This is a genomic window from Bacillus changyiensis (genome assembly GCF_027706145.1).
GTDB lineage: Bacteria > Bacillota > Bacilli > Bacillales > Bacillaceae > Bacillus > Bacillus changyiensis.
In genome coordinates this window covers 575719-632546 of record NZ_JAQFWW010000001.1, presented here as the reverse complement: position 1 = coordinate 632546, position 56828 = coordinate 575719, and the positions used below count along the sequence as shown (strand labels likewise).

The 56828-nt window shown below is 37.4% G+C and carries 66 protein-coding genes, 2 pseudogenes and 1 riboswitch (1 of these 69 running past the window's edge); of the genes and pseudogenes, 51 read left to right on the top strand and 17 right to left on the bottom strand.

Features of this window, described 5'->3' with window-relative positions; all coding sequences use genetic code 11:
• Window positions 1-327, bottom strand: the 5' portion of a protein-coding gene (locus tag PDT38_RS03350; protein ID WP_270799012.1) for a reverse transcriptase-like protein. It extends 72 nt beyond the left edge of the window; only the first 327 of its 399 coding nucleotides appear in the window; its start codon is at window positions 325-327; its stop codon lies off the left edge, out of view.
• Window positions 317-1018: a queuosine precursor transporter gene (locus PDT38_RS03345; RefSeq protein WP_270799010.1), complete on the bottom strand. Its 702-nt coding sequence runs from the start codon at window positions 1016-1018 to the stop codon at window positions 317-319. Before PDT38_RS03345 ends, PDT38_RS03350 begins: the two co-directional genes overlap by 11 nt.
• Before the next feature lie 70 nt (window positions 1019-1088).
• On the opposite strand from PDT38_RS03345, the pseudogene PDT38_RS03340 reads away from it, so the two are divergent.
• The 3 genes and pseudogenes from PDT38_RS03340 (at window position 1089) to PDT38_RS03330 (ending at window position 2483) form a co-directional block, all read left to right on the top strand.
• Window positions 1089-1794, top strand: a pseudogene (locus PDT38_RS03340) (reverse transcriptase-like protein).
• Window positions 1764-1949, top strand: a complete 186-nt coding sequence (locus tag PDT38_RS03335) for a zinc-finger domain-containing protein (RefSeq protein WP_270799009.1) — start codon at window positions 1764-1766, stop codon at window positions 1947-1949. Before PDT38_RS03340 ends, PDT38_RS03335 begins: the two are co-directional and overlap by 31 nt.
• Before the next feature lie 351 nt (window positions 1950-2300).
• Window positions 2301-2483, top strand: a complete 183-nt coding sequence (locus PDT38_RS03330; protein ID WP_270799008.1) for a hypothetical protein — start codon at window positions 2301-2303, stop codon at window positions 2481-2483.
• 55 nt (window positions 2484-2538) lie between these two features.
• On the opposite strand, the gene cspD is transcribed toward PDT38_RS03330, so the two are convergent.
• Together cspD and PDT38_RS03320 are read right to left on the bottom strand one after the other, a co-directional pair.
• Entirely contained in the window at window positions 2539-2739 is a 201-nt protein-coding gene (cspD, locus tag PDT38_RS03325) for a cold-shock protein CspD (protein ID WP_270799007.1), read from the bottom strand.
• A gap of 259 nt (window positions 2740-2998) precedes the next feature.
• Window positions 2999-3211: a hypothetical protein gene (locus tag PDT38_RS03320; protein ID WP_270799005.1), complete on the bottom strand. Its 213-nt coding sequence runs from the start codon at window positions 3209-3211 to the stop codon at window positions 2999-3001.
• A 465-nt stretch (window positions 3212-3676) separates the two neighbouring features.
• On the opposite strand from PDT38_RS03320, the gene PDT38_RS03315 reads away from it, so the two are divergent.
• The 4 genes from PDT38_RS03315 (at window position 3677) to PDT38_RS03300 (ending at window position 6632) form a co-directional block, all read left to right on the top strand.
• The gene (locus PDT38_RS03315; RefSeq protein ID WP_270799004.1) at window positions 3677-4021 is read left to right on the top strand and encodes a PadR family transcriptional regulator; all 345 of its coding nucleotides are present in this window, start codon (window positions 3677-3679) and stop codon (window positions 4019-4021) included.
• Window positions 4018-4497 (top strand): hypothetical protein, encoded by a 480-nt coding sequence (locus tag PDT38_RS03310; RefSeq protein ID WP_270799003.1) that lies wholly within the window; start codon window positions 4018-4020, stop codon window positions 4495-4497. The genes PDT38_RS03315 and PDT38_RS03310 overlap by 4 nt, the downstream gene beginning before the upstream one ends.
• A 1-nt stretch (window position 4498) precedes the next feature.
• Complete coding sequence (locus PDT38_RS03305; protein ID WP_172292840.1) at window positions 4499-5020, top strand: permease; 522 nt, start codon at window positions 4499-4501, stop codon at window positions 5018-5020.
• A 922-nt stretch (window positions 5021-5942) separates the two neighbouring features.
• The gene (locus tag PDT38_RS03300; RefSeq protein WP_270799000.1) at window positions 5943-6632 is read left to right on the top strand and encodes an AIM24 family protein; all 690 of its coding nucleotides are present in this window, start codon (window positions 5943-5945) and stop codon (window positions 6630-6632) included.
• A gap of 131 nt (window positions 6633-6763) precedes the next feature.
• On the opposite strand, the gene PDT38_RS03295 is transcribed toward PDT38_RS03300, so the two are convergent.
• The 3 genes from PDT38_RS03295 to metA all read right to left on the bottom strand — a co-directional run bounded on the left by PDT38_RS03295 (window position 6764) and on the right by metA (window position 9792).
• Window positions 6764-7036 (bottom strand): transposase, encoded by a 273-nt coding sequence (locus tag PDT38_RS03295; RefSeq protein ID WP_394356211.1) that lies wholly within the window; start codon window positions 7034-7036, stop codon window positions 6764-6766.
• 427 nt (window positions 7037-7463) lie between these two features.
• Window positions 7464-8615: a diglucosyl diacylglycerol synthase gene (locus PDT38_RS03285; RefSeq protein WP_270798999.1), complete on the bottom strand. Its 1152-nt coding sequence runs from the start codon at window positions 8613-8615 to the stop codon at window positions 7464-7466.
• A 268-nt stretch (window positions 8616-8883) separates the two neighbouring features.
• Window positions 8884-9792 carry a homoserine O-acetyltransferase MetA gene (gene metA, locus PDT38_RS03280; RefSeq protein ID WP_270798997.1) on the bottom strand — a complete coding sequence of 303 codons (909 nt, stop codon included), beginning with the start codon at window positions 9790-9792 and terminating at the stop codon, window positions 8884-8886.
• 151 nt (window positions 9793-9943) lie between these two features.
• Here metA and PDT38_RS03275 point away from each other — a divergent pair, with 151 nt between their 5' ends.
• From PDT38_RS03275 to PDT38_RS03230, 10 genes are all read left to right on the top strand, one after another.
• A complete protein-coding gene (locus PDT38_RS03275) occupies window positions 9944-11623 on the top strand; it encodes a formate--tetrahydrofolate ligase (RefSeq protein ID WP_270798995.1) in 1680 nt (559 codons plus the stop codon).
• A gap of 48 nt (window positions 11624-11671) precedes the next feature.
• Window positions 11672-12334 (top strand): HD domain-containing protein, encoded by a 663-nt coding sequence (locus tag PDT38_RS03270; RefSeq protein WP_270798994.1) that lies wholly within the window; start codon window positions 11672-11674, stop codon window positions 12332-12334.
• 33 nt (window positions 12335-12367) lie between these two features.
• Window positions 12368-13492, top strand: a complete 1125-nt coding sequence (locus tag PDT38_RS03265) for a conserved virulence factor C family protein (RefSeq protein ID WP_270798993.1) — start codon at window positions 12368-12370, stop codon at window positions 13490-13492.
• Between the two features lie 304 nt (window positions 13493-13796).
• Complete coding sequence (gene ilvD / locus PDT38_RS03260; RefSeq protein WP_270798992.1) at window positions 13797-15473, top strand: dihydroxy-acid dehydratase; 1677 nt, start codon at window positions 13797-13799, stop codon at window positions 15471-15473.
• 71 nt (window positions 15474-15544) lie between these two features.
• Window positions 15545-15979, top strand: a complete 435-nt coding sequence (locus PDT38_RS03255; protein WP_270798991.1) for a BrxA/BrxB family bacilliredoxin — start codon at window positions 15545-15547, stop codon at window positions 15977-15979.
• A 36-nt stretch (window positions 15980-16015) separates the two neighbouring features.
• A complete protein-coding gene (locus tag PDT38_RS03250; RefSeq protein WP_270798990.1) occupies window positions 16016-16795 on the top strand; it encodes a class I SAM-dependent methyltransferase in 780 nt (259 codons plus the stop codon).
• Window positions 16796-17133: 338 nt separating this feature from the next.
• The gene (locus PDT38_RS03245; RefSeq protein WP_270798988.1) at window positions 17134-17736 is read left to right on the top strand and encodes a YpjP family protein; all 603 of its coding nucleotides are present in this window, start codon (window positions 17134-17136) and stop codon (window positions 17734-17736) included.
• A 16-nt stretch (window positions 17737-17752) separates the two neighbouring features.
• Window positions 17753-18292 carry a phosphatidylglycerophosphatase A family protein gene (locus tag PDT38_RS03240; RefSeq protein ID WP_270798986.1) on the top strand — a complete coding sequence of 180 codons (540 nt, stop codon included), beginning with the start codon at window positions 17753-17755 and terminating at the stop codon, window positions 18290-18292.
• A 185-nt stretch (window positions 18293-18477) separates the two neighbouring features.
• Complete coding sequence (locus PDT38_RS03235) at window positions 18478-18963, top strand: dihydrofolate reductase (RefSeq protein WP_270800106.1); 486 nt, start codon at window positions 18478-18480, stop codon at window positions 18961-18963.
• A gap of 15 nt (window positions 18964-18978) precedes the next feature.
• On the top strand, window positions 18979-19602 hold the full coding sequence (locus tag PDT38_RS03230; RefSeq protein ID WP_270798984.1) for a lysophospholipid acyltransferase family protein: 624 nt from the start codon (window positions 18979-18981) through the stop codon (window positions 19600-19602).
• 127 nt (window positions 19603-19729) lie between these two features.
• Here the strand turns inward: PDT38_RS03230 and trhA are convergent, their stop codons facing one another.
• Both trhA and PDT38_RS03220 read right to left on the bottom strand, forming a co-directional pair.
• Window positions 19730-20368 (bottom strand): PAQR family membrane homeostasis protein TrhA, encoded by a 639-nt coding sequence (gene trhA, locus PDT38_RS03225; protein WP_270800104.1) that lies wholly within the window; start codon window positions 20366-20368, stop codon window positions 19730-19732.
• A gap of 15 nt (window positions 20369-20383) precedes the next feature.
• Window positions 20384-21373, bottom strand: a complete 990-nt coding sequence (locus PDT38_RS03220) for a sigma 54-interacting transcriptional regulator (protein ID WP_270798983.1) — start codon at window positions 21371-21373, stop codon at window positions 20384-20386.
• Window positions 21374-21567: 194 nt separating this feature from the next.
• Between PDT38_RS03220 and ilvA the strand changes: the two genes are divergently transcribed.
• The 7 genes from ilvA to ypmT all read left to right on the top strand — a co-directional run bounded on the left by ilvA (window position 21568) and on the right by ypmT (window position 26406).
• Window positions 21568-22836 carry a threonine ammonia-lyase IlvA gene (gene ilvA / locus PDT38_RS03215; protein WP_270798982.1) on the top strand — a complete coding sequence of 423 codons (1269 nt, stop codon included), beginning with the start codon at window positions 21568-21570 and terminating at the stop codon, window positions 22834-22836.
• Between the two features lie 74 nt (window positions 22837-22910).
• Window positions 22911-23162 carry a YpmP family protein gene (locus PDT38_RS03210; RefSeq protein ID WP_270798981.1) on the top strand — a complete coding sequence of 84 codons (252 nt, stop codon included), beginning with the start codon at window positions 22911-22913 and terminating at the stop codon, window positions 23160-23162.
• A gap of 134 nt (window positions 23163-23296) precedes the next feature.
• The gene (locus PDT38_RS03205) at window positions 23297-24139 is read left to right on the top strand and encodes a DegV family protein (RefSeq protein ID WP_270798980.1); all 843 of its coding nucleotides are present in this window, start codon (window positions 23297-23299) and stop codon (window positions 24137-24139) included.
• Between the two features lie 9 nt (window positions 24140-24148).
• Window positions 24149-24736, top strand: coding sequence for an SCO family protein (locus tag PDT38_RS03200; protein ID WP_270798979.1), 588 nt, complete (start codon window positions 24149-24151; stop codon window positions 24734-24736).
• Between the two features lie 122 nt (window positions 24737-24858).
• Window positions 24859-25602 carry an SGNH/GDSL hydrolase family protein gene (locus tag PDT38_RS03195; RefSeq protein WP_270798978.1) on the top strand — a complete coding sequence of 248 codons (744 nt, stop codon included), beginning with the start codon at window positions 24859-24861 and terminating at the stop codon, window positions 25600-25602.
• A gap of 10 nt (window positions 25603-25612) precedes the next feature.
• Complete coding sequence (locus tag PDT38_RS03190) at window positions 25613-26179, top strand: YpmS family protein (RefSeq protein ID WP_270798977.1); 567 nt, start codon at window positions 25613-25615, stop codon at window positions 26177-26179.
• 35 nt (window positions 26180-26214) lie between these two features.
• Window positions 26215-26406 carry a protein YpmT gene (ypmT, locus tag PDT38_RS03185; RefSeq protein ID WP_270798976.1) on the top strand — a complete coding sequence of 64 codons (192 nt, stop codon included), beginning with the start codon at window positions 26215-26217 and terminating at the stop codon, window positions 26404-26406.
• Between the two features lie 139 nt (window positions 26407-26545).
• Here the strand turns inward: ypmT and PDT38_RS03180 are convergent, their stop codons facing one another.
• Entirely contained in the window at window positions 26546-29104 is a 2559-nt protein-coding gene (locus PDT38_RS03180; protein ID WP_270798975.1) for a glycoside hydrolase family 31 protein, read from the bottom strand.
• 593 nt (window positions 29105-29697) lie between these two features.
• Between PDT38_RS03180 and PDT38_RS03175 the strand changes: the two genes are divergently transcribed.
• Window positions 29698-31260: a response regulator transcription factor gene (locus tag PDT38_RS03175; RefSeq protein ID WP_270798974.1), complete on the top strand. Its 1563-nt coding sequence runs from the start codon at window positions 29698-29700 to the stop codon at window positions 31258-31260.
• A 93-nt stretch (window positions 31261-31353) separates the two neighbouring features.
• Here the strand turns inward: PDT38_RS03175 and PDT38_RS03170 are convergent, their stop codons facing one another.
• Window positions 31354-31605, bottom strand: coding sequence for a DNA alkylation repair protein (locus PDT38_RS03170; RefSeq protein WP_270798973.1), 252 nt, complete (start codon window positions 31603-31605; stop codon window positions 31354-31356).
• A gap of 64 nt (window positions 31606-31669) precedes the next feature.
• Complete coding sequence (locus PDT38_RS03165) at window positions 31670-32098, bottom strand: MarR family transcriptional regulator (RefSeq protein WP_270798972.1); 429 nt, start codon at window positions 32096-32098, stop codon at window positions 31670-31672.
• Between the two features lie 224 nt (window positions 32099-32322).
• Between PDT38_RS03165 and msrA the strand changes: the two genes are divergently transcribed.
• From msrA to PDT38_RS03145, 4 genes are all read left to right on the top strand, one after another.
• Entirely contained in the window at window positions 32323-32859 is a 537-nt protein-coding gene (gene msrA / locus PDT38_RS03160) for a peptide-methionine (S)-S-oxide reductase MsrA (RefSeq protein WP_270798971.1), read from the top strand.
• The gene (gene msrB, locus PDT38_RS03155; protein WP_270798970.1) at window positions 32856-33290 is read left to right on the top strand and encodes a peptide-methionine (R)-S-oxide reductase MsrB; all 435 of its coding nucleotides are present in this window, start codon (window positions 32856-32858) and stop codon (window positions 33288-33290) included. Before msrA ends, msrB begins: the two co-directional genes overlap by 4 nt.
• 62 nt (window positions 33291-33352) lie before the next feature.
• The gene (locus PDT38_RS03150; protein ID WP_270798968.1) at window positions 33353-34120 is read left to right on the top strand and encodes a GNAT family N-acetyltransferase; all 768 of its coding nucleotides are present in this window, start codon (window positions 33353-33355) and stop codon (window positions 34118-34120) included.
• 394 nt (window positions 34121-34514) lie between these two features.
• Window positions 34515-34643: a YjcZ family sporulation protein gene (locus PDT38_RS03145; protein WP_270798967.1), complete on the top strand. Its 129-nt coding sequence runs from the start codon at window positions 34515-34517 to the stop codon at window positions 34641-34643.
• A gap of 32 nt (window positions 34644-34675) precedes the next feature.
• On the opposite strand, the pseudogene PDT38_RS03140 reads toward PDT38_RS03145, so the two are convergent.
• A pseudogene (locus PDT38_RS03140) lies at window positions 34676-35235 on the bottom strand (DUF3231 family protein).
• A gap of 171 nt (window positions 35236-35406) precedes the next feature.
• On the opposite strand from PDT38_RS03140, the gene PDT38_RS03135 reads away from it, so the two are divergent.
• Complete coding sequence (locus PDT38_RS03135; protein ID WP_270798966.1) at window positions 35407-35631, top strand: YozE family protein; 225 nt, start codon at window positions 35407-35409, stop codon at window positions 35629-35631.
• Between the two features lie 398 nt (window positions 35632-36029).
• Complete coding sequence (locus PDT38_RS03130) at window positions 36030-36713, top strand: hypothetical protein (protein WP_270798964.1); 684 nt, start codon at window positions 36030-36032, stop codon at window positions 36711-36713.
• On the opposite strand, the gene PDT38_RS03125 is transcribed toward PDT38_RS03130, so the two are convergent.
• Window positions 36706-36840 carry a hypothetical protein gene (locus PDT38_RS03125; RefSeq protein WP_270798963.1) on the bottom strand — a complete coding sequence of 45 codons (135 nt, stop codon included), beginning with the start codon at window positions 36838-36840 and terminating at the stop codon, window positions 36706-36708. The genes PDT38_RS03130 and PDT38_RS03125 overlap by 8 nt on opposite strands.
• A 117-nt stretch (window positions 36841-36957) precedes the next feature.
• Between PDT38_RS03125 and PDT38_RS03120 the strand changes: the two genes are divergently transcribed.
• From PDT38_RS03120 to PDT38_RS03110, 3 genes are all read left to right on the top strand, one after another.
• Window positions 36958-37128 carry a YozD family protein gene (locus tag PDT38_RS03120; RefSeq protein ID WP_172295185.1) on the top strand — a complete coding sequence of 57 codons (171 nt, stop codon included), beginning with the start codon at window positions 36958-36960 and terminating at the stop codon, window positions 37126-37128.
• 73 nt (window positions 37129-37201) lie between these two features.
• Window positions 37202-37813, top strand: coding sequence for a phosphatase PAP2 family protein (locus PDT38_RS03115; protein ID WP_270798962.1), 612 nt, complete (start codon window positions 37202-37204; stop codon window positions 37811-37813).
• Between the two features lie 70 nt (window positions 37814-37883).
• Window positions 37884-38186: a YodL domain-containing protein gene (locus PDT38_RS03110; protein ID WP_270800103.1), complete on the top strand. Its 303-nt coding sequence runs from the start codon at window positions 37884-37886 to the stop codon at window positions 38184-38186.
• Between the two features lie 110 nt (window positions 38187-38296).
• Here PDT38_RS03110 and PDT38_RS03105 read toward each other — a convergent pair whose 3' ends face one another.
• Window positions 38297-38428 carry a hypothetical protein gene (locus PDT38_RS03105; RefSeq protein WP_270798961.1) on the bottom strand — a complete coding sequence of 44 codons (132 nt, stop codon included), beginning with the start codon at window positions 38426-38428 and terminating at the stop codon, window positions 38297-38299.
• Between the two features lie 213 nt (window positions 38429-38641).
• On the opposite strand from PDT38_RS03105, the gene deoD reads away from it, so the two are divergent.
• Window positions 38642-39340, top strand: coding sequence for a purine-nucleoside phosphorylase (gene deoD / locus PDT38_RS03100; RefSeq protein ID WP_270798960.1), 699 nt, complete (start codon window positions 38642-38644; stop codon window positions 39338-39340).
• A 38-nt stretch (window positions 39341-39378) separates the two neighbouring features.
• Complete coding sequence (locus PDT38_RS03095) at window positions 39379-40170, top strand: M15 family metallopeptidase (RefSeq protein WP_270798959.1); 792 nt, start codon at window positions 39379-39381, stop codon at window positions 40168-40170.
• A gap of 141 nt (window positions 40171-40311) precedes the next feature.
• Here PDT38_RS03095 and serA read toward each other — a convergent pair whose 3' ends face one another.
• Complete coding sequence (serA, locus tag PDT38_RS03090; protein ID WP_270798958.1) at window positions 40312-41889, bottom strand: phosphoglycerate dehydrogenase; 1578 nt, start codon at window positions 41887-41889, stop codon at window positions 40312-40314.
• 251 nt (window positions 41890-42140) lie between these two features.
• Window positions 42141-42275: riboswitch (FMN riboswitch) on the top strand.
• 153 nt (window positions 42276-42428) lie between these two features.
• Between serA and PDT38_RS03085 the strand changes: the two genes are divergently transcribed.
• Window positions 42429-43007: an ECF transporter S component gene (locus PDT38_RS03085; protein WP_270798957.1), complete on the top strand. Its 579-nt coding sequence runs from the start codon at window positions 42429-42431 to the stop codon at window positions 43005-43007.
• Between the two features lie 434 nt (window positions 43008-43441).
• On the opposite strand, the gene PDT38_RS03080 is transcribed toward PDT38_RS03085, so the two are convergent.
• On the bottom strand, window positions 43442-43690 hold the full coding sequence (locus PDT38_RS03080) for a ferredoxin (protein ID WP_172295201.1): 249 nt from the start codon (window positions 43688-43690) through the stop codon (window positions 43442-43444).
• 263 nt (window positions 43691-43953) lie between these two features.
• Between PDT38_RS03080 and PDT38_RS03075 the strand changes: the two genes are divergently transcribed.
• The 14 genes from PDT38_RS03075 to cmk all read left to right on the top strand — a co-directional run bounded on the left by PDT38_RS03075 (window position 43954) and on the right by cmk (window position 56727).
• The gene (locus PDT38_RS03075; RefSeq protein ID WP_270798955.1) at window positions 43954-44994 is read left to right on the top strand and encodes a helix-turn-helix domain-containing protein; all 1041 of its coding nucleotides are present in this window, start codon (window positions 43954-43956) and stop codon (window positions 44992-44994) included.
• 1 nt (window position 44995) lies between these two features.
• Window positions 44996-46495 (top strand): RecQ family ATP-dependent DNA helicase, encoded by a 1500-nt coding sequence (locus PDT38_RS03070; protein ID WP_270798954.1) that lies wholly within the window; start codon window positions 44996-44998, stop codon window positions 46493-46495.
• Window positions 46489-47133: a CPBP family intramembrane glutamic endopeptidase gene (locus PDT38_RS03065; protein ID WP_270798953.1), complete on the top strand. Its 645-nt coding sequence runs from the start codon at window positions 46489-46491 to the stop codon at window positions 47131-47133. The genes PDT38_RS03070 and PDT38_RS03065 overlap by 7 nt, the downstream gene beginning before the upstream one ends.
• A complete protein-coding gene (locus PDT38_RS03060; protein ID WP_270798952.1) occupies window positions 47108-47470 on the top strand; it encodes a hypothetical protein in 363 nt (120 codons plus the stop codon). The genes PDT38_RS03065 and PDT38_RS03060 overlap by 26 nt, the downstream gene beginning before the upstream one ends.
• 82 nt (window positions 47471-47552) lie before the next feature.
• A complete protein-coding gene (locus PDT38_RS03055; RefSeq protein WP_270798951.1) occupies window positions 47553-47996 on the top strand; it encodes a DUF2663 family protein in 444 nt (147 codons plus the stop codon).
• Between the two features lie 31 nt (window positions 47997-48027).
• Complete coding sequence (locus tag PDT38_RS03050; protein ID WP_270798950.1) at window positions 48028-48831, top strand: metallophosphoesterase; 804 nt, start codon at window positions 48028-48030, stop codon at window positions 48829-48831.
• A gap of 139 nt (window positions 48832-48970) precedes the next feature.
• Window positions 48971-49555 carry a genetic competence negative regulator gene (locus PDT38_RS03045; protein WP_270798949.1) on the top strand — a complete coding sequence of 195 codons (585 nt, stop codon included), beginning with the start codon at window positions 48971-48973 and terminating at the stop codon, window positions 49553-49555.
• 160 nt (window positions 49556-49715) lie between these two features.
• Complete coding sequence (locus PDT38_RS03040; RefSeq protein ID WP_270798948.1) at window positions 49716-50990, top strand: Glu/Leu/Phe/Val family dehydrogenase; 1275 nt, start codon at window positions 49716-49718, stop codon at window positions 50988-50990.
• A gap of 88 nt (window positions 50991-51078) precedes the next feature.
• The gene (locus PDT38_RS03035) at window positions 51079-52047 is read left to right on the top strand and encodes a YpdA family putative bacillithiol disulfide reductase (RefSeq protein ID WP_270798947.1); all 969 of its coding nucleotides are present in this window, start codon (window positions 51079-51081) and stop codon (window positions 52045-52047) included.
• 115 nt (window positions 52048-52162) lie between these two features.
• Window positions 52163-52831, top strand: a complete 669-nt coding sequence (prsW, locus tag PDT38_RS03030; RefSeq protein ID WP_270798946.1) for a glutamic-type intramembrane protease PrsW — start codon at window positions 52163-52165, stop codon at window positions 52829-52831.
• A 449-nt stretch (window positions 52832-53280) separates the two neighbouring features.
• Window positions 53281-54309: a spore cortex-lytic enzyme gene (gene sleB, locus PDT38_RS03025; protein ID WP_270798945.1), complete on the top strand. Its 1029-nt coding sequence runs from the start codon at window positions 53281-53283 to the stop codon at window positions 54307-54309.
• A 16-nt stretch (window positions 54310-54325) separates the two neighbouring features.
• Window positions 54326-55675, top strand: a complete 1350-nt coding sequence (gene ypeB, locus PDT38_RS03020) for a germination protein YpeB (RefSeq protein ID WP_270798944.1) — start codon at window positions 54326-54328, stop codon at window positions 55673-55675.
• A 118-nt stretch (window positions 55676-55793) separates the two neighbouring features.
• A complete protein-coding gene (locus PDT38_RS03015; protein WP_270798943.1) occupies window positions 55794-55970 on the top strand; it encodes a YpfB family protein in 177 nt (58 codons plus the stop codon).
• Window positions 55971-56046: 76 nt separating this feature from the next.
• Window positions 56047-56727 (top strand): (d)CMP kinase, encoded by a 681-nt coding sequence (cmk, locus tag PDT38_RS03010; protein WP_270798942.1) that lies wholly within the window; start codon window positions 56047-56049, stop codon window positions 56725-56727.
• Window positions 56728-56828: the final 101 nt, after the last annotated feature.

Here is a 56828-nt window from a genome sequence, read left to right as displayed (position 1 = left end):
CCACTTAATAAAGAATAATTCAAAAGCTTTCTTTAAGCTGATAATCTCTTCTAGATATGGCTTAAATGTTTGATTTTTGACAAATTCTAAATCTGTTGCGCGTTCAACGATTTCGGAATCGGTACGAAATGAAACAATGGGATAATCCCTTTCAATGCAAAGCTTCATACCCTGAATCAGTGCCGAGAATTCAGCTTCATGGTTACTTAGACGACCAGCAGGAATGGAAAAAGACTCTGATTTTTCTCCATTTTTAATAAAAATACCAAGTCCGCTCAGACCGGGATCACCAGAGCTTGCTCCATCAATATAGACTTCAAGCGGCATCCCTTTCACTCCTTTCATCCAGTGGTGTCATTCTTTTAGCCAAATATGCATATGGAGTTGCAAAAAGGGCCACAACAAATTTAAATACATATGTTGTGATAAAAATCTCGATCCATATAGCAAATGGGTATGTTCCTAAAAATGCAACACTTGTAAAAATCAGCGTATCGAAAATCTGACTGACAGCCGTGCTACCATTATTACGTAGCCAAAGTGCACGATCTGAAGGAAATAATCGTCTAATCCAAGAATATACATAAACATCAACTGTTTGGCTGATGATATAGGCAAGCAGGCTACCAAGGACGATGCGCGGCATAAAACCAAAAATCGTTTCCAAAGCCGGTTGTGCAATATCTGACGGATGAGGTTTAAACAGAAGGGCGCCCTGCATAACGGCAGTCAAACTAATTAGAATGAAAAAACCAAGTGAGACAGCCTTTTTTGCATCTTTTTTTCCATATCTTTCATTTATGACATCTGTTGCAAAAAAAACGCTGCCGTACATAATATTACCAAGCGTTGATGTTAAGCCGAAAATCTCGACCGTTTTACCGACCTCAAGATTAGCTGCAACAGTTGCAAATCCAATCCAGACGAATAAGCCGGTTTTGCCAAACTGCTTGAAAAAGAAAAGAACAATGATAAAAACGATAATCGCTAAACTAACCCACAGTATTTCGTTAAACAAAAAAGCTACTTCCTTTCTAAAATAAACTGAGTCAAGACCGATTTGATTATAGCATAATAAAGGTGATGTTATGAAGCTTAGAATCAGAATGAAAATCAATATGAAGGCAACGCCAAATGTTCATTTTACGGCGGATGATTGGCTAGAAACAAATGAAACCGTCATAATAGGTCGTGAGCTTTCTCGGAGTCCGTATATTCATGAGCTTGAGTTTGAGGATGAGAAAGGTAGCATCTGGACACTGAAAGAACTGGAAAAACTGAAGGAAGAGTTAGCACACGAACCAGATGAAATCACAGTATTTTTTGACGGAAGCTATGATAAAGAGAGTCAACTTGCAGGTTTAGGTATTGTCATTTATTATTCTCTTAACGGGGAAAGATATCGTTTAAGAAAAAACAAGAGCTTTCGCCTGACAACTAATAATGAAGCTGAATACGCTGCACTTTATGAAGCGTTAAATGAGTTAAGAGATCTTGGAGCAGGCCGAAACTCAGTTGTTATTAAAGGTGACTCGCTTGTCGTATTAAATCAGTTGGAGGGAAACTGGCCTTGTTATGATCCTATCCACACAAACTGGTTGGATAAAATTGAACGACAGCTGCAACAATTGAAACTTTCGCCAACCTATATACAAATCAGCCGTAGCGAAAATAAAGAAGCCGATCAACTTGCTAGGAAAATTTTCGAGCATAAATTGGTAGAAAGTAGTGTTAAATTAGATCAATAACGGAGATGAAAACTTTTGGATAAGAAGGAGATCTTTAAAGAATTAACAGACTTACAAGACAGCTACTGTGAAGGGTGTTTTATTAAGAAACACTTCCGAAAAGAACACGGAAAAACATATGCTCATACGTTCTGTATCACAAAATGTACAGTTGGTGAAAAACTCCGTACTTTTGGTGAAGTGTTAATGAATAAAAACTAAAAACCGCGAACTGCGGTTTTTTTAGTTTTTGTAACTGTGACAACGCTGTTTTACAAAGTCTTCATCAAAAGTTTGCAACTGATGGCTTTCAGATCAGTCTCTAGCATCTTGAATCGTTTGGTCAGCTGATTTAGCAAAGTAGTTCAAGCTGTTTTCGCTGATTAAATCCTGATCAGGATGGTTTGATAGCATGACCCCACACCTCCACCAATAATGCTTCTTCATGACAATTAAATTTATATGCAAAAAAAGAAAAATATATAAAAAATAATCCGATATAACTATTGAACCTGAAAAAATATAAGCCTTTATTACTATTTTAGGTATCTTCAGTAAGGGGGTAAGAAGATTTTGGAAGAAGATGAATTAAAAACTGTTCTCCAGAAGACATTTGAAGAAGTATATAGAGATTTAGATCAATTGGTTAAAATCGCCAAAAAAGGGCGGCCATCTTTGGAAAAGAATATTGATGAAATGGGACAGAGACTAAAACAGAATATATTAGCTGTCGAATTTCAGCTCAAAACCAAATAGGAGAGGCTACATTAGCCTCTCCTCTATTTGAAATCTCATTTTTTTCTTCGTTCTGTTAAATCTTTGTAACGTTAGATGCTTGAGGTCCACGATTACCTTCAACAATTTCGAAAGAAACTTCTTGTCCTTCTTCTAAAGATTTGTATCCGTCACCTTCAATAGCAGTGAAATGAACGAATACATCGTCTCCGCCTTCAACTTCAATGAAGCCGAAGCCTTTTTCATTGTTAAACCATTTTACTTTACCGTTTTGCATATTGCTTAATCCTCCTAGTACTGTAGCACAAAGTGCTAAAAAAAATTTTCATCATCTAACAATAGTATGCTAAATGATGGTTTCACTATACACCATTTGTAGTGACGAGTCAAGTTGTCAAGAGAAAAAAATGAACTTTATTGCCTTTTTAAGGTGTTTTTTTGTAATCGCTTTCGTTAATTCCGAAAAATGAAACGTTTTTATGTTAATTAAAGTAATTTAAAAAGGGCAGGCGCTATGCCTGCTCCTTATTAGACATCTATTTCATCCCAAATATCATTAATTTTTTTTTAGCTATTTCTGCTCTTTCGAAAAGCTCATCTGTTGTTCTGAAAGATTGGGAATTATTGTCGCTTTCTCTTGTCAAATACAGACCTTTTTCGTTCTGGCTTATCCAATAACTCTCATCCAGATAGTAGAACTGAAATTCTTCACCCATTTCAATTCTTTCTTTAAACTCTTCAATATTCATTATAAAACTCTCCTTTTTTATGGTATGCGTTTAAATTTACCATCTTCATTCCATTCAAATATGTGTTCGTGTGGCCAATCTGGATGTTGTTTCGCATTTCCGTGGTTCGTAAAATCAACATCTCGAATAGCTCGACCATTAGAATCATAAATAGGCTACACTTAGTTGGACAGATTTTTTAAGGTCAAGTAGACTACAGATCATATAGTGAGGAGAATCTACATGACCAAAAGACAACGCCGTACATTTACTGGAAATTTTAAAAATTACATAAAAAAATGATGTAGGTAATTGAAAGTCAAAGGTCAAATGCAATACGCGAATGGTAATTTATACAAAGAGATTTTTTGTCTGGTTGCACAAACTATTTCATATGGTTTTAAACAAAAAATTGAATAATTTAAATATAAACAGTATACTGTTAATGACAGTATACTATTATTAACAGCGAAAGGGGGATAAAAATTGAAAAAATTTAAATCAGGACGTCACACTGCTGCGTTTATACTCCTTTTTTTAGCGGAATCACCGAATTATGGCGGACAACTTCTAAAAATGTGTGAAGAAAGACTTTATGCGAATACTATCGATAGTGCAATCTTGTATCGAACGTTAAACAAATTAGAAAAAGAAGGAGCAATCAGCTCTTATTGGGAGACAGTTGAAGAGGGACAGCCAAGAAAATGGTATAAGCTTAATGCTTTAGGTCGAGCGCAGCTGTCAGAGTTTTACGACGATATTGTTAAAAGGCAAAGGAACTTTGATTTGTTTTTAACTCACTATAAACAATTAATGGAGGATGAACAGTGATCATTGGTATTGTTTTATATAGTATTTCTCTTATTGGCTTGCTTGTGTCGTTTAAGAAGAGTAAAGAAAATACATATGTATCTTTGAAAAAAGCATGGAACACCTTTCAAAAGCTTTTACCAGAGATTTTGTTTATTATGCTTTTAGTTGGTGTTTCCCTAGCTGTTTTAACTCCTGAGCTCATATCAAAGCTTCTAGGTCAACAATCAGGCTTTTTAGGTGTCATTATTGCTATGATCATCGGTTCTCTCGCCCTTATTCCAAGCTTTGTTGTTTTTCCATTAGGTGAAACATTGCTAAATAATGGAGCTGGTCTTACACAAGTGGCCATGTTTGTGGCTGCTTTAATGAGTGTGGGTCTTGTGTCATTACCAATGGAGCGTAAAATGTTTGGTCCTATGTTTGCTTATGCGAGAAATGGCGCAGCACTTATGATGTGTATTTTATTTACTGTAATTATATGGATGGTGTATTAATATGAAATGGATTGAACAATACCGATTGTTTCTTATCATGGTTTTTGTAACATTAGGGTTATTTTTCTTAAATAATAGTAAGGGATTAAAGGCCATAACGATAACTGGAAATAGTATTCTCGATATGCTTTCACTTCTACCACCTATTTTAATTTTAATAGGTTTGTTAGATACGTGGGTTCCAAAGGAGACAATGATGAAGTATGTTGGTAAAGGCTCTGGATTTCGTGGACCAATGATCGCTTTATTACTAGGTGGTGTCGCAGCAGGACCGTTATATGTGGCTTTTCCGATTGCTGCGATTTTAATGAAAAACGGCGCTCTATTACGAAATGTTGTTTTCTTTTTAGGGGTTTGGACTGTTGCAAAGCTTCCAATTGTTATCTATGAATCGGTTTCACTAGGTTTTTTGTTCACGATTATACACGTTAGCTTTGGCTTATTGTTTTTTTATGTGGCGGGTATTTGGATGGAAACGAAGCAACAAAAAGAAGTTACAATTGAGCAAAATTTATCAGTGTAGTTTATAGTCGTGTAGACTTCACTTACTGAACAATACGAGAAAGAAGAAAGCTACATCTAAAATCATTATTAATGTTATTTGTTATTCCTTTAGGTCTTAATAATTTGGGTTGAATAGGCTACACTTAGTTGGACAGATTTTTTAAGGTCAAGTAGACTACAGATCATAATGAAATGAACACCTATCATCCCCTGATTCAAGATCCTATTTTACAACCAAATAACTTTGTGATTTATGGTGTCATCAGAATTTAGTTCTTTTTCGTCTTTATTCTCAGCTAATGAAGTGGTATCGGTTAAAGATGATAAAGTATCTTGATTGTTAGTGCTTGTTTGCTCATTATGTACAGGTGACCCCATATAACAGAAACCGATTACAGCCAATACAAACATAGGAGTTATTATTTTTCCCTTACCTCTGACTCTGCTAGAATTAAACCTAAAACTGAAAAAATTGTTAAGAAACCCATAAATAAAACCATAATAACCCCCCATTTGTTAAAAACGCTCATTTACAATTAAAGCAAATGAGGGGGATTTCTAAATAGTGATAAAACCGTTGGTTACTTGATTCGTTTTACCAGCAGTACGCTGGGTGATCTCTCCACTTTACATTTTTTAACCGCATTGACATCTCCTGAAATTTCAGCTAACTTATACAGTGCTGATCTGATTTTGTTGATGCTCATTTTTCCACGTCCCTATTGTGTGTTGTTAAATTTAATTATATCAATAATTGAGGTGAGCACCTATCCACTTGGTTTAAATATCCCCCCAAAACCTCATATATCTACAAAGCAGAGTAAAAACAAAAAATCTAAAATTATTGGTATATCAGCATTTCTAGGGTGTTTGTCAATGATTTCCATAGAGCATTTCGCTTAATCTTAATAAAAGTAAATGAATATGTAGGAGTGTTGAAAATGAATCGATATTCAATTAACGAATTTGTGAATAAAACACAGCAACAGGATAAAGGAGAAGGGTTGTTTGAATTGGAAACCCCCCGCCTCCTTGAAATCAATTTGAATGGAAAAATATGGGCCAAGGCCGGCTCAATGATTTCCTATAGAGGACAAATTAAGTTTAAACGTGAAGGTGTATTTGAACACGGATTGGGCCGAATGATGAAAAAAGCCCTCAGCGGTGAAGGTACAGCACTTATGAAAGCTGAGGGAACCGGTAAGCTCTATATTGCAGATCAAGGTAAGAAGATATCAATTTTAAATCTTAATCATGATTCTATATTTATAAATGGAAATGATTTATTGGCATTTGAGACTGGACTAAACTGGGATATTAAAATGATGAAAAAAATTTCTGGAATGATTGCTGGCGGTTTGTTTAATATCAAGCTTGATGGCACAGGTATGGCGGCTATTACCACCCATTATGATCCACTTACATTAATCGTTACACCGGAAAGTCCTGTTTATACTGATCCAAACGCAACCGTAGCCTGGTCAGGAGATCTTCAGCCTGAATTTGTCACAGATGTTTCTTTTAAAACATTGATCGGCAGGGGAAGTGGTGAATCGATTCAAATGAAGTTTTCTGGAAACGGGTTTGTTATTGTTCAGCCAGTTGAAGAGGTCTATTTAAATCAATCTTAATGAACAATAGAAAGGGCTGTCCAATAAGTCCAAAAAATAAAGCAAGTGAAGAAACATGAGCAGTGTTTCTCCACTTGCTAATTTTTTGTTTCGTTTTTTCTCAAAAAGGAGCTGGCGGATGCCTGCTACTTTCAGACTTTCAGTATGTTGTGGGCTAATGCCACAATCCGAAACTCGATCCCTCCCAAAGAAAAACTGCGGAGCGACCGATTGCCCTTGATATGACCGAACACGCTTTCTACCTCAACTTTTCGTCGTGTATAGATGGCGGCTTTCTCTTCACATTCAAGGGCTGCATTTGCCTTCGCTTTCATTTCTTCGAAGATTGAATCCAACTTGACGATTTCTTTTTGCTTTCGTACACCACGGAACTCATTGATTGTCCGAAAATCGGGTTGTTGCATGGCAACCAACCACATGGCAGAGATGTTTTCTTTTATTCATTTCTCAATTCCTCAACAAGAATAGACTTTTTGGGAATAACCAAATAAGATGATTTTAAGCATCATTTTCGGATGAAAGGAGCTTCGACCATTTCGTCTACCACACGTGCCACATGATGTTCTGGAATGAGTTGTTCAAGATCATAAATCACTTGAATTTGGCGATTGTCATAAAGTTTGAAAGTAGGGGCTAATGGTCTTGTGGGTTTCTTTTTTTCCTTTGTTTCTGACAGAAGTGTTATCATGATGGCACAAAAAAATCGTCCTTTCGTAAATGTTGTCTGGTAACTTCATTTTACTAAAAGGACGATTTTTTTGTATTTTTTTAAAAAGGCTGTTAGAAAGTCAGCTTTAGCTGACTTTCTGGACACCCCCTTTTTGCAATAATTTAAGAAAAGGCTCCTACAGTCTGTTTCTTATTCATGATCAATTCAGACTGTTCAACAATATCTTTAAGAATGACTTCTGATGACTGAGAGAGGTGAAGGCTTTTTATATTTTGTTTCATTTGATTTAACCTTTGTTCATCAGCCAAAAGGGATGAGACGGATTCAAGAATTTCCTCGTGCCGATTGATGACAATCGCAGCACCTTTTTCTTCAAAGAATAAGGCATTCTCTTTTTCTTGTCCTGGTACTGGTTTATACAGAATCACTGGAACACCGATAGCAGTTGCCTCTGTAAGAGTGATTCCACCAGGTTTTGTAATCATACAGTCCGTTACTCTAAATAACTCGTCAATTTTTTCAATATACCCAAATGTTTTTAGTTTATGTGGGTGTACAGCTTCAAGTTCTTCTAATGAATTTTTTAATACAACATTTTTTCCACAGACAACGATGACTTGGACATCGTCTTTTTTAACGAGAGACTCGCACAGTTCCTTTACATTCTTAAGAACACCATGCGCACCAGCCATAATCAATAAAACCTTTTTATCTTTTGAAAGTTGATATTTTGCGTATATCTCTTCTGTATCGATGTCTTCTTCAAATTGACGGCGAATTGGGATACCGGTAATTTTCACATTGTTAGGATGTGTGCCTATCTCCACAAGCTTTTCTTTAACGTAGTCAGTTGCGACATAGTATTTATCAATGTGCTCGTGAACCCAAATTTTATGCAGGCAGAAATCAGTCATTACGTTAAAAGTCGGAATCACTTTTCCCATTCTTCGTCTATACTCAGGTACGACAATCATTGGGAACGTATTGATGATGATATCTGGTTTATGTTGTTTAACAAGTTGGTCAAGCCGTTTATTTCCCATCTTAAAATAAATATTAAACTTTCTTTTATTGTATATTTTATCAACTCCATAATAAAAGAGACGATAAAACTGCTTTCCGATAGAAAAACTTTTTAAATAAAGAAATTGTGTAATCTCAGATACAACAGGATTTGATTCTTGATACAAATTTGAAACAGTGACATTCTTAAAACCTAGCCGTTCACACTCTTTATAAAGAGTTTTGGCTACCTGAACATGGCCATTTCCATAATTTGCAGTCAGTATTAATATATTTTTGTTGATATTCAAACATATTCACCTCAATTAATTCAAACAACAAGAGCTAATTAGTAAAAAACAGAGTCAATCCCAACACATACCATACCATAAAATATTATTTTTTTATAAATGAAGAACAAAAAATTTAAGGTATTTTTAAAGTTTTTACAACAGAAGGGCACCAGACGGTATCTGCTTCATGAAAACTTTTATGATGTGAAGAAACTTTTTAAAATACTGACCCAAACAGTATTTTATCACATTTTGTCCGTCTTGCATCAGACTAGAGTACGAAAATTCATTTCCATTCGTATGGAGTTTCTTGGTAAACATAATAATTTAACCAATTCATGAACAAAAGAGTAGCATGTGCTTTCCAACGGTTGATAGGTAAAGCTCTACCACCTATGTCTTTAAAATAATTCAGCGGTGGGTCAATCTCGATGTTTTTTGCTAAATCTCTTTCATACTCTTCTTTAAGAGTATCTGTATCATACTCTGGATGTCCAGTCAAAAAAATTTGCTTTTCATCTTTTGAAACAATCAAACATACTCCAGCATCTTCAGAAACGCTCAGTACTTTTAATTGAGAGATTGCTTTTAAATCATCTATGTTAATATCTGTATGTCTGGAATGTGGTACATAGTAGAATTCTTCAAATCCTCTAACTAGACGCTCGTTTTTCTGTAATAATTTGTGTTCAAACACTCCAAACAGTTTTTTCGACAATTTTGCTTTACGAATCCCGTAATGATGGTATAGTCCTGCTTGAGCTCCCCAGCAAATGTGCAGTGTTGATGTGACATGTGTTTTGCTCCAGTCGAAAATCTCCTTGAGTTCATTCCAATACGAAACATTTTCATAAGGTAAATGTTCGATCGGCGCCCCGGTAATAATCATACCGTCAAACTTTCTGTCTTTAATCGCCGAAAAAGTTGTGTAAAATTGTTCTAAATGCTGCCGTGCTGTGTTTTTAGGTGCATGTGTAGCCGGAATTAAAAAAGTGAAGTATACCTGTAAAGGAGAATTTCCGAGCAGCCTTAACAACTGTGTTTCCGTTCTGATTTTTTGCGGCATTAAGTTAAGAATGACAATATTTAACGGTCTAATATCTTGATGAAATGCCCGTTTTTCATCCATGACAAAAATATTTTCACTTTCAAGAATTCGCCTAGCTGGCAAGTCGATAGGGATGTTGATAGGCAACACGCCACCTCCGGTTTTTTCCGCTGATTTTTCTTCATTATAGGAATTTTTTGACGATATTTCAATGAGTGAATTATGATACAATAAAAGAAGTATGTGAAAAAAATGGAAACCCATGTTGTGATGAACGAAAAGGAGGCTCTTCTAGTTTATGAAATCCCACTTATCAGACATTGAAATTGCTCAAAAAATTGAATTAAAACCGATCACTGAAGTTGCCCAGCAACTCTCTATAGATGACGGTGAATTAGAGTGTTTTGGTCACACGAAAGCAAAAATTTCTTTAGACATTCTTAACCGTTTGGAGGACAAGCCCGACGGACAGGTCATTTTAGTGACATCGATTAATCCGACACCTGCAGGAGAAGGAAAATCAACGGTTACGGTTGGATTGAGCCAAGCTCTGGCAAAAGCAGGTGAAAAAACGATTGTTGCATTGAGAGAACCTTCGCTTGGACCGACAATGGGTATGAAAGGCGGTGCAGCTGGTGGGGGTTATTCGCAAGTTCTCCCAATGGAAGACATCAATCTCCACTTCACAGGAGATATGCATGCTATTACATGCGCGAACAACGCTTTGGCCGCTTTCATTGACAATCATATTCATCAAGGAAATGAATTAAACATTGATATCAGAAGAGTGGTTTGGAAACGAACACTTGATTTGAATGATAGAGCATTAAGAGAAACTGTCATCGGATTGGGTGGTAAAGGGAATGGTTTTCCGAGAGAGGACGGTTTTGATATTACGGTAGCATCTGAAATCATGGCTGTTTTATGTCTAGCCTCAGATTTAAAAGATTTAAAAAAACGGCTTGCGGCTATGATTGTTGGCTTTACTGTCGATCAAAAACCAGTAACTGTCGAAATGCTAGGGGTTCACGGAGCACTTACACTGCTTTTAAAGGATGCTTTAAAACCGAATCTTGTACAAACCGTTGAAGGAACACCAGCACTCGTTCATGGTGGACCATTTGCCAATATCGCTCATGGATCAAACAGTTTGATTGCGACGAAAGTAGCTACAAAACTGGCAGACTACGTTGTAACTGAAGCTGGGTTTGGTGCTGATTTGGGTGCGGAAAAATTTTTACATATTAAAACAAGAGCAGGTCAATTTACACCTGGAGCAGTTGTGATTGTCGCAACAATCAGAGCGCTAAAAATGCATGGTGGTGTAAATATCGGCGATTTAAAAACAAAAAATATTGACGCTGTAAAAATTGGAATGGCAAACCTTGCAAAACATATTGAAACGATTACTGCATTCGGCCTTCCATATGTTGTTGCTCTCAACAGGTTTGTACAAGATGCTGAGGAAGAATTGGAAACGGTGCTTGATTGGTGCGAGGAGCACAGTCATCCTGTGGCATTGTGCAATGTTTGGGAAGAGGGAGGAAAAGGCGGGCTTGCCCTTGCCGAAAAAGTCATCAACGTAATAGAGAAAAAAGAAAACCATTTTTCCTATTTGTATGAATTATCAGATTCTATCGAGGAGAAATTAACGAAAATTTCTCGTACTGTTTATGGAGCTGAAGGAGTGAAATGGACAGAAAAGGCGAAAAAGCAGCTTATTGAATTAGAAAAGAATGGATTAGGGGACTTGCCTGTTTGTGTTGCAAAAACACAATATTCTCTATCAGACGATCCTGAAAAAATCGGTCGACCAAAAGGCTTTTTCATTACTGTCCGTGAATTAAAACCATCAGCGGGTGCCGGATTTATCGTCGCTTTAACCGGTAGTATTTTAACGATGCCAGGATTACCTAAGCATCCCGCAGCCCTAAACATGGATGTCGACGAAAACGGCAAGGCAAAAGGATTATTTTAATAGTTCGACAACTTCCTCCATACTAAAGAAAGGGAGAGGCATCATTTCATGAATCAGCAAAAAGAAAGGCAGCTAAACCAAATATCAACGTGGGTAAGGGAGAAGCTGATAAATGAAGGGACAGGACATGATTGGCTTCATATTACTAGAGTGCGCTCTTTAAGTATCGAAATTGCTAAAAAAGAACAGGCAGACCTGTTTATGACAGAAGCGGCTGCTCTTATACACGATATGATTGATGAGAAACTGTCAGAAAAGCACCGGGTTTCAGTTGATGAACTAAACAAACGGTTTTCAGAATGGCAAATAGAAAAAGACGAGGCCGACAAAATCCTTAGTATCATTACAAACATTTCGTTCAGGAATAGAGACAAAAATAAAGATGTTAAACTTTCAAAAGAAGGAATGGTTGTACAGGATGCAGACCGTCTTGATGCGATCGGTGCGATCGGAATTGCCCGGACCTTTATGTATGCAGGTTCGAAAGGTCACTTGATGTATCATGAAGGAGAATTTGAAAACATTCCTTCAGCGGTCGGCCACTTTGATGAAAAGCTTCTTCACTTAAAAGATTTGATGAATACAAAAACCGGTAGAAAACTTGCTGAAAGAAGGCATGATCTGATGGTCGCTTTTCTGAAAGAACTAAAAAAAGAATGCTCATGTACCGTCCAAACCGCATTGTTAGATGAGAAAAAGGCAGTATGGTAAAATGAGACTCGGGTTTAACAAAGGGGGAAGATCATGAAAATTAAGTCTATTGAACCGACACCGAGTCCAAATACCATGAAGGTCATTTTGACGAAAGAACTACCTAGCGGAAAAAGCAATAATTATAAAAAGGATCAGGCAGAAGATGCGCCTCCGGTTATTCGGCAAATATTAAAAATAGATGGTGTAAAAGGGGTTTACCATGTAGCAGACTTTTTGGCAGTTGAGCGCAATGCTAGATTTGACTGGAAGGACATCCTCCCCGCAGTTCGTTCCGCATTTGGAATGACAGGAAGTCAGGAAGCAAATCCAGAATCGTCTGTTGAAAGTGAATCATTTGGTGAAGTCAAGGTCTTTGTGCAAATGTTTAACGGAATCCCAATGCAGGTCAAACTGACTGATGGTGAGCGAGAAGAACGGTTTGGGTTACCAGAGAGGTTTCAAGAAGCCGTTCTCAAACTTAGAACGACCTCTCCTAATGTCGTGTCTGAACGCTCATGGAAGGAACAAGGGGTCAGGTTCGGTAATTTTACTGAAATCGGTCGTGAAGTAACGGAAGAACTTCAAGCCGCCTATGACGAAAATCGCCTTCAAAGACTAGCAGAATCTGTTGCTCAAGAGAACAAAAGCAGTGCCCTGCAAAGAAAGTCTTACAAAGTAACACTTGATATGCTTGATGAAGAAAATTGGCAAAAACGCTATGCTCATCTGGAACAGATGGATCCGAAAGAAGAAGACATCGATGTGCTAGAAAAAGCGATTCATGATCCAAAAACATCAATTAGACGGCAAGCCGTTGTTTATTTAGGCATGATTGATTCACATGAGGTTCTTCCACTTTTATATCAAGCCTTAAAAGATAAGACGATAACGGTAAGAAGGACAGCGGGAGACTGTTTGTCAGATATCGGAAATCCAGAAGCCATTCCGGCAATGGTGAAAGCTTTGGAAGATCCAAATAAGCTGGTGCGTTGGAGAGCTGCAATGTTTTTATACGAGGTTGGAGATGAAAGTGCACTCACTGCTTTGAAAAAAGTTGAAAACGATCCGGAATTTGAAGTCAGCCTACAAATAAAAATGGCCATTGAACGGATTGAACATGGAGAACAGGCAAAAGGATCTGTGTGGAAACAAATGACAGAAAGCCGTAAAAAATAAAACAGAAATTGGCGATTCATCCCCCATCTAATAATAGGTGCGTGATGAATCGCCTTTTCTTCTACTTCAATCGTTCAAATTGCCTCATCTATCATATCCTCACTTTTATCGTGTATAACGCCTATCAGGTCAGTTCACACCTTGACAGATTAAAGAATCCTTTCTGAAAACGTTTTTTATAAAAATATTTAGAATATTGTTGAAAAATAATTTGAAAATATATATAGTAGTAAACAATATCGAGATTCCGAAATGAGCAGTAAAACGGAAATGAAGACTAATGGTGAAATTCAGGAGGTTCAACATGGCAGGATTACGCAGTGATATGATAAAAAAAGGGATTGACAGAGCACCACACCGTAGTTTACTGCGAGCAGCAGGGGTAAAAGAAGAGGATTTTGAGAAACCTTTTATTGCTGTTTGCAACTCATATATTGATATTGTACCGGGACATGTGCATCTGCAGGAGTTTGGGAAAATAGTTAAAGAGGCCATCAGGGAAGCTGGCGGAGTTCCTTTTGAATTTAATACGATCGGTGTTGATGATGGAATTGCGATGGGCCATATCGGAATGAGATATTCTCTTCCAAGCCGGGAACTGATCGCAGATTCGGTTGAAACGGTGGTATCAGCTCATTGGTTTGACGGAATGATTTGTATACCAAACTGTGACAAAATCACACCGGGAATGATCATGGCAGCCATGCGAATCAACATTCCAACTATTTTTGTCAGCGGGGGTCCGATGGAAGCAGGAAGAACAAGTGATGGACGAAAAATCTCTCTTTCTTCTGTATTTGAAGGAGTAGGAGCATATCAATCTGGGAAAATGGATGAAAAGGGATTGCAGGAACTTGAACAATTCGGTTGTCCAACATGTGGATCTTGTTCAGGGATGTTCACAGCTAATTCAATGAACTGCCTTTCCGAAGCCCTTGGAATCGCACTTCCGGGCAATGGAACCATTCTAGCAACATCCCCTAAAAGAAAAGAGTTTGCCAAACAATCGGCCCACCAGTTGATGGAACTAATCCGCTCAGATTTAAAACCACGTGACATTGTCACGGAAAAAGCGATTGATAATGCGTTCGCATTAGATATGGCACTAGGTGGATCGACAAATACGATTCTTCATACATTAGCAATTGCAGGTGAAGCGGGTGTTGAATACTCGCTTGAACGGATAAATGATGTTGCCGCAAGGGTGCCGCACTTAGCAAAACTAGCACCTGCATCAGATGTGTACATTGAAGATTTGCATGAAGCTGGTGGTGTATCAGCTGTTTTAAATGAATTATCGAAAAAAGAAGGCGCACTACATCTGGATACAATCACGGTGTCCGGAAAAACACTTGGAGAAAACATCGCTGGTCATGAAGTGAAAGACTTCAAGGTTATTCATCCGATCGATCAGCCGTATTCAGAACAGGGCGGACTTGCCGTATTATTCGGCAACCTCGCGCCTGATGGAGCGATCATTAAAACGGGAGGTGTTCAGGATGGCATTACCCGTCATGAAGGTCCCGCTGTTGTTTTTGACTCACAGGAAGAAGCACTTGATGGTATCATTAATCGAAAAGTCAAAGCCGGTGATGTTGTGATCATTCGTTATGAGGGACCAAAGGGTGGACCTGGGATGCCTGAAATGCTAGCTCCTACTTCGCAAATTGTCGGTATGGGACTAGGCCCGAAAGTTGCTTTGATTACAGATGGGCGTTTTTCAGGTGCATCGCGAGGCCTTTCAATTGGTCATGTTTCACCAGAAGCTGCTGAAGGTGGGCCGCTTGCTTTTGTGAAAAATGGCGATCATATTGTGGTTGATATTGAAAAGCGAGTCCTGAAGATTGAGATTTCTGAAGATGAATGGGAAAAAAGAAAAGCAGAATGGCCCGGTTTTGAACCTAAAGTGAAAACAGGCTATTTGGCACGATATTCGAAGTTGGTTACTTCTGCGAATACCGGTGGAATGATGAAAATCTAGTGTTTGATATTTGCCTTTCTCTGTAGTATCCTTTAAATCAATGAATAAAGGTAACAGAGGGGGCTTTTTTTATGTCTTCAGCTTATGAAGAATATATGCGCCAGCTTGTTGTGCCAATGCGCCAAGAACTCGTTCAAGCAGGCTTTAAAGAATTAACAACCGAAGAAGAAGTGAAACATTACATGGACACTGTAGAAGGTACAACTCTTGTTGTTATCAATTCAGTGTGCGGATGTGCAGCTGGTCTAGCGAGACCTGCAGCTGTCCAAGCCATCGCGTCAAGCGACCATCGACCTGATCATGCTGTAACGGTTTTTGCTGGACAAGATCGTGAAGCTACGGCAAAAATGAGAGAGTATTTTAAAGGGTTGGAGTCTTCTTCACCTTCTATGGCGTTGCTGAAAGGAAGCGAGGTTATTCATTTTATTCCGCGTGAAGAAATTGAAGGTCATGATATGACGGATATTATGGAAAACTTGACAGCCGCTTTTAAAAAATATTGTTAAATGCCCCTTGAAACGGGCATTTTTTTGGAGAAAAAGATGATCATTACAACAAGCTACAGACCGACCGAAGCCACCGTAGCTACGGCAAAAAAAATCAGCAGGTTAATCAACGCTCGGTTTTGCGAACGGCGAAAACGACCGATTCATCTCATTCAGCTGAAGGAACAGGATGAAGTTCTTGTGGTCGGGAAAGAACGATTTGAGCTTTATTTTACGGATGGGGAAAAGTTCTTTTTTCATCCAAATTCGGCGATGTTCCGTGCCAAGCGATTATTAAAAGGAGAGACAGATCCGTTTATTGAAGCCTCCCAGCTTAAACCTGGTGACATGTTGCTCGATTGTACGCTCGGCCTCGGTTCAGATGCAATCATCGCCAGCCTAGTGACAGGTGAAAAAGGAACAGTTTGCGGCATTGAAAAAAGTCCGCTTCTTGCCTTTCTTGTTGAGACTGGACTGAAAACATGGGAGACGGATCTCACACCATTGAATGAAGCGATGAAAAGGATTCAGGTTCTGTCAGGCGACAGCTTTGAACACCTTAAAAAGCTTGCTGATCATTCTGTGGATATCGTTTATTTTGATCCGATGTTTGCTGAAGGAATCAAAGAATCTGACGGTATCTCTCCTTTAAGGAAACTAGCGAAGTTTGATTTTTCGTTTGCCGGATGTATAGATGAAGTACTGCGGGTAGCCAAAAAAAGAGTGGTCCTGAAAGACCACTGGAAAAGCCCGCGATTTGAGGCATACGGCTTTCGCGTGAAAAGGCGAAAAACAGCTCTGTTTCATTATGGTGTCCTCGAACTTGAATCTGATTGATGAAAACAAAACCTAAGGCCTAAAACCCTTAGGTTTTTTAATCGGCAATTTCCATGATGATAAAATAAGCGAGGCTGACCAATGAAGCAGTAATAAAAAGTCCTTCCACCATAAAGGATCACTCCTAGTTTTGGAATTTTCATCTTTGATTGTAAACGTTTTATTGCCAAAAGAAAAGATGAATTCTCCATTCATGTAAATTTGGTATGATTAATCTCGTCTATCAAGGTGGTATTTTCTTTTTCTAGTAATTCCCTCATCTCTTTTGAATGACTGAAAATTCAACATATGATAGAATAAGAGATAAAGAATGTAAAAACAGAAGGGAACCAACAGTCATGAAGATGTGGATGAGAAAAGCTCTAGTTGTCTTATTTACAATTGTGACATTCGGGCTTGTATCCCCTCCTGCAGCATTGATGATGGACAAGTCGCCAGAACATCAACGCATTCATCAAACAGGGCATACCACCGGATACCAGAATCGGAAAGAGTCCGAGCCAGATAAGGAGAAGAGCTCTAAATCTTCTTTTGAGATATATAAAGATGGCTTACTCTATGATGCAGAAAATCAGTCTTTTGAAAAATTTGGGGAGAGGATTTCTCCTGTGATTGAGGATGAGTACAGGGAAGAAGTACTTCCTAAAATTGAAGAGGTCATCGCCAGCTACCTGATGACATTAAAGGATAATGAGGCTTATCAAGATCTTGCGATAACGAAAAAACCGACATCAGGAAAAACAGAGAAAATTTTTCATGTGTATAACCGGATAACTGGCGAAGATGTCTTAAGATTTCATGTTCGCAGGGATCAGCCACCACTTAAAGGTTACTGGTTTAATTTTCACTATCATTCTGTAGAAGATGGATTTCAAAAACATCATCATCTCGGAAATATTTATTGGGATCGTAATACGCCACCTAATTGGATGAGTCATTAAAGGAGAAGAGTAAAAGATGAAATATACGATGAATGAAATGGTGCATTTGACAAAAAACATGCTCAATGAGCGGGGTGTAACAGTAGAAGATATTGCACACATCGTTCAAAAACTGCAGGAGAAGTATCATCCTAATCTGCCTTTTAGTGTGTGCATTGAGAATGTTGAAAAGGTTTTAAATAAACGGGAAATCGTTCACGCTGTTTTAACAGGTATTGCGCTTGATCAGCTCGCAGAGAAAAAACTATTACCTGAACCGCTTCAATATTTGGTTGAAACGGATGAACCACTTTATGGAATTGATGAAATTATTCCGCTTTCCATTGTAAATGTTTATGGTTCAATTGGGTTAACGAATTTTGGCTATCTTGACAAAGAAAAATTCGGAATTATTAAAGCGTTGGATTGTTGTTCTGATGATGAAGTGCATACATTCCTTGATGATATTGTAGCAGCACTTGCTGCAGCTGCAGCGAGTCGGATCGCTCATACGTATCAGGATCTAGAAGACGAAGAAAAGGAAGAACAAACGGAACATCAAAATGTCCAAGGATAGACGATTTGTAGGCTGATATGTTATTCTAAACCCGCTAAGCGGGTTTTTTTATGCCAAAAAGAAATGAAACGAATCCGGGAATTCCCTCGTCTGATAGTAGATGGATTTGCTCGTTTTCAATTCCAATAAAAATAAGCTCACAAACGTTTTAGATAGATGAATTAATTAGAGGAGGCAACATGAACATGATATCATTCATATTTGCTATGGACCGAAACAATTTGATCGGTCAAAACAATGATTTACCATGGCATCTTCCCGAGGATTTGAAGTATTTCAAAAAAGTGACGAGCGGGCATCCTGTCATTATGGGAAGGAAAACATTCGAGTCAATTGGAAAACCTTTGCCAAACAGAAGGAATATTGTAGTGACCTCAAACCGAAACATAACCATTCCCGGCTGTGAAATTTTGCATTCTGTCCAGGAAGTGGTGACATTTGCGAACAAAAAGGAAGAGTGCTTTGTTATTGGAGGTTCAACACTTTACAGAGAGTTACTCCCCTACGCCGAAAAACTATACATGACAAAAATTGATGAGGTGTTTGAAGGTGACCGCTATTTTCCGGAATTTACAGAGAACGAGTGGGAACTGGTTTCAAGAAGAAAAGGATTGAAGGATGACAAAAATCCCTATAACTATGAATTCCTCGTTTATCAAAAAAAAGGATAGGGAGGAGAGATATTTATGTTTCGCTTTTGTTTTTTGACAAGTCATATGACGTATATGCTTGTGAAGCATATACGATTGCTAAGAGAGCTTCAAATCCTCGATCCTCGGCTTTCTTATGTGAAGCAAATGGAAATTGTCTATGATAAGCCGAAAGCCTTTATGAGGGAATGGATTGGACTGACTGGTTCAACTGTATCCATTCATCAGTATGGAAGACTTGATGCAGGTCCTGTGATCTATGTCCATCCAAAGCTTAAGCTATTAGATCTAGCGCTCATCTTAGGTCACCTTGACAAGACAGCTTCCTTTTTTGCAGAACCCCGAGTGTTCCGCTATCCTTTGATCAGACAATGGCTAAATAAAATGGGTGTCATTAAAAAGGGAGGAGATCAAAAAGCAAATCTCGAACAAATAGAAGAATACATCCGTAAAGGTCAAAGCTTCATTCTTTCCGAAGATGATGGTATTGATTATCATTCATTATCAAGAAGGTTTGATGTTCCAATTGTTCCGGTAGAAACTGCTGGTACAGAAGAGATGATAAAAGGGATCGTTTTCAAAAGGTTGAAAGCAGTAGATCTTGATTTGACGATCCATCCAGCTTATGTTAGCAAGGAGAAAAAACAGTTTCAGGCATAGCGATGAAGTAGATTAATGCTCACTATTGAACAAAAACTGACACCATAACAAGCGACCAAGTTGAATGACTTTTATAAATAGTACCTTGTTACACTAACAGGATTCGTTAGTGTAACAAGAACTTAACTTAGACAAACGGTACTTCTGTGGCGTAAAAAAGGACACAGAAGAACATTGAGGCACTGCCACCGAGTACGAAGGTATGCCAGATCGCATGGTGGTAGGGGATTTTTCTCCATAAGTAAAAAATCGTGCCCACCGAATATAAAATTCCACCTAAGAGTAACAATGCAAAGCCTTCACCTGTTAAAGCTTGATAGAGCGGCTTAATGACGATGATTGCCATCCACCCCATTAAAAGATAGACGACTGTGCTTATGACAATAAAACGCTTGACAAAAAAGATTTTGAACACAATACCGCAAACAGCAAGCCCCCAAATAATAGCAAGCATTGTAAAGCCAAGTGGTCCTTTGAGTGAACCGAGAAGAAGCGGAGTGTAAGTTCCCGCAATTAGAACATAGATGGCAGAGTGATCAATGATCTCTAGAATATCTTTTGTTTTTGCATGCTGGATGCTGTGTAAGAGTGTTGAACTTAAATACAAAAACAACATGGATGCTCCAAATATTGAGAAACTGACAACATCAAGTGGACTTCCATAACGCACCGCAAATATCACTAAAAAAACAATCGCAGGAATGGACAATAAGACACCTATTCCATGTGTAATCGCATTGGCAATTTCTTCTTTGATCGAATACATCATAAAACACCCTCTCTAATCTTGAATGATATGATTTTTTAAAGAGCTTAAAAAGCGCAAGCCTTCTAAGGTAATTTTGGTTCCGGCTCTTCCACGTCCTTTGGTGATATACTCTTTTTTTTCCAAAAAATCTAGTCTGCTTCTGACTTGCTGTGGAGTAAGCACAGTTTTTTGGTCATTGCTTTGCTCTGACAGCATTCTTCGGCTTGCTGGCTCTCCTTTTTCATTTAATTGCTTTATTGTTTCTAGCAAAAACACAAATTCTTCTTTTTCCATTAATGTCAATGATGTAGTTTTACTTTTTTTATCTTTTGTTTTTTTATTTTTTAACTGTTCTCTTAAGATAGGCGGAATATCATAAAGTTGAACGGTTTTTTGGTCTGATACCGTTTTTATATATTCCGTCATATTTTTCAGTTCTCTTACATTTCCAGGAAACTGATACTGTTCAAAGGCCTTCCAAACAACTGGTTCGACATAAATATCCTGATCTCCGCTTTTTAAAAAGTGGTGGACAAGCAAAGGGATATCACCTCTTCGTTCATGAAGAGATGGGAGTGGTAGATCAAGAACATGGAGCCTGTAAAACAGGTCTCTTCGAAATTCATGACGTTCCATTCGTGTGGTTAAAGATACACTTGTCGATGAAATCAGTCTACACGAAATCCCTTTTTCAATTAAAGCTAATAGCTTTCCTTGAAGGGGTAAAGACAATCCCCAGACTTCATCAAGAAATAAAGTTCCCGATTCTTTCAAAGGGGCAAGTAAAAGTTTCTCACTAAATTCTTTGTCATTCAACGTACTGCAACTGATACGAAAAAAAGGTCCAGATTTGTATGAAGATTCAAAATGGATCGCTTTTGCAAAAAGATTTTTGCCTGTTCCTGTGTCTCCGGATATAAGAACCGGATGAGAAGATTCTGCAAATTGTTTTGCTCTAATTTTTGCTTCTAAAAAAGCATCATCTTCTCCAATTAGTTCAGCAAATGTTAGCGGATTTTCCATCACCTACGCTCCTTTTGGTTCCAATTGGTTCTATTATAACACCCAATTAGAACAAATAAAGCCTTTTTTAAAAAACTTTATCAATCTGCATGAAAATCTTTCATTATCACATATAATAAAAAAACCTTTATTTTTTGAATATTCGTGATATAATGGCGTATTAAATAAAGCTTTATAAAGAAAGGATCCTATACATGAAACCGTTGCTCAAAGAAAACTCTCTCATCCAAGTTAAAGATATTTTAAAAGCTCATCAAAATGTTAAAGATATTGTGATTCATACCCCTCTGCAAAAAAATGAGAGACTGTCCGAGAGGTACGATTGCAATGTATATTTAAAAAGAGAAGATTTACAGGTCGTTCGTTCATTCAAACTGCGAGGCGCTTATCATAAAATGAAACAGCTCTCAAAAGAAACGACGAAAAACGGTATTGTCTGCGCAAGTGCTGGCAACCACGCTCAAGGAGTAGCATTTTCCTGTAGCCACCTTGCTATTCATGGGAAAATCTTTATGCCTTCAACAACTCCGAGACAGAAAATATCTCAAGTTGAATTGTTTGGAAAGAATAATATAGAAATTATTTTGGTAGGGGACACGTTTGATGATGCTTACCAAAGTGCGCTTATATGTTCTGAAGAAGAAGACCGCATTTTTATTCATCCGTTTGACGATCCAGAAGTGATGGCAGGGCAAGGAACAGTTGCTGTTGAGATTTTAAACGATATTGAAACTGAGCCGCATTATGTCTTTGCAAGTGTTGGAGGCGGTGGACTTCTGTCAGGTGTAGGGACTTTTATGAAAAATGTATCTCCGCAAACAAAGCTAATTGCTGTTGAACCAAAAGGTGCGCCTGCACTATTTGAGTCCAACAAAAAGGGTGAAGTTGTCACTCTTGAAAAAATTGATAAATTTGTAGACGGTGCTGCAGTTCAAAGAATTGGTGAGAAAACATTTCAAACACTTGAAACAATTGTCGATGACATCTTGCTTGTTCCAGAAGGAAAAGTTTGCACCGCTATTCTAGAATTATACAACCAATGCGCAATTGTCGCTGAGCCTGCTGGAGCTTTACCTATCGCCGCATTAGATCTGTATAAAGACGAAATCAAAGGAAAAAACGTTGTATGCGTGATCAGCGGAGGAAATAATGACATCGGAAGAATGCAGGAAATTAAAGATAGATCGATGATGTACGAAGGCTTACAACATTATTTCATTGTTAATTTTCCGCAAAGGGCCGGGGCGTTAAGGGAATTTTTGGACGAGGTCCTTGGGCCAAGCGATGACATCACCCGCTTTGAATATACAAAGAAAAATAATAAAAGCAGCGGCCCTGCTCTTGTTGGTATTGAATTAAAACAGCGGGAAGATTATGACCCACTGATCGACAAAATGAAGCGCAAAGGTTTTCACTTTGTCGAAGTGAATAAAGATGAAGGACTTTTCAATTTACTCGTTTAAAAAAATTTTTGCAGACAATAACTCCGGATATTATGTATAATAAAGAAAATATCCAAAAAAAGAGGATTGATAATTTGTTACTTAAAAGCCTAGAGTTCAAACGTTTGGATGGACAGCAGGTGAAGGTGACGGAAATACCTCTGTTACAGGAGGATAACCCCCATTTTTTTATGACAAAGCTGAGGCTTGAAGCATTTATAAAAGAGCTTTATTGTTCGAAGCGCCAGAAAAAGATATACTCCTTTAGAGAGTATTTAAAAAGAGCATTAAAATGGCGGGTTTATCTTGCTATTTATAACCAAGAAGAGTTAAAGCATAATGCATAGCACTTAAAAAAATTCTTTGCTAGCTAAAAAAGTGCCGCTTATATTACGGAAAAAAGGTATGTGGGCGGCAAAGAATTTCATGCGTTTTTGCCTACATCATGAAAACATCTTAGGCTGACAGGAAGTGAAGAAGATTGACCAATATTAAAATTGTGACAGATTCAACAGCAGATTTAAACAAAGAAACACTCGAAAAATATAATATTCATGTATTGCCACTTTCAATAGCAATTGATGGAGTTCCTTACAGAGATCAATTCGACATTCAACCAGATGAATTTATTGAAAAAATGGAATTGGCAAAAGAACTTCCGAAAAGTTCCCAACCCCCATTGGGCGCATTTATTGAATTATATGAAAAACTAACGGAAGATGGAAGTGAAGTAATCAGCATCCACCTATCAAGTGAATTAAGCGGGACATTTCAAACAGCTGTAAGCGCTTCGAAGATGGTCAATGGTAAGGTAACAGTTGTTGACTCCAAGTATATTTCAAAAGGCCTCGGTTTTCAGGTTGTTAGAGCAGCAACACGTGCTCAAGAGGGGTGGTCAGTAGTTGACATTGTGAATGATCTTGATCATTTAAGAACCCGGATTTCCCTTTATGTGACAATGGACACGCTTGATAATTTGATCAAAGGGGGGCGAATTGGTAGAGGAAAAGCACTGATCGGCTCTTTACTTAAAATAAAACCAATTGCAAGACTAGAAGACGGTATTTATACACCAGACAAGAATGTTCGGAATAGCGGTCAGCTTATCCGTTATTTAACAGGCCAATTTCTAACCACTATCAAAGGAAAAACCGTTCAGGCAATTGGAATCGCTCATGCTGATGCATTGGACCTTGCCCATAAATTGAAAGCATCTTTGCTTGAACATGTGCCGGGAGTAAATATTGATATTTCTTACACAACACCGATTATATCGGTTCATACTGGAAGGGGAGCGATCGGTTTTTCTTTTTACACTGATTAATAAAAGGGGATGGGGGAATTGAAAAACGGGTTTACTATTTTACTGGCAGGAGTCTTTGTCATCATCATGTGTGCCTGCGGTAACAGTAAAATAAAAGATCCTTTGAATTATGATGTTGAGTCTTTTTCTTTTCAAAATCAAGACAAAAAAACGGTATCTCTTGAAAGCTTAAAAGGGAAAGTTTGGATAGCGGACTTTATCTTTACGAACTGTACGACAATCTGTCCGCCGATGACCGCACATATGACAGAATTGCAAAAACAGCTTAAAAAAGAAAATCTCGATGTCAGAATCATCTCATTTAGTGTCGACCCTGAGAATGATACACCAAAGAAGCTTAAAGAGTTTGCAAATAACTATCCCTTATCTTTTGAAAACTGGGATTTTTTAACTGGTTACAAACAGAAAGAAATTGAAGGTTTTGCGTTGAATAGCTTTCATGCACTTGTTAAAAAACCAGAAAATGAAGAGCAAGTGATACATCAAAATTCATTTTTTCTAGTTGATCAAGAAGGCAAAGTCATGAAAGAATACAATGGTGTGACAGATACGCCATACGAAGAAATTATCGCTGATATCAAGCTGTTAAAGAACTAAAATATATGCGAGAAACCTGTTATCTGATTGGATAACAGGTTTTATTTAACATCAGGTAGATAATTTTCAAAAGAATAAAAACATGATACACTTTTTTTAGGTAAAAAAGGAAGGGGATCATTTTGAAGATTCGGTTCGTGTCATTCATGGTAGCTCTCATCTGCCTGCTCTCAGCCTGTACAGAAGGTGTTGTGAGCACTGAACAAACAACGACAGTTCCGAAACGGGATGTTGTAATTGCTGCAGTCGGTGATTCTCTTACAGTTGGAGTTGGCGATGAGAGGAGAAAAGGCTATGTCGGCCTGGTAGCTGATCAGCTAGAACGTCAAAGCGATATTAGATCTGTTACGATTAAGAACTATGCAGTGAAAGGCTCTCGGACTGAACATCTCCTAAACAAGTTACAAGATCAAGAAATACAAGAAGGACTTAAGAAAGCAGATTATATTTTATTTACAATTGGTGGTAATGACCTGATGAAGGTCGTTCGGGAAAACATTGCCGATTTAACGATTAAACCATTTCGGCATGAGCAAAAATTATTTGCCAAACGGTTTGCCAACATTCTATTCGAAATTAGAAAACAAAATAGTGATGCTGAAGTGATTTATGTCAGCTTGTATAATCCATTTAAATTTACATTGTCTGAATTAAAGGAAGTAGATCAAGTCGTTGAGGAATGGAATCAGGCAGCAGAAATAAAGCTCAACAAAGTTGTCAATATGAGAATGGTGGATATCGCCGATATTTTTGAAAAGCGCACAAATGAAAAAAGGATTTCAAAAGATGAGTTTCACCCTAATCAAATTGGGTATAAATTAATAGCAGAACGAGTTTTTGCTCAAATCATAAACCCAGCAGAATAAGGTGAAAAACATGAACAAATGGAAGAGTTTATTTTTCATTTTGATAGCGGTGAATCTGATCATCTTGATCGGGAGTTTCATTCTGATATTGCTGCCTAGTGATAAAAGAGAGCCGACAGATCCGCCCCCAAGTGAGTATGAATTGAATGTGACGAGTACGAGAGATTCTTTGTCCGCATTCATTAATTCATACTTAGAAAAGAAGTCGTCACCTGATCATGATTATAAAATAGAAATTGATGAGGAAGTTCATATTGTCGGCAAAATCCGTGCATTTTCTTCAACTGTTGACGCAACAGTTTCGTTTCAGCCCACAGTGAAAAAAAATGGAGATGTCGTCTTAGATGTCACAAGGTTTTCTATAGGAAAACTCAATGTCCCCATTTCCGCTGTTTTAAAGTACATGGATCAGTATTATGATCTTCCAAATTTCGTGCATATTCTTGCAAACACGAAAGAAATCCGCGTTCATATGTCAGAAATGCCATTAGAAACCGGCCAGTATTTAAAAGCAAAACGGATTCATCTAAAAAAGGATCAAATCGAATTTATTTATTATCAACCGGCATCAGGTTGATCCCGGTTGATAAGCATGATGATGGGGTGTATGTGATGCAACGTATTTATCGATATTTTAGTTTATTGGCATTTTTATTCTCATTATATTTTGGAGGATCAGCAACTTTGAGTTTTTTTGCTGAAAACTTGGCTAAAATGTATTTAAATATCGGCTACTGTGCTTTGTTTATAAGTGTTATGATCTACACACTTCATGTTGTTGAAAACGAAAAAAATAGGCCATAGCAGTAGCTAGCCTTAAAAGCCTTGTAAGAAAAAATTGTTAACGTTTTTTGTTCATTTTTTGCCTTCCTAAGGTAACGTTAATAAAAAACTTGGCTCTTGCTATTAAAGCTCAAGCCAAATTTTATACTTAGATCAAGGGCTAGTTGAGTCTCAGCTTTTTGTTTGCATTCACTTGGACAATATTGGTTTCTTCGACAGGTATATGAATATATATAGTCTTCGTTTTGTCAGAATAGAAGTATGAATGTTTTCTACTTACCATGTCTTTTAAACTGTTAACTTTTTTGTACTTCTTTTTTCCTGCCTGCACATTTTTCGGAGCTCTTTCATGATGAAGCTTAAGCGTGTATTGTTTAATTTTAGAGTCAAAATGATCGGCTTCCACACGTTTCAAAAATTTAATTTTGTTGTGGTCTTTTTTAATACTGAACTTCGTTACATTGAATTCGCCTTTTTTGTAGTTTAATGTTTGATCATCGTCTTCATAGAATCTATAGGTTGTTTTATCATCAATATACGTATCTAAAACAAGGTTCGTTAATTTTTTTTCGTTTGTATATTGTTGAATTTCACGTGTTGGAACAATTGAATCATTCTTTATGAATATAGGCAGATGATCAAGTGGAGCAGCAACTGAAATCGTTTGCCCGCCTTCGAATTCTTCCTTCTTCCAATAGTCTATCCATGTATCGCCTTCAGGAAGGTAAACTTTACGGCTCGTTTGTCCTTCATGAACAATTGGTGCAAACATGATAGAATCACCGAACATAAATTGGTCACTGATATTATATGTGTTTTCATCTTTTTGATATTGATAGACAAGTGGTTGTTGTACGGGTTTACCGGTTTCTGAGGCATCTTTAAATGCATTATACAAGTAAGGCATGAACTGATATCGCATTTCAATATACTTTTTGGCAATGGCTTCGACTTCTGGTCCGAATACCCAAGGCTCTTGCCCAATTTTAGTATATGACTTTGTATCAGAATCATAGTGAATTCGAGAGAATGGTAGAAATGCTCCTAATTCAATCCAGCGAGTAAATAATTCTCTGTCAGGTCGAAGAGCAAAGCCCCCAATATCATTTCCGACAAAAGAAATGCCTGATAAGCCGATATTCATGTTCATTGGCAAAGACATTTGTAAGTGTTCCCAGTTGCTTACATTATCACCTGTCCAAAGTGCTGAATATCGTTGTGAGCCGGCGAACATATCACGAGTTAATACAAACGGACGGCTATTTGGTTTATACGTTGAGAAAGCGTTATATGTTGCTTCTGCTTCTAGATGTCCGTATAAATTATGAAATTCTGTATGAAGTATTTTGTTATCGTCTGTTCCGAAATACGTATCCAAAGGTAGCGTATGGTTGTATTTACCACCATCGATAAATACTGCTGGTTCATTCATATCGTTCCAAATTCCATCAATTCCCGCTTCGAAAAGAATCTTGTGTTTTTTAGACCACCATTGACGAACTTTTTCTTTTGAAAAATCAGGGAATACTGAATCTCCTGGCCAAACGGGACCAATAAAGGTGCTGCCATCCGGGTTTTTAGCCCAATAATCATTTGAAGTTCCTTCTTCATAAATGCGGTAGTTTTTTTCTTGTTTTACTGCCGGGTTATTTATCGCAATTGCATGAAATCCAGCTAATTTTTTTAATCTCTGCAAAGCCATTTTATAATTTTGTTCCCATGTAAAGACACGATAACCCTTCATATAGTCATTGTCAAAATGCATCGTATCTAAAGGGATTTGTTTCTTTCGATATGTTTGAGCTACATCTATGATTTCATCTGGGGTGTAACCCCATTTACTTTGATGAAATCCCAATGTCCATTTTGGCGGGAGGTCCATTTTTCCTGTAAGTTCTGTATAAATATCTAATACGTCTTCAATTTCTGGACCATACATAAAATAATAAGAAAGCGGACCGCCATTTGCGTAGAAGTAATAATAATCATCAGATTCACTTGCCATCTCAAAGTAAGAACGATAAGAGTTATCGAAAAGAATTCCGTAGGCCTGTTTATTTTTCAATCCTATGAAAAAGGGTATTGACGTGTATAAATATTTTGTGTTTTTCGTATAAGCGTACGCATCAGTATTCCACATGCCTATACTTTCACCACGCTGATTTAAGTTTAATCCGGCTTGTTCCCCAAAGCCGTAAAAGTTCTCACTCTTATCTGTCTTTTTAAACACATAAGGTTTGCCTTCTTCATAACCAGAAGATTTGCCGTTTTTCAAATCGTCCTCATTGATCACATGACCTTGCTTGTCCAAAAATTTTATACCGAATGGTGTTTTGCTTATTTTTATCGTTAGTTCTTTTGTTGAAATCGTAAACTTATTGTGCTGATCATCCGTTTTGAATGCGGGTGTCTTCCAACTTTTTTTTTGAATACCAGGAGAAAACGTTTCTTCTTGTCCATCTTTTAAAATTGATACTTTTACTAGATCATCTGCGTAAATGCGAATGTATGCTTCATATTGTCCAAGGTCGAATTGGATACCGTTTTTTAATTTATTCATGTTTTTTACAGATAGTTTTTCTAAATTCTCCTTGTTTAGTTGAGTATCAGGCTCAGGCTGAGTTACCGCAAAAGCAGGGGGCATGTTGGCTGTTAAAACAACAGCGGTTATGACTGAAAAGGTCATCAACATTTTGAATGGTTTGATCACTTTACGCACATCAACACCTCATTCCGAGTTTTTGTAAGTACAGATCAACATATTCATTTTTCCAATCAACAAATCATGACTTCTTGGATGAATTATCGCCACCTTTCAAAAAATGTTTTATATGAGCTCGAATTATGATGAAACTCGAGTTGCTCATTTGGGAAGAGATAAATAATGGAGTCGGCGGTTGTCATTTCATTAGAATTGTATGAACATGACAAAGCTTGTCTTTTTATTTCCTTATTCATCTTAATATTATAAAATTTGGATTTTATTTTCTATTTATAGATAAAATTAAAAGGGTATTATATTTTCGACTTAAACAAATAAAAGACACTATTTTCATTTAAATAATAGAATTACATTTTAAGTTGAAAATTAAATTAATCGTTGCCACCTATTAGGCAGGTATTTTTATATTTCTAAAATGACGGGAAGAGTGAACTGATATTTTAATATACAACAAATATAACGCAGGATAATTAAGTTTGTTCGAGAAGGCGTATTTTGTTAGGGGATACTCCTGAGGAATAATTTGGTTTTTGGATGTTTGCGAAAAAGATTAAAGAGATGTTCCTGTCATAATTAAAGGGGGGATAATGATGTACCGAGTTCTTATCATTGATCATCATCCTGACATTCGAGAAAGAATGATTTCCTTGATTGATTGGGGAATGGAAGGATTGAAGGCGCAATACCAAAGTGTTAATGGAAAAGCCGCACGCAATACGTTAGAAACATGTTCCTTTAATATTCTTATAACAGATGTCGAATTGCCAATCATCGATGGTATTGAACTCATAAAGTATGCCTTATATTGTAATCCTAGGTTAAAAGTGATCCTGATTAGTCATGACCGTGACTTTGCTTATGTAAAAGCAATGGATGGAATAGGGGGTGTCGATTATTTGTTAAAACGAACATTAAAAAAAGAAGATTTTCTTTCGGTGCTAAGACAATGTGTTGATCAGATTGAGAAAGAACAAAGGGAGGAATGTGAATGGATTGAATATCAAAAATGTGCAAGGTATTGGGAACGAAAACAAATTGAAAAGGAAATCAAACGATTGCTCGTGTCAGAGCAAAGATCCTTTTTACAACCTGCTTCAGTACCGATTTGGCTTGAAAGTCAATACGCATGTGTCTATCTTATCCTAGATCAGGCAGAAAAATGGAAAGATACGCATGGTGGAATGTATGTACAGTTTTTGTTGGAGGATTTGCAAGAAATGTTCTATAAGCAGATTATGACTGGTTTCGGAATGATTGTAGGTCAAAACAGCATGTTTTTCGTTCTTCCGGCCAACAAAATAAAGCATGAACTAAATCAGTGGAAGGTTTCGGTAGAAGAAAAGTGGAATATCTCGCTATCAAAAGGAATCACGTTCGAACAAGGAATAGGCAACATGAGTAAAGGATATGTATCAAGCAAATCAGCTTGTCAAAAACAATTTTTCAAAGGACTATACAGCTTTTACAACATGGATCGTTCAAACACAGCTTTTAAAAATGATTTCACCGCTAAGAAGAAAGGAAATGAATGGGCCATTTTCTATGACATGATTTATCAAGGCGAGCCTGTTGCAAAAGCGATTGAATCTATATATGAACGTTGGAAAGGAGAGACTTTCAACCTAGAACAAGTTCAACATGAAGCGTGTCATCTTCTTGTGAGCATTTCTGGTTTTTTTGGTCATTCTGATATATTGCTTTCTGAAGAGCAAGACCGACTTAAACAAGTAAAGACCTTAGAACAGCTTATCATTCTGTTTAGTTGTTATTTAGAAAAAATCACAATTCCTTTTATACCTCAATATGAGGGACGTATAATGATGAAGGCTCTTGACTTTATATCTTCTAATTATCGAGAAAACTTAACACTTCAGAGTGTTGCAAAACACGTTCATCTTAGCAAAAGCTATTTCAGCCTCTTTTTTAAAAAACAGACTGGTCGAAATTTTATTGACTACTTAATTGATTTGAGGATTAGGGAGGCAAAGAGACTGTTAACAGAAACGGAAAGATGGATTTATGAAGTGGCAAAATCCTCAGGATTTAAAGATGTCAAGTATTTCAGTAAAGCGTTTAAGAAAATAGCTGGATTGACTCCGTATGAATACAGGAAAAGGTATAAAAAAAAAGATAGAATCAATGGTGCGATCTAATACATTTTGGCTGATTAGTGTCTAGTGAATCACGATTGACAGAAGACTATCCGGTTCAGGTGGCACTATGAACCGGATGTATTAAACTCTTCTTTATCGTTTATCGTATTCTGCATGCTTGATAAATGTCTTTTCATCTTCGATTAAACCACAGGCACCACATTGCACTTTCATGTGTGGACCACTGTATGGAAGGTGAAAAGGGGAGAGTTCTCCTTCTGTATACGTTTCCACAATTTCTCCAGTTACAGGATCAAGTTTAACAGAGCTTGGCGCTTGTTCGATTAAATTAAATCGCGTCCGGTTTGTTTTGCAGTTTGGACATAGGTAAGGGACTGTTGTCATATATGATCCACCTCTTTTTTTACTATTAATGTGCGCAAGAAGTGAAAGATATATGTGGAGAACATTAGAGTCTATTTTTATCTAGCTTACTGAACAAATTAATTAATGTTTGTAGCTCTTCATCACTATAATGAGTGAAACGTTTAAGAAAGTACTCATTTTTCTTTTGTTCAAAATAACTGACAATTTCTTTTCCAGCATCAGTTAAGTGGATTTTGATGATCCGTCTGTCCTCTTTAGAACGTACTCTTGTAATCCAATTTTTTTGAACTAACGCATCAGTAACTGCGGTGATGTGGCTCGCAGAAACACCTAACATCGTTGCGAACTCTGTGACTTTTTTCGGACCCTGCTCGCTAATTAAGCGCAAAATCATAAATTCATTACGAGACATTTCTTTCGCAAGCAGTTCATTTATCTCATCTCGCATCTGTTTAAATGCAGTGCGAAGCAAAGCTTCAATTTCATACATCATTTGTTCTCTGGATTTCAATTTTGCCCCTCCATAACGAGCACATTTACGCTCTTTTTTAAAGAATTACTGCTATCATTATGATATCATAATTCCTTTACATCAGTTAGTCTTTCAAATAATTTTTAGTTCATATGACCATCAACTTGAGAAAAAAATATGACCCGAGTTTCATAAGAGATGAAGAAATCTTCATTTATGTTATAATAATTCCCACTAAGTGAAAAGAGCAGGAGGCGTTTTAGATGAATGAAAAACAAGAACTCGCTACATTTGCTGGAGGTTGTTTTTGGTGTATGGTGAAGCCTTTTGATGAACAGCCTGGTATTCTTAAAGTCGAATCAGGTTATACGGGCGGATATAAAGAAAACCCGACGTATGAAGAGGTTTGCAGCAATACAACGGGGCATCGTGAAGCTGTGCAGATCACATTTAATCCTGATATATTCTCATATGAAAGACTACTTGAACTTTATTGGCAACAAATTGATCCTACAGACCAATCCGGACAGTTTGGAGACCGAGGGGATTCTTACCAAACGGGGATTTTTTATCATAATGAAAACCAACGGTTGTTGGCGGAACAATCAAAGAAAAAACTTGCCGAGAGCGGCATCTTCAAAGATCCGGTTGTGACAGAAATTACTGAGGCGGGCCCATTTTATCCGGCTGAAGAATATCATCAGGATTATTATAAAAAACATCCTGAACGCTATAAACAATACAGAATTGGAAGTGGACGGGCAGGATTTCTAGAAAAACATTGGAGAGATAAGGCATGACTTTTAACAAAGAAGATCGCCTAAAGCACTTAAACCGAATACAGTACGAAGTGACACAGCAAAATGGAACAGAACCTCCATTTCAAAATGAATATTGGAACAACCGAAAAGAAGGAATCTATGTTGATATTGTTTCCGGAAAACCGCTGTTTTCTTCTCTTGATCAATTTGATGCCCATTGCGGGTGGCCAAGCTTTACAAAGCCCATTCACGATAAGGAAATAATAGAAAAACAAGATAGATCATTTGGCATGGTTCGTACAGAGGTCAGAAGCAAAACGGCTGATTCCCATCTTGGTCATGTTTTTCCAGACGGTCCAAAACCTAATGGTCTGCGCTACTGCATGAATTCAGCTGCGCTTCGTTTTATTCCAAAAGAGGAACTTGAACAAGCGGGATACGGTGACTATGTCAAATTATTCAACACTTAAAAGATGACCTTTTACTCAAGGTCATTTTTTTCATATGTAGAGAAAGAAAAGAGGTTATTTTCATGAGATCGGTTGTAAAAGCTGAAACAAACTATTTATTATTAACATGTAGCAAAAAAACACAGTTATCCTATGATGTGTATAAGGATGACCAGTTGCCACAATTGTTTGCCTCACATTTTATACAACTGAGGGACACCTACTCACTAACAGACTTACATTCATTACTTGATCATACTCCTGCGATTTTAAAAAGAAATTATGTTCATGTGAAAGGTTCAATCTCACAAGATTTTTCTTTTTCTATCAAAAAAGCATTGCTTGATCTTGGATATATTCTTGATGAAGAGCTTTTTTATGGGATTGATTTATCTAGTTGGTCAGAATATCCCAACGATCGGGTCAATTGGGGAACGGAAAAATCTCTTAAAGACGGTTGTGATGTCATGCAGATTTTTGATTCTTTAACTATGGACGAGACATTTGCCAGAGAAAAACTAAATCGTCGGCGTCCTCTTTACGAACAAGGTATCATTCATCTGTTTGTTTGCTACTCTGAAGAAGGAATCCCAATTGGCTGTGCAGAACTTTATCTGGATCAAGAGGAAAAAATATCTAAAATTGAGGAAGTTGCAATATTAGAACCTTATCAACGCAAAGGTTATGGCACTGGGCTGATCGGTCAAATGCTGACCGTTTCAAAGCAATGGGGGATCAAGTCAAGTTATTTGGTTACCAATAGACAAGCAAAAAATTTTTATGAAAAGCTCGGATTTCAATATATCCATCATATGACCACCATTTTCAAATATTTGTTTCCTTCTATATAACATTTGAAACCCTAGTATTTAAAAACCTCCCCCAGTTGAAGTCACTGCATACTCAAAAGCTTGAACGGATTCTTCTTCTAAAGTATGCCTAAGATGTTTCTCAACCGGTCAATAATCACTTTAATAGGTATTCGCTGTCTAAGTAAATTTTGTATTTTCAGTTGATACCTATTTTTCCACGCACTTTTCTCGATTGTTGGTTTAATGATATTAAAAATGGAGGAGAGCGCATGTTCACTTGGTTCATATATTTACCCAAAGCTCGTTGGTATATCAGCGTTTTGTCAATGTTCTCTAAAAAGCATTTCTTATATGTAGGCAAATGCACAAACCAATCATAACTTGGCCTGCATAGGCTGTGGTGTAAAGATTTTATAGGAAAGGATGAATACCCGTGCATTATCCTCAATATTGCAGTCCTTATGGCGGATATGGTTATGGCTATCCAGGTCGAAGCACTTTCGTATTAATTGTCGTGCTGTTCATTTTGCTGATCATTGTTGGTGCGGCATTTGTTTACTAAAGAATAAAACATCCTTCTTTTGAAAGAGTAGCTCATACTGGTAGTGTGAGCTTCCTCTTTACTCTTTTTATCAAGGATGATTCACAATCTTCTGCTTTATTATGGTGTAATGGTGGCGGTATTAGCCAACCTTTTTCTTTATTAAGGTGGAGTACTTTGGCTCCAAGTGTTGCTTTTTGAACATGAAACTGTCCGAACATCATGGCGATATCTTCTCGAACGCAATGACCAATGATTTGACTGCATGAAACTAATCCTGCAGCGATGTCTTTTGATAATGAAGCAGCTATTTCCGGATCTAGAAAGCGTGCACCGGTTGGAATGTCTTCTAAGCATGCTTTAGGACGCTCAGGTGGTGTTGGTGGTAAACCGATACTATTTTCTTTTAATAAAGTCTCAATTGTTTGCTCTCTTGATGTCCACCTTGGATTGCTTCCTCAAGCAATTTTTTCAAGTCTTCATCACCAGCGTGGTTTAACATCGTTTGATGCCCTGCTATTAATCCCTTCGTTGTTGTTAGAAATGTCCACGCACCAAATACTTCACCATAATGCATCGGTTGCTCTGTTGGATTACCACTTAAAATACCCATTAACATCCTCCTTAAAAATTTCATTTCATGAATGGTTCTCCTTGCTGTTGGCTTACAGCTAAAGTTTCCGCAGGATAGAAAAATCTTATTCCAAATTCTTTTGTGTTTTGATTTGTATTTTTTTTAACTGGTTGTATAATAAAACAACAAAAGAAAGACAGGAGGGGGAGCGTGAAATCGTTTTACCACTATTTAATGAAATATCGTCAGCCAAAGCCAAAGGACAAGATCAGTGATTTTGCTAATCATGCTTATCATGACCATGGATTCCCAAAAAATTCCGAGGATTATGACGAGTTGAGTTCTTATCTTGAGCTTAATGGCGAATATTTATCATCCATGGCGACATTTGATGAGGTTTGGGAGAAATATGTAACGGAAACAAGACATGGCTAGCTGCAGGCAATCGTTCTGTAGCTTTTTCCTTGCTATTAATCATTCCTAACAGATGTGTTAATCTTGATTCAGGACTAAGGAGGGAGAAAAACTGATTATTTTTCTTAGGCTGATCAGTCTGACTTTCGTCACTGTTTGCTTATTATTTTTGATAGGGGAATACGCCCCTTTTTTGCTCATGCCTGTCTGGGTGCTATTAATAGCGGCTCTTATCATTTGCGTTTATTTTGTGATTAAAATTGAAATGAAGAACCTTAAAAAAGAAAAAGATCGGTAATAATCTTGAACATCCTTCATAAAAAAACTCATAATCGCTTAATACCCTTGCCCATGCGAAATGATCATTTCATGCATACGATAAGCATAAGACGGAATTCCTTAGGCAAGGGGGAATGAAAATGAAGTCAAACGTACCTAAATATAAAGTCGGCGATATTGTAGTGGTCGTCATGTATGGAACGGTTGGAACAGTTACAAAAGTTCATAAAATTGATCAACATTTCCTGTATGAAGTGAATCATAATGAAATTCTTTATTTTGAGACGTCTTTACAGCTATACAAAGACTATGATGGGGTCATTATTGATATGGAAAAACTCGATATTGAATATGAATTTTTAATTGGAGATGTTGTTTATGTTAAAGACTATGGAAAGGAATTGTTCAGAATTACCGGTTATAGAACGGAAATCTGGAGATATGTAGATAACGGGTGGGAAGATATTATTTATGAATTGACCCGCCTGAAAGATGGGGAATGGCTGGAAAAAGAAGAAGATGATTTGACACTAGTTCTCAGAGCTTATGAAACAGATCAGTTTATTCATCAGCTTCTTTTTGTTCACTATGTTGGAGAAGTGAAGGAAAAACTTGATGAACCCGTCACTGCTGAATTGGCATTTCTTCCTTTGACAAATGATCCTGTTGAGCAAGTAAATGAACATCAGGCAGCAGCGACGATTGTGGATGAGCTATTGGATATCTATAATGATTACAAGACTTTGTATGAAATGTTTCAGGATGAAGAATATAAAGAAATGATGGAGTTTGTTTTAGGAAGCCTGAAAGAATATTTCAGTTAAACAAGAGTAAAAACAAAAAATAAGGAAAACAACCGCACATAATCAAGCCAAACATCACTTTTAAGACTTTTTCCATCAACAGGTCAAAGCAATCTCCGTCAAGCATCTCTATCGTTTTTTGTATCATCATCTACTCCTCCTTCACATGTTGTTACAACATGTATATGATGGGGGACAACCTTTATGACAAACCGGTTATAAAATTGATAGCCAGTTCATACATCAGAATTAAGGAGGGGATCAAATGAAAGAAATTGAGCTTATGATAGATACAGAAGAAATCGCTGATTTTTTTTATCTTCAGTTGACAAGAAGAGGTTACATACCTAGTGAAGAAGAGCTATTTGAAATAGCAGATATCACTTTTGATTATCTAATTGAAAAAAACATGATAGATGAACATATAGAGGATTAAGCTAGGACCAGGTGAGTTGCCCTCGGTCCTTCTTATGTTTAAAACACAAACTCAAGGAGGACGCCACAGTTTTATGAAGTATGTGTTCTATTTGTTAGCTATTTTTATCATAACGGCTTGGGCCCTTCAAATTCGATTTATCGAAACAATCGATCAAAATTTTGTACAAGCTGTTATAACGATTAGACATCCACTTCTAACAAAGTTTTTTCATTTCTTGACAAGCCTAGGATCTAGTGCGGTCATACTTCTGTTCATGTTGATCATAACCCTAGTCATCTTGATTCGCAAAAGAACGTTGTCTGTATGGTATATGTACCTATTCTTTTTTCTTGAAAGAATACTCAATGAAACTTTAAAAAATTGGATTGCAAGAGAACGGCCGTCATTTGCTCCGCTTGTTAATGATCCGTCTTATAGTTTTCCAAGTGGTCATTCGATGAACGCTGCATGTATGTATGCTTTTTTTGCTTTTTTTCTTTTAACGGACTTTCCTTATTTTAGAAGACATAGAACGGCTGTCTATATTTGGACTGGTGCACTGGTCATCATGATCGGGGGAAGTCGCATTTACTTAGGTGTCCATTATTTAACAGATGTTATTGGAGGCTTTTCTCTCGGTTTTATGCTTTTCTTTATATTTAAGAAAATTGCCGAAAACTTCTTATTCGTTCGACAAAACTAGAGGAAGGGATAACCTAAAAGAACGCTAATTTAATAAAAAAGGAGGGATCGTGTTGTCGTTAATTTTTCAAATGTTTAAAAGGAAACAATCTGTTTATGATGTGACCATTTTCCAAACACCGCAATTTGGTGAAGACAAAGGGTATGAGCTGGTTTATCGAACAGAAGTAAACGGACGAACCCATGAGGATGTGTTAGAACGTACGTTTTCTACTTTTAACGTCTATGACACGGTGCCGAATGATTATAAAGCAAGATTTCTTGCAACTGGCGATATCGTACTAATTGATGAGGGGAGAAGGGGAAAAACTTACTATAAACTACTTTCAACGGGATGGAGTAAAATCAACCGTGTTTTACTGCAAACATCCTAGAAAAGTTGACTAGGCATTGTTTTCATATGAAAAAAGAGAGGGTTTGTTCAACAATTCTTCAAAACCCTCACTTTCTGTTTACGATCCTGCGAAAATCATTCGCAGTTTTTTTACGTTGTGTCTTTTCGTTTTCTGGCGCTAAACTCTTTTTCATGTGCTTCTTCTGCAGCAAGGACATCTTTAGTTGGAATATGGTTGTTTTTTTTCAGTCCCGTCACTCTGTTGCGCTGTTTTTTACCCAAAACGACCTCCTCCTTTCTTAAAAAATAGCATAACTAAACCGTTTTGAAATTATTCGAAAAATGATTGGCAAGATAAGTGACAAAATGATTAGTCAGCTAAAATAAAATGTTACACAATGTCCAACAGTGTTAATTTTCTTTTTTGTAGAGGTTGGTTTATAATACATAATGTAAGGGATTTCTTGCATTTAGTATAGGTGAGGAGGAATGATCATGAGCGTTCATATTGGAGCAGAAAAAGGTCAAATTGCAGAAACGGTATTACTACCTGGAGATCCACTTCGGGCGAAATATATTGCCGATACATATTTAGAAGATGTAGAGTGTTATAATAAAGTTCGCGGAATGTATGGGTTTACCGGTACATATAAAGGAAAGCGTGTTTCCGTTCAAGGCACAGGTATGGGTGTACCATCCATCTCTATTTATGTCAATGAGTTAATGAAAAGCTATGATGTGAAAAATTTAATACGTGTCGGATCATGCGGTGCGATTAGAAAAGATGTCAATGTAAGAGATGTCATTTTGGCGATGACTTCTTCCACTGATTCACAAATCAACCGGGTGGCATTTGGATCAATTGATTTTGCCCCTTGTTGTGATTTTGAACTTTTAAAGGCGGCATATGATGCAGCAACAGCGCGAAATATCGCTGTAAGAGCTGGTAATGTGTTCACAGCTGATCAGTTTTATAATGAAAACAGTCAAGTAGAAAACCTTGCTAAACATGGCGTGCTAGCAATCGAAATGGAGACTACCGCACTTTACACATTAGCGGCCAAATTTGGCAGAAAAGCTTTGTCAATTTTAACAGTTAGTGATCATGTCATAACAGGAGAAGAAACAACTGCTGAAGAACGGCAGACAACATTTAATGATATGATTCTTCTAGCGCTGGATACCGTCTTATAAGTTCCAGTTTCTTTAAGTTGTGAAAAGGATGGATTTTAATGAAGTACAAATACGCATCAATAGTATCTCTGTTAAGTGTGGTCGTGTTGCTTGGTACAGGATGCTCAACAACAGATCAAAAAGATTCAACGAATACGAATAACGTGCCAAAGACAGAAGATGCTAAAAAACATAGTCTAGATCAAGATTTTTTACTAGAAAATAAATATTTTAATCAAATCAAAGAAGTTGATGGGCTTCCGACTATTCAAAATCCTAATAATATATTAGCACTTGTCAATAAAAAATACGCACTTCCGGGAGACTACAAACCGTCTGATTTGACAGTGCCTGATGTTGCTTTTTCTTTTACAGAGGATATTGATAAGCGTTATATTAGGAAAGAAGCGGCTAATGCGCTTGAAGAGATGTTTAAAGCCGCAAAAGAACAAGAGATCTCACTTGTAGCAGTATCAGGTTACAGATCTTATGACAGACAAAAAACGGTCTATCAAAATGAAGTGAGGCAAAAAGGGGAAGAGAAAGCCAAAGAAGCCGTTGCTTTTCCGGGTCAAAGTGAACATCAGACAGGACTAGCGATGGACATTTCTAGTCAAAGTGCAGGCTATACCCTTTCTCAGGAGTTTGGAAAAACAAAGGCGGGAAAATGGGTTCAAGATCATGCCTACCAATATGGTTTTGTGATTCGTTATCCGAAAAACAAAGAGAAGGTCACACAGTACAAATATGAACCATGGCATTTGCGCTATGTTGGCAAAAAAGCCGCTAAAGTCATGAAAAAACACGATCTGACGCTTGAAGAGTATTTTAAGCAAGTGAAAAAAATATAATAAATTTGAGACAGATTGACTTTCATTTTGTTTAGCGACATACGGACTTGCTACCTGTGAATAATTGAATAGCTTAAGCGGTCATCATATAAAAACGGAACTCGAAGCAGATAGAAATCTATCTTCGAGTTCCGTTTTGGTTTATGGGAGGTCGATGACTTTTGCAGAAACGATATCAGGGATGTTTTTTAGTTTATCTATCACTTCATTTTCCAGCTGTCGGTCAAATGAAAGCATCATGATGGCTTCTCCGCCTTTTTCTTTTCGTCCCACTTGCATTGTTGCAATATTGATATGGTGATCGCCAAGAATTTGCCCGACCTGACCGATTGCACCAGGTCTATCTTGATGGTGAATATACACAAGGTGTCCAGAAGGATAAAAATCAATGTTAAAACCATTTAAAGAGACAATCCGTCCGCCAAAGTGGGGGATGTATGTTGCTCTTAATGTAAAAGTTGATACATCTCCTGTCACTTGAATAGAGATGCAGTTTTCATATCCAGATTCATTAGAAGAAATTTTTTCACTAAAGCTGATACCGCGTTCCTTTGCAACAGTTCCGGCGTTCACTTCATTAACTGTCGTTGCAACACGCGATTTTAGGAAGCCTGCTAAAAGACTTTTTGTAATAAACGATGTTTCAAGCTTCGCAATGGAGCCTTCATATTGGATGGCAACGTCTTTAACTGGCTCATTCATACATTGAGAAACAAGGTTTCCAATTGTGTTTGCAAATTGATGATAAGGCTGGATTTTTTGGTAAGAGTCTTTTGTCATAGCCGGAAGGTTGATGGCGGACATGACAGGCAGATCTTGCGCATATTGCAAAACTTCTTCAGAAACTTGTGCCGCTACATTGAGCTGTGCTTCTTTTGTAGATGCTCCCAAATGTGGGGTGGCAATGACAAGTGGGTGATCGATCAGTTTTGAATCCACAGGAGGCTCCACTTCAAAGACGTCTAGAGCAGCTCCTGCCACATGTCCATTTTCAAGTGCTTCAAGGAGTGCAGCTTCATCAATGATTCCGCCTCTTGCACAGTTGATCAATCTTACGCCTTTTTTTGTTTTTGCAATGGTTTCCTTGTTAAGTAGCCCTTTTGTTTCTTTTGTCAATGGAGTATGGACTGTAATGATATCTGCACAAGCCAGGACTTCTTCAAAGCTAGTAGCATTGACTCCGAGTTTATTTGCTCTTTCTTCAGTCAAAAAAGGATCAAAGACATGGACCGTCATACCAAAGGCTTTTGCACGGCTTGCAATCTCACTTCCGATTCTTCCCATTCCGATGATGCCCAACGTTTTTTCGTAAAGCTCTGAACCGAGATAGGCTGTACGATTCCATTCCCGTGATTTCACAGAGATATTTGCCTGCGGGATATGTCTCATTAAAGCAGCAAACATCGCAAATGTATGTTCAGCTGTTGAGATCGTATTTCCATTTGGTGCGTTTACAACAATGACACCGTGTTTTGTTGCCTCATCAATATCAATGTTATCAACACCGACACCGGCTCTGGCTACGATCTTTAAAGAGGTCATCTTTTTAAACAGTTCTTCGGTCACTTTGGTAGCGCTTCTCACCAATAAAGCATCAAACGTATGCAATTCATCCTCAATTTCTGCGACATTTTTCTGAACAATTTCAATGAAATCTGCTTCCAATAATGGTTTTAGGCCATCATCAGACATTTTATCTGATACTAAAACTCGAAACATGTAAGATTTCCTCCTAATAAAGTCATAAATATCTGATAATTTATCATATTCTATTCACGGTGTCAATCGATTTCGAGTGAAAGACGAAAATTAAAAGTGAAAAAACTATGAATGTGCGGATTTTAATTAACTTGAATGGAGGGATTTTTAAAATATTATGGTAAACAATTAAATGATAGTAAAGGATAAATTGGGATATTTTCCTGTACATCTCTCCATCTCTATATTATAATAATGTCAAAAATAATAAGATCAATCTTCGGGGCAGGGTGAAATTCCCTACCGGCGGTGATGAGTTTTTGTGCTCTAAGCCCGCGAGCCGTTTTTCGGCAGGATTCGGTGCGATTCCGAAGCCGACAGTATAGTCTGGATGGGAGAAGATGAAGGTTCCAAACGTTTTAAAAATCTTTTTTAAAACGTTTATTCGTCCTGCTATAAACAGCCCCGCTTTGTAAAAAAGCGGGGTTTTTAAGCTTGAGGGCAATGAAAGAACCAGTTCTCTTTTCGTGAGATATGATCGAAAAGGAGAGAGTTACAATATGAATCACAATAAAGTAAGACGTCTTGTGTACATCAGTATGTTAAGCAGTATTGCATTTGTTTTAATGATGTTGAGTTTTCCAATTTTAGGGGCTTATCCGTACTTAAAAATGGATTTTAGTGATATTCCGGCGTTGCTTGCTGTTATTTTGTACGGTCCAGGTGCAGGGATTACGGTTGAAGCGATTAAAGTTGTGCTGAACTACTTTATTGCTGGGAGTGCATCAGGTGTTCCGGTTGATCAAACCGCCAACTTTGTCGCGGGAATTTTATTTATACTACCTACTGCTCTTTTCGTGAAGAAAATGGACTCAATCAAATTGTTTGTTACAGCCCTTTTTGTCGGGACAATATTGATGTCCATCATGATGAGTATTTTGAATTATTTTTTGTTTATTCCAGCATACACTTGGTTTTTAAATGCGCCAGCTTTATCAACAAATGCACTTAAGACGACAATCCTCGTGGGAATATTGCCATTTAATTTAATAAAAGGTCTTGTTGTAACACTGGTGTTGACACCAATTTTTCTTCAGTTAAAACCATGGCTGAAAGAACATGTTCATATCGCCAAATAAATATACAGATGGATCAGACACTCACAGTATTAGCTTGTAGAGAACCACACTTTTCTACAAGCTTTTTAATATGGATCTTCATTCAGGAAAAAAAGACCTCTCACACTTCTGAATTGATATTCTACAGCCATAGAACATACGAATGGGTAATGGAGTGTGAATGACCAAAGTTTTCAACTGGGAAACTCCAGCAAACATCTTTCTTACCGGGTCTTTTTCTCTGGTAAAACTGTAATATATAATAAAACAGAGATATTAAAATCATGAGAGTGAGCGAAACAGCTATGCTGACAATAATACTTTTTTAAGAAAAAATAAGGCTGTCGAGTTTTTCTCGGACAGCCAAACGCTCCTATACAAAGCTACCAATAGCGATCCCCATGTTAAGAAAAATAAAAAATATCCGGCACATGGATACCGGATATTGCTACCTTCTATTCATGTTTAAGCGGGTCGCCTTCAAACGGTTCATCCGCTACTTTAATCGAATCAGTAGGACAGCCTTCGAACGCGTCCATCATATCTTCTTCTAGTACGTCAGGTACTTCGACAACACCTTTGTTATCATCAAGAGTGACAAACGCGATTCCTTCATCATCGTAGTCATAAATATCAGGAGCAGCTGCACCGCAAGCTCCGCATGCAATACACGTATCTTTGTCGACAATTGTATATTTTGCCATGAATCAAAAACCTCCCAGGTTGTTCTTCGTTGGAACAAATGGTTTAACTCTCTATCTATCCGATATGAAACCTATTCCCATCCCTTATTGTAATGGTGTTAATCATACTTTTCAACTCAAAAATCTTAAGCGATCGCTTTTCACAAAGGGTTTACTGCTAACATCCCCCTTTTGTCTGACTTTAAACATCGATTTCTCTGCAAAATCTGTTAAAATAAAAAGAAGAAAATATTGATGTCTGGAAGAATATAGGTGGTGCTTTTATGGCGATTCAATATATTGACGCAATTGTGCTTGACATCCTCTCGAGCATGCACGGGGAGCGATCTCCAAGCGCGGTGTATCATCTTTTAAAAGGAAAAAAATCTTCACAGACGATTCAAGACACAAGGTTATTCTCACTTTCAAAATATTTCGGTTTTTGTTCATCACTGTCAAGAGATCGTTTAAATAGCAGTTTTCAAAGATTGATCGAAGAATCATTCATTACTGAAAAGAGAGGCTATATTCTAACAGAAAGCGGTGAAAAGGAACTTGCCGCTTATTTCCGTCTGTATCCATGGCCTGCTCATTTTCACGGTGCGCATTATCAACGAACCGCCAAAATCATGTGGGATAGAATGTCCCTGTTGATTCAAGTTCTTTCAAACCATCTTCACGACAAACGGGTTTATTTACCAATAACAAAAGATTATCAGATTCAAACCTGGGTCAAAACTTTTCTGAAAAAACGAGATCCTGCAGAGACTTCAGCCCGCTTCCATCATGAACTAAAGACAAAATTGGTGGCACTTCATGATGAGAGACAAGCCACTATTTTCGTACATTCTCTGACATCAGCTGTCAAAATCGGCTTGACATTTAAACAACTTGCGGAATGGCTAGGTGTAGATGAATGGTACATATATGTTTTGTTTTGGGATGTTCTGCATTACTTTATTCAATCTGTCCAAAAAAGTGAAAGTCCGTTTTTTCAATTATTGATTGAAGGTCTTCCTTTGCAAGATGGGTTGACAAAGTCAACAAAGGAAACTCTTTTTCTCATAAAACAAGGAAAAACAATTGATCGAATTGCACAAATTCGTCATTTAAAACGAGCGACGATTGAGGATCATATTGTAGAAATCGCTATTCATGATCCTGCTTTTTCTATAGAACCGTATATATCAGAAGAAGAGCAAAAAATCATTACAGATTATGCTAGAATCAATCAAACCAGTAAAATCAGATTGATTAAAGAGGGGCTCGACAGTAGATATAGCTATTTTAAAATCCGTCTGGCCCTGTCGAAAACGGTGGTATAATATGGATAAAATTCAACAAACTTTATACGATTACTTTGGATATCGTTCTTTTAAAAAGGGACAGAAAGCCATTATACAAAGTGTGCTTGATGGTCATGATACCGTTGCCATGCTCCCCACTGGAGGTGGAAAATCATTGTGCTACCAACTTCCTGGTTTATTGTCTAGTGGAATGGTGATCATTGTCTCTCCATTGCTCTCTTTAATGGAAGATCAAGTGCAGCATTTGAAAATGCGCGGTGAAAAAAGAGTTGCGGCATACAATAGTACGTTAAGCTATCAAGAAAAAACAGCTATTTTAAATCAGCTACAGCATTTTAAATTTCTTTATATTTCTCCTGAAGCACTTCAGTCTAAACAGATCATCAATAGGCTGAAAGCGATAAAGATCAGCTTATTTGTTGTTGATGAAGCACACTGCATTTCTCAGTGGGGACATGATTTCAGGCCTGATTATTCGAAGCTCGGTCTTATGAAAGCACAGTTTGGTGATGCTGTTACACTCGCCTTGACAGCGACAGCAACAGCAGCCACTTTAAAGGATATATCCAATCTATTAATGCTAAAGCAAGAAAACTATCTGATTTATTCTGTTAATCGTCCGAATATTGCCCTTCACATTGAAGAGCTGAAGCATACTGCCCAGAAAATAGAAAGGTTGGTTGAACTCGTTGGCAAACTTCAAGGACCTGGACTTGTTTATTGCCCAACGAGAAAATGGGCTGAAGATCTTGCTGATAGGATCAGTAAGGAGACAAGTCTGAGGACGAACTGTTATCATGGTGGGATGGAGACAGGAGATAGGGTCTTGATTCAGCAACAGTTTATCTGTCATCAGCTTGATATCGTTTGTTGTACAAATGCTTTTGGTATGGGTGTTGATAAGTCTGATATTCGATATGTCATTCATTTCAATCTTCCGCAAACAGTGGAAGCTTACATGCAGGAAATTGGACGAGCTGGTCGAGATGGTAAGCAGAGCATCAGTATCTTGTTGAAAGCTCCTGGTGATGAAGAGCTGCAAAAACAATTAATCGAAATGGAAATTCTTAATCAAGAAGAAATTTATTATATATTTGACAAATTAACCGATATAGATGATGAACAGCGTGCAAAAGAGATTCTGCTGCAATCGGGTTTAAATGAAACACAAGTACGTCATTTTCTGCATCTATATACAAAATTTCAGCATTTGGGAATTGAAGGCAGAACGCGCATCCATCAAGAAATGGTCGGAAGAAGCCAATTGAAATTAAAAAGAATGTCAGCGTTTGTCCGCCTTACAAACGATCAAGGCTGTTTTCGAAAAGCACTGTTGGCCTATTTTAATGAGAACTGGGAACCTGATTTTGACGATGAGGCAGCATGCTGTACGAATTGCGGGTTAAACCTTGAAGCGTACATATATAGAGAAGATCATCATGCATTGATCAATCAATTAACTGCCTGGGAGGAAGAATTGGATATGATATTTGCAACCAGCCGTGATTGTTTATGCTAAAAAAACAAACTGATATTATTCATCAACTATCAGATAGAGAAATGTTGAAACAGCTCTATTTTTCTCAACTGCTTATGCTTGTCTTCGCAGGCTTATTCGGTATGTTCTTGTTTAAGGATTTAGATGAGTTCTTTTCACTTTGGAAAATATTTGACCAAAACATTCTAATGTATGGAGTGCCGATCGCCATTCTTGCCATACTTATCGATCTAGCAGTGATGAAATGGGTTCCTAAGCATATGTATGATGATGAAGGGATTAATGAGAAACTTTTTCGAAATCGTTCATATCCACATATTTTGATTCTTACCCTGTTTATCGCAGTGACTGAAGAGGTATTGTTTAGGGGGGTCATTCAGACCCATTTTGGCATTTGGCTTGCTAGCATGATTTTCGCACTTTTGCATTTTCGTTATTTAGGGAAATGGTTGCTTTTTTTAATGGTCATATGCATCAGTTTTCTGCTCGGTCTGAGCTTTGAGCAGACAGGTAATTTAATGATTCCAATAACAGCACATTTTCTAATTGATTTTGTATTTGCGTGTCAGATTCGTTTTCAACACGTAAGGAGGAGTTTACATGGCAGAGATGTCAAGGATAGAGAGGAAGAAATTGGAACAAGGCCAAACTCAGACTGATCTAGATCAAAAAGAGCAGACAGAGTTAGAACTCCTTGGAGATGAATTTCCGTCTAGACGGTCTTATCATGAAAAAAAGAAAAACAGCAAAAAAAAGAATCAAAATAGAAACCCGTTATTCACAATTCTTGCTGTCTTGTTTTTCTTCATTCCAATTATTGTCTTTATCGTGTTCATGTACATGATCAATCAAGATCAATCAGATCCTCATCAATATGATGATGTGTTTTACGAGAATGACTTAAAAAAAACATCGGAAATAGATGAAAGAATGACAGATTGGCACAATCAAATGATCGACTTCCAATTTGAAAAAACAAAAGCTTCTAAGGAATAGCAAAAATCCAGGGGAAACACGGTATCATTAAGCTTACACCAACATATGATAATAATAATCAATGGGACAAGGTGTGAGGACTTTGAGAAGTGTATTTGATCAGCTAGATCGATATATGGACGAACCAACAAAACAAATGCTTCTTGCCTTAATTAAGAAAAAAAAGAAATATGAAAACTATGCGAGGCAATCTTTTAGGTGGCAGATGTCTGCTCTTGCTTGCGCTCTTTTGTTCTGCTTATTTTTAGCTGGAAAAGGGATTGGTTACAACGGCATTGTCACGGAAGTCTTAAACGACTCTATTTATCTGTTGTTAATAATGGCAGCTGCGTTTGCATACAGCACTGCTTATTACTTTAAAAAGAAAGAAGAAAAAGCAGAAGGGGAGTTCCACAAACTTAGGTGTGAGATCATTCAGAAAAGCACAGATTTATGGCCTTACCCTAAAGAATGGAATTCAAGGGAAGCCATTTTTAAGTTAATGAAAAAACAATACGATATCAATCTGTATTTTGAAAGTAAATAACTAGAGTCCAAAATGAAAATGGTGAATAAAGATGATTTATTTAATCTGTTTTTGTATGATCGTTTTGATTGGGTTGAGTGTATTGATTTGGAAAATGTCAATTATCGCTAAGGAAGACCACATCATAAAAAATGTCTTTTCGGTTGATCGTTTAACAGGGACAAAAACATTAAACATCTTTTTTATTTCCGATATTCACAGACGTAAGATTCATGATAACATCATTGCTAAAGTGAAAGACCACAGAGTGGACTTGGTGTTGATCGGAGGCGATCTTGCAGAGCAAGGTGTTCCAATTACGAGAATTGAAGAAAACATTAAAAAGTTGGCAAGTTTAGGGAGAATCTATTTTGTATGGGGAAACAATGATTATGAAATTGATCAGCAGTTGTTATCTCATATTTTTAAGACATATCATGTAACAGCCCTTCGAAATCAATCTGTTATTTATGAACACGACGGACAAGTGGTCAATATTATCGGTGTCGATGATATAAGGCTTGAATTGGATGACTACCCAAAAGCGCTACAGGATAGCCGTCGGGGAGCTCTGTCTCTTTTGTTGTCACACAATCCGGCAATACATCATCAAATAGAAGATAAAGATGGAATTGATATCATCTTGAGCGGCCATACTCATGGTGGCCAAATCCGTATTGGCAGATTTGGTTTCTATGAAAAAGGTGGAACTGGAACAATCAATCAGGCCCAATATTTGATCAGTAATGGCTATGGAACGACAAGGCTACCATTAAGACTTGGAGCACGACCTGAAACACATCTCATTCAACTTGTTCCTAAAGTAGCTGACCTGAGCAATCGTTCTCTTTTTTAGTGTTTACATAAAAAAACATCATTCTGCTTGTCTTACGATGAAACACAGTGTAAACTGGTATCAAAATTAAGAACCTATGACTCATCATCTCCATATAATAAGATATATGATGTGTGCAAGAAGAGCAGGAGGGAACGATATGCGGCTTGAGCGTCTAAATTATAATAAGATCAAAATCTTTTTGACAATTGATGATCTGACAGACCGTGGGCTGACGAAAGAGGACCTTTGGAAAGATTCATTCAAAGTTCAGCAGTTGTTTAAAGATATGATGAACGAAGCGAATACAGAGCTTGGATTTGAAGTGAATGGCTCAATCGCTGTGGAAGTATATTCTCTTCAGGCACAAGGAATGGTCATCATTGTCACCAAAAATCAAGATTCAGATGAAGATGATCATGATTATGATGAGGATTATATAGAAATGCAAGTCAAGCTTGGTGAAAGTGTTGATATTATATATGAATTTCAAACATTCGAACATCTGATTGAACTAGCTAAAAATCTCGATCGGATCGGGATTCATGGCGGAACAGTTTATCATTATGAAGATCGATATTTTTTAAGCTTGGATGATTTTGACTCGCATTCTGTTGATGGTGTAATCTCGATTTTAGCTGAATACGGGTCCCCAACGACTTTAACAATTCACAGACTTCAGGAATATGGAAAAATCATTATGAATCAAAATGCTATTCAGATGATTCAAACATACTTTAAGTAGCATTTAGTGCTAGTATTTTTCGCTGCTGTTTACAGCAGTTTTTTTCTGTGAAAGAAAGAATATGTAAAAATTGTTTTTTTCTTTGCATGCTTAGTGCGAGGGTGTATACTTATGTCTGAAAGGACAACATGCCAGAAAGACTTTAGGGGGTAAACTTATCATGGTAGCCGATCAAAACACCGGTCAAACTGAAGAAAATACACACGATGTTTTAAAATCAACACAAACGGTGATACATAAGGCGCTTGAAAAATTGGGGTATCCAGAAGAAGTGTATGAGTTATTAAAAGAACCGATCCGTTTCTTAACGGTTAAAATTCCGGTTCGTATGGATGATGGGACTGTAAAAATTTTTACAGGCTATCGGGCTCAACACAATGATGCTGTAGGGCCGACAAAAGGCGGCATTCGCTTTCATCCGCAAGTCACAGAAAAAGAAGTTAAAGCGCTTTCGATTTGGATGAGTTTGAAGTGTGGAATCATTGACCTTCCATATGGAGGAGGAAAAGGCGGGATTATTTGTGATCCAAGGGATATGTCTTTTCCTGAATTAGAACGGTTAAGCAGAGGTTACGTTAGAGCGATTAGTCAAATTGTTGGACCAACAAAAGATGTGCCTGCTCCTGATGTTTTTACCAATTCGCAGATTATGGCATGGATGATGGATGAGTATTCCAGAATCGATGAATTTAATTCTCCGGGATTTATCACCGGCAAACCGCTCGTTCTGGGAGGTTCTCATGGTAGAGAATCTGCGACAGCAAAGGGAGTTACAATCTGCATTAAAGAAGCAGCGAAGAAAAAAGGTATCGATATTGAAGGGGCTTCTGTCGTTGTGCAAGGATTCGGAAATGCGGGTAGTTACCTTGCTAAATTTATGTATGATGCAGGGGCAAAGGTTGTTGGTATTTCAGATGCGTATGGTGGACTATATGATCCTGAAGGTCTTGATATTGATTATTTGCTTGATCGCCGTGACAGCTTCGGAACCGTCACTAAACTTTTTAATGATACGATTACAAATCAGGAACTGTTGGAACTTGAATGTGATATTTTAGTACCAGCAGCGATAGAAAACCAAATTACTGTCCAGAATGCGCATCATATAAAAGCAAAAATCGTTGTTGAAGCTGCTAATGGTCCAACAACACTTGAAGCAACGAAAATTCTTTCTAAGCGTGATATCCTCCTTGTACCTGATGTATTGGCCAGTGCAGGTGGTGTCACAGTGTCTTATTTTGAATGGGTTCAAAACAATCAAGGTTTTTACTGGACTGAAGAGGAAGTCGAAGAAAGATTGGAAAAAATGATGATCAAATCGTTTAATAACATTTATGAAATGGCACATAATCGTAGAATCGATATGAGGCTTGCCGCCTACATGGTGGGTGTCCGTAAGATGGCAGAAGCCTCTAGGTTCAGGGGTTGGATCTAAGCCTAAGCATTTGCAACACAGCAAAAAATCTCCTATCATGAAATAGGAGATTTTTTGATTTGTCGGACATGACAGGAGTGAACAGAGCATGAAAGAAGAAAAAGTCGTCATTATTGGGGCTGGGCCATGTGGGCTTTCGTCAGCCATTGAGATGCAGCAAATTGGGATAGACGCTCTCATCATCGAAAAGGGGAATATTGTAAACAGCATTTATCATTATCCTACCCATCAAACTTTTTTTAGTTCCAGTAATAAGTTAGAAATCGGAGATGTGGCTTTTATTACAGAGCGGCATAAACCAGTTAGAAATGAAGCGCTTACCTATTATAGAGAAGTCGCTAAACGGAAAAACTTGAGGATTAACGCATTTGAAAAAGTCCATTCGGTCAAGAAAACAGATCAAAACCGATTTTTAGTGGAAACTTCAAAAGATACCTATCTGGCTTCATTTTGTATTGTCGCAACCGGATATTATGACAATCCAAATAAAATGAATATCCCTGGTGAAGATCTTTCAAAGGTCTTTCATTATTTTAAAGAAGCCCATCCGTATTTTGATAAAGATGTTGTAGTGATCGGTGGAAAAAACTCGAGTGTTGATGCAGCTATGGAACTTGTGAAGGCGGGTGCGCGAGTCACAGTTTTGTACAGAGGGAAACAGTATTCAGATAGTATCAAACCGTGGATCCTACCCGAATTTGTTTCACTAGTAAAACACGGAAAAATCCATATGGAGTTCGGAGCCATTGTAAAAGAAATTACTGACGATCAGTTAATTTATACAAATCTTTTAAATGAAGAGATCAGTATTAAAAATGACTTTGTCTTTGCGATGACAGGTTATCATCCTGACCACGGCTTTCTGAAAAAGATGGGTGTCGAAATTGATGCTGAATCAGGCCGGCCTTTTTTTAACGCAAATACAATGGAAACAAATGTAGAAGGTATTTTCATCTCTGGGGTTATTGCGGCAGGCAATAATGCGAATGAAATCTTTATCGAAAATGGACGATTTCATGGTGGGATAATTGCAGATGAAGTAAAAAAACGTGTATAAAATGAATAATAAAACGGGATGTATAAGGGATATTCTCATACCCCGTTTTTTTTAATTTCAAAACATTTCAAATTATGGTAGGATAGAATCAGTTGAAAAGGAAAGAGGTTTCCTCATGTTCGGAATTATTTCCGCAGGCTTAGCTCCCGGAATCGCCTTATTGATGTATTTTTACTTAAAAGAAAAATATGAATCAGAGCCATTTCATATGGTGATTCGTCTATTTATACTCGGGGTATTACTGGTGTTTCCGACGATGTTTATTCAATATGTGTTAGAAAAAGAACACATTTCGTCTGGCAATTTTGTTATGTCGTTTTTAGCTTCTGGACTATTAGAAGAATTTCTGAAATGGTTTTTACTAATGGTCAGTATTTATCACCATGACTATTTCGATGAACATTATGATGGCATTGTTTATGGGTCAAGTCTATCATTAGGATTTGCCACATTGGAAAATGTTTTATACTTAATTGGAAATGGGGTTGAGCATGCATTTGGGCGCGCTTTACTTCCTGTGTCAAGCCATGCATTATTTGGTGTTATTATGGGTTTTTATATCGGCAAATCACGATTTTCAAATCGTAAAATACAGATAAAATGGCTACTACTTTCACTTTTTTTACCCGCTATATTACATGGTCTATATGACTACATTCTTCTATCTTTGAACAATTGGATCTATTTTATGTTACCGTTTATGATATTTCTCTGGTGGTTTGGTTTACAAAAAGCTAAAAAAGCTCGTTCATTAAATGAAAATGAAAATTCGCTACATCTTTAAAAAATTGGTAACCTCTAAGGCATACAAAGGACAAACAATACTAACCAGACTAGTAGGAGCCTCCGAATATCCAAGTGGAAAAATAGCACCTTACAAGAAAATGCCCGATATTTTGAAAGTGATCTTGTCCTATTTACTCGATATTATCGCCATGACATCTATATTAGGTACGGGTCGCTTTACCCGCTGTTTGCAAAGCGTAAGTCGGAGGTGCTCGTTTTTTTCTATATTCTGATACGATCCGTTTTATTTTGCTCCTTTACAGGCGTTTAGCGAAAATAGCGTCTACATATCGTCAATTGTATGAAAGAGGCAGCTCTTCTGTGGGCTGCCTCTTTTTTATGTTAAAAACCAGTTTTTTATTGTGATGAAATAGAAAGGAAAGAGTGTATAAAATTTGTCTCGTTACAAAAGATATGCTTACAAAAATGCTGGAGGAGGCTTAAAACATGAAGTCGAAAAGATCTTTCTGTTTGACTGTCATTTTTTCCACCCTCATTGCTGTAGGATTATCACTTCCATTCAGTCAAACGAGCTCTGCCTTTTCTCAACAAATCATACAGCGAGGGGCAACAGGGGATGATGTGATTGAACTACAAGCAAGACTTCAATACAACGGCTATTATCATGGAAGAATTGATGGTGTTTATGGATGGGCAACATACTGGTCAGTCCGCAATTTTCAACATCAATTTGGATTAAAGGAGAGAGACGGTCTTGTCGGTTCCAAAACTAAAAAACATTTAATAAATCACACAAAATATTACAGTTATTATGTGCATAAACAACTTAGAAAAGGAAATGAATTTACGCACTATGGAGGTCTTCCTTTAAAATATCAGACAAAGCCTTCCAAAAGAGTACAGCAGCAAGCAAGAAGAAGAGCAGAAGCCAAGCAGCGTCAAACACCTCAGACCTTTCCAAAACAAGGTGTAACGCAAAAGCAAGTTGGTCCTGCTCAGCCGAAGAAACAAGTAACACCAAAGACTGCGCAACCGCCAAAAACAACGCCGGAAAAACAAGCGCCAAAAATAACAGCGAAAAAACAGCCACCAAAAACAGCAGCGAAAAAGCGAACACCAAAAAAACAAGATGCTGTAGCGGCTAACATGCCAGGTGGATTTTCAAACAATGAGATTAATCTTTTAGCACAAGCTGTTTATGGTGAGGCGCGTGGTGAGCCGTATAACGGTCAAGTCGCTATTGCAGCTGTTATTTTAAACCGGCTCAATAGCTCAACTTTCCCTAATTCAATTGCAGGCGTAGTTTTCGAGCCACTTGCATTCACAGCCGTGGCAGACGGTCAAATTTATATGACGCCTAATAAAACAGCGAAAAAAGCCGTTTTGGATGCGATTAATGGGTGGGATCCTTCTGAAAATGCTTTATATTATTTTAACCCTGCCACAGCCACAAACAAATGGATATGGGGCCGGCCTCAAATTAAAAGAATTGGCAAACACATTTTCTGCGAATAAAAGTGAGGTGGTATGAATGATCAGAGGAATTTTAATTGCCATTTTAGGAGTTGCCATTGTTGGAACAAGCTATTGGGGTTATAAAGAACATCAAGAGAAGTCTGCCGTGTTATTACATGCAGAAAATAATTATCAAAGAGCTTTTCACGATTTAACATATCAAGTTGATAAGTTACATGATAAAATTGGCAGCACACTTGCAATGAACAGTAAAAAAACACTATCTCCTGCCTTAGCTGAAGTGTGGAAAACGACATCTGAAGCACATCAAGATGTAAGCCAGCTTCCACTCACATTAATGCCATTTAATAAAACAGAAGAGTTTTTAGCGAATATAGGTAACTTTAGCTATAAAACAGCTATTCGTGATCTTGAAAAAGAGCCGTTAAGTAAAAAAGAGTATGCTTCTTTAAATCGTCTGTATAAAAACGCAAATGACATCCAAAATGAGCTTCGTAAAGTTCAACACCTTATCATTGACAATAATTTAAGATGGATGGATGTTGAACTTGCACTTGCATCTGGTCAAAAGCAAAGTGATAATACGATCATTAATGGGTTTAAAACAGTTGAAAAAAGTGCTAGTGCATTTGCCGAGACTGACTTTGGTGTAGCCCAAACAAGTATAAAAAAAGAAAATCAAGGGTTCCAACATTTAAAAGGCAAAAAGATAACAGAAAAAGAAGCACGAAAGATCGCTCAGAAGTTTGCTCCTGACAAGAATTATAATATAAAAGTAGAAAAAAGTGGAAAAAAGGCAAAAAAAGATGTTTTTAGTATCAGTATGCAGGATCCTGATCAAAAAGCGGATATCTATATGGACATCACTGAAAAAGGTGGATATCCTGTTTATCTAATCCAAAACAAAAAGATTAAAAGTGAAAAAATCAGTTTAAACGATGCATCAAATCGTGCCTTACAATTTTTAAAAAAGAATGGTTATGATACAAAAAATCTAACAATGGATGAAAGCGCTCAATACGATGGAGTCGGTGTATTTTCGTTTGTTCCTTTACAGAATGGAGTGTGGCTTTATCCTGACAGCACTCGGATCAAGGTAGCGCTTGACGACGGAGAAATTGTCGGCTTCTCTGCAAAAGATTATTTGACATCCCACAAGCAAAGAAAATTGCCAAAACCTAAATTGACTCCTGAGAAAGCAAAGAGAAGCCTGAATCCGAATGTAAAAGTTCAGGAAACGCGACTTGCTCTTATTACGAATGATCTTTCACGCGAGGTTCTATGTTATGAGATATTAGGAACGATTGAAAACGATACCTTCCGGATGTTTGTCAATGCGAATGATGGAAGTGAAGAGAAAATTGAAAAAATGAAAAACGTCGAACCAATTTATAAAGACCTATAAAAAAGTCTATAAAAGGGAAAAGGCGATGATATGTCTTTTCCTTTTTATATTGGAATATTTCATAGTGAACCTTTCCATACTGAGTATATATCATGTGAACATATCGGAGGAACATAAAATGAAAACCTTTGAACGCTTATTATTTAAAATTCTCATCCTTCAAAGTGTGATTTTAATAGGTGTACAACTTCTTTTTCATTTTTCACAGGCAGAACCTTATTTATCAAAGGTTGTCCAGTATGAAGGAGTCAATAAATTGAATATTGAAGAATGGATCGAGACATTTAAACCGTAAATCAAAAATCTCCCCTTTTTTGCTTAGAACGTGATACAATCCAATAAGGAGTACCAGACTAGCAAGGAGAGGAATTATGGAAAAGAAAATATCGATTGCAATTGACGGTCCAGCAGCTGCCGGAAAAAGCACCGTGGCGAAAATTGTAGCCCAAAAAAAATCTTATGTTTATATCGATACAGGCGCCATGTATCGAGCGATTACGTATTTAGCCTTGAAAAAAGGTGTTGATCCTGCGGATGAACAAGGTTTGACAGCACTTTTAAAAGATTCAAATATTGATCTTTTAGTATCCGCAGAAGGAAAACAGAAGGTTTATATTGGCGGTGAAGATGTTACTGAAGCCATTCGCACAGATGACGTAAGCAACCAAGTGTCACTTGTTGCTAAACATCGAGGTATTCGTGAAGAAATGACAAGAAGGCAACAGCAACTTGCCCAAAAAGGCGGAGTCGTGATGGATGGACGCGATATCGGAACCCATGTTCTTCCTGGTGCGGAAGTGAAAATTTTCTTGCTTGCCTCAGTAGAAGAACGGGCCAAGCGTCGCTTTGAAGAAAATATTAAAAAAGGGTACAATGTAAATTATGAAACGCTTGCAGAAGAAATCAGGAGACGGGATAAGCTTGACTCAGAGCGGGAAATCTCCCCTTTGAAAAAGGCGGATGATGCACTAGAAATTGATACGACATCACTATCCATTGAAGAAGTAGCTGAGAAAATTTTGCAAGTGGTTGATCAAAAGGTTACAAAATAAAAAAACGAGAAAAAAGACCTTTTTGATTTAACGTTTTGACTTGACAAATACAGGCTTTTATTAGAAGTTAGTAATAATCAATCATTTTATAGAACATTCAA

Bases quoted from the DNA above. Each gene is read 5' to 3' on its own strand.
- PDT38_RS03265 (WP_270798993.1), top strand. From the start codon at position 12,368: ATGAAAATTAAGTCTATTGAACCGACACCGAGTCCAAATACCATGAAG.
- PDT38_RS03095 (WP_270798959.1), top strand. From the start codon at position 39,379: ATGAAGTACAAATACGCATCAATAGTATCTCTGTTAAGTGTGGTCGTG.
- PDT38_RS03175 (WP_270798974.1), top strand. From the start codon at position 29,698: ATGTACCGAGTTCTTATCATTGATCATCATCCTGACATTCGAGAAAGA.
- PDT38_RS03045 (WP_270798949.1), top strand. From the start codon at position 48,971: ATGCGGCTTGAGCGTCTAAATTATAATAAGATCAAAATCTTTTTGACA.
- PDT38_RS03130 (WP_270798964.1), top strand. From the start codon at position 36,030: ATGAAGTCAAACGTACCTAAATATAAAGTCGGCGATATTGTAGTGGTC.
- PDT38_RS03300 (WP_270799000.1), top strand. From the start codon at position 5,943: ATGAATCGATATTCAATTAACGAATTTGTGAATAAAACACAGCAACAG.
- PDT38_RS03275 (WP_270798995.1), top strand. From the start codon at position 9,944: ATGAAATCCCACTTATCAGACATTGAAATTGCTCAAAAAATTGAATTA.
- PDT38_RS03050 (WP_270798950.1), top strand. From the start codon at position 48,028: ATGATTTATTTAATCTGTTTTTGTATGATCGTTTTGATTGGGTTGAGT.
- ypmT (WP_270798976.1), top strand. From the start codon at position 26,215: ATGCAACGTATTTATCGATATTTTAGTTTATTGGCATTTTTATTCTCA.
- PDT38_RS03125 (WP_270798963.1), bottom strand. From the start codon at position 36,840: ATGATACAAAAAACGATAGAGATGCTTGACGGAGATTGCTTTGACCTG.
- PDT38_RS03200 (WP_270798979.1), top strand. From the start codon at position 24,149: ATGGGGGAATTGAAAAACGGGTTTACTATTTTACTGGCAGGAGTCTTT.
- msrA (WP_270798971.1), top strand. From the start codon at position 32,323: ATGAATGAAAAACAAGAACTCGCTACATTTGCTGGAGGTTGTTTTTGG.
- prsW (WP_270798946.1), top strand. From the start codon at position 52,163: ATGTTCGGAATTATTTCCGCAGGCTTAGCTCCCGGAATCGCCTTATTG.
- PDT38_RS03305 (WP_172292840.1), top strand. From the start codon at position 4,499: ATGAAATGGATTGAACAATACCGATTGTTTCTTATCATGGTTTTTGTA.
- ilvA (WP_270798982.1), top strand. From the start codon at position 21,568: ATGAAACCGTTGCTCAAAGAAAACTCTCTCATCCAAGTTAAAGATATT.
- PDT38_RS03015 (WP_270798943.1), top strand. From the start codon at position 55,794: ATGAAAACCTTTGAACGCTTATTATTTAAAATTCTCATCCTTCAAAGT.
- PDT38_RS03075 (WP_270798955.1), top strand. From the start codon at position 43,954: ATGGCGATTCAATATATTGACGCAATTGTGCTTGACATCCTCTCGAGC.
- PDT38_RS03240 (WP_270798986.1), top strand. From the start codon at position 17,753: ATGAAATATACGATGAATGAAATGGTGCATTTGACAAAAAACATGCTC.
- msrB (WP_270798970.1), top strand. From the start codon at position 32,856: ATGACTTTTAACAAAGAAGATCGCCTAAAGCACTTAAACCGAATACAG.
- PDT38_RS03085 (WP_270798957.1), top strand. From the start codon at position 42,429: ATGAATCACAATAAAGTAAGACGTCTTGTGTACATCAGTATGTTAAGC.
- PDT38_RS03115 (WP_270798962.1), top strand. From the start codon at position 37,202: ATGAAGTATGTGTTCTATTTGTTAGCTATTTTTATCATAACGGCTTGG.
- PDT38_RS03245 (WP_270798988.1), top strand. From the start codon at position 17,134: ATGAAGATGTGGATGAGAAAAGCTCTAGTTGTCTTATTTACAATTGTG.
- PDT38_RS03295 (WP_394356211.1), bottom strand. From the start codon at position 7,036: ATGCAACAACCCGATTTTCGGACAATCAATGAGTTCCGTGGTGTACGA.
- PDT38_RS03120 (WP_172295185.1), top strand. From the start codon at position 36,958: ATGAAAGAAATTGAGCTTATGATAGATACAGAAGAAATCGCTGATTTT.
- PDT38_RS03250 (WP_270798990.1), top strand. From the start codon at position 16,016: ATGATCATTACAACAAGCTACAGACCGACCGAAGCCACCGTAGCTACG.
- PDT38_RS03070 (WP_270798954.1), top strand. From the start codon at position 44,996: ATGGATAAAATTCAACAAACTTTATACGATTACTTTGGATATCGTTCT.
- deoD (WP_270798960.1), top strand. From the start codon at position 38,642: ATGAGCGTTCATATTGGAGCAGAAAAAGGTCAAATTGCAGAAACGGTA.
- PDT38_RS03110 (WP_270800103.1), top strand. From the start codon at position 37,884: ATGTTTAAAAGGAAACAATCTGTTTATGATGTGACCATTTTCCAAACA.
- PDT38_RS03035 (WP_270798947.1), top strand. From the start codon at position 51,079: ATGAAAGAAGAAAAAGTCGTCATTATTGGGGCTGGGCCATGTGGGCTT.
- PDT38_RS03255 (WP_270798991.1), top strand. From the start codon at position 15,545: ATGTCTTCAGCTTATGAAGAATATATGCGCCAGCTTGTTGTGCCAATG.
- serA (WP_270798958.1), bottom strand. From the start codon at position 41,889: ATGTTTCGAGTTTTAGTATCAGATAAAATGTCTGATGATGGCCTAAAA.
- PDT38_RS03220 (WP_270798983.1), bottom strand. From the start codon at position 21,373: ATGGAAAATCCGCTAACATTTGCTGAACTAATTGGAGAAGATGATGCT.
- PDT38_RS03150 (WP_270798968.1), top strand. From the start codon at position 33,353: ATGAGATCGGTTGTAAAAGCTGAAACAAACTATTTATTATTAACATGT.
- PDT38_RS03080 (WP_172295201.1), bottom strand. From the start codon at position 43,690: ATGGCAAAATATACAATTGTCGACAAAGATACGTGTATTGCATGCGGA.
- PDT38_RS03235 (WP_270800106.1), top strand. From the start codon at position 18,478: ATGATATCATTCATATTTGCTATGGACCGAAACAATTTGATCGGTCAA.
- PDT38_RS03270 (WP_270798994.1), top strand. From the start codon at position 11,672: ATGAATCAGCAAAAAGAAAGGCAGCTAAACCAAATATCAACGTGGGTA.
- PDT38_RS03040 (WP_270798948.1), top strand. From the start codon at position 49,716: ATGGTAGCCGATCAAAACACCGGTCAAACTGAAGAAAATACACACGAT.
- sleB (WP_270798945.1), top strand. From the start codon at position 53,281: ATGAAGTCGAAAAGATCTTTCTGTTTGACTGTCATTTTTTCCACCCTC.
- ilvD (WP_270798992.1), top strand. From the start codon at position 13,797: ATGGCAGGATTACGCAGTGATATGATAAAAAAAGGGATTGACAGAGCA.
- ypeB (WP_270798944.1), top strand. From the start codon at position 54,326: ATGATCAGAGGAATTTTAATTGCCATTTTAGGAGTTGCCATTGTTGGA.
- PDT38_RS03320 (WP_270799005.1), bottom strand. From the start codon at position 3,211: ATGAATATTGAAGAGTTTAAAGAAAGAATTGAAATGGGTGAAGAATTT.
- cmk (WP_270798942.1), top strand. From the start codon at position 56,047: ATGGAAAAGAAAATATCGATTGCAATTGACGGTCCAGCAGCTGCCGGA.
- cspD (WP_270799007.1), bottom strand. From the start codon at position 2,739: ATGCAAAACGGTAAAGTAAAATGGTTTAACAATGAAAAAGGCTTCGGC.
- trhA (WP_270800104.1), bottom strand. From the start codon at position 20,368: ATGTATTCGATCAAAGAAGAAATTGCCAATGCGATTACACATGGAATA.
- PDT38_RS03230 (WP_270798984.1), top strand. From the start codon at position 18,979: ATGTTTCGCTTTTGTTTTTTGACAAGTCATATGACGTATATGCTTGTG.
- PDT38_RS03170 (WP_270798973.1), bottom strand. From the start codon at position 31,605: ATGACAACAGTCCCTTACCTATGTCCAAACTGCAAAACAAACCGGACG.
- PDT38_RS03065 (WP_270798953.1), top strand. From the start codon at position 46,489: ATGCTAAAAAAACAAACTGATATTATTCATCAACTATCAGATAGAGAA.
- PDT38_RS03190 (WP_270798977.1), top strand. From the start codon at position 25,613: ATGAACAAATGGAAGAGTTTATTTTTCATTTTGATAGCGGTGAATCTG.